The sequence below is a fragment of the Pelagibius sp. Alg239-R121 genome (genome assembly GCF_947331435.1).
GTDB lineage: Bacteria > Pseudomonadota > Alphaproteobacteria > Kiloniellales > Kiloniellaceae > Denitrobaculum.
Genome location: NZ_CAMZOF010000007.1, coordinates 169,897 through 227,567, shown reverse-complemented (window position 1 = coordinate 227,567; position 57,671 = coordinate 169,897). Strand labels below are relative to the sequence as shown.

52 protein-coding genes (2 of these 52 only partly in view) are annotated in these 57,671 nt (G+C 57.7%); 22 read left to right on the top strand and 30 right to left on the bottom strand.

Annotation, left to right across the window (positions count from 1 at the left end):
• Nucleotides 1-39 carry the beginning of a transporter substrate-binding domain-containing protein gene (locus QMZ18_RS22855; RefSeq protein WP_282608677.1) on the bottom strand. It extends 801 nt beyond the left edge of the window, so only the first 39 of its 840 coding nucleotides appear in the window; it begins with the start codon at nt 37-39; its stop codon lies beyond the left edge, outside the window.
• A gap of 66 nt (nt 40-105) precedes the next feature.
• Entirely contained in the window at nt 106-1,260 is a 1,155-nt protein-coding gene (locus tag QMZ18_RS22850) for a TauD/TfdA family dioxygenase (RefSeq protein ID WP_282608676.1), read from the bottom strand.
• Nucleotides 1,261-1,529: 269 nt separating this feature from the next.
• Here QMZ18_RS22850 and QMZ18_RS22845 point away from each other — a divergent pair, with 269 nt between their 5' ends.
• The 3 genes from QMZ18_RS22845 to QMZ18_RS22835 all read left to right on the top strand — a co-directional run bounded on the left by QMZ18_RS22845 (nt 1,530) and on the right by QMZ18_RS22835 (nt 5,262).
• Nucleotides 1,530-2,174 carry a TetR family transcriptional regulator C-terminal domain-containing protein gene (locus QMZ18_RS22845; protein WP_282608675.1) on the top strand — a complete coding sequence of 215 codons (645 nt, stop codon included), beginning with the start codon at nt 1,530-1,532 and terminating at the stop codon, nt 2,172-2,174.
• Complete coding sequence (locus QMZ18_RS22840; RefSeq protein ID WP_282608674.1) at nt 2,171-4,237, top strand: FAD-dependent oxidoreductase; 2,067 nt, start codon at nt 2,171-2,173, stop codon at nt 4,235-4,237. The genes QMZ18_RS22845 and QMZ18_RS22840 overlap by 4 nt, the downstream gene beginning before the upstream one ends.
• A 134-nt stretch (nt 4,238-4,371) precedes the next feature.
• Nucleotides 4,372-5,262, top strand: a complete 891-nt coding sequence (locus QMZ18_RS22835) for a LysR family transcriptional regulator (RefSeq protein WP_282608673.1) — start codon at nt 4,372-4,374, stop codon at nt 5,260-5,262.
• A gap of 17 nt (nt 5,263-5,279) precedes the next feature.
• On the opposite strand, the gene QMZ18_RS22830 is transcribed toward QMZ18_RS22835, so the two are convergent.
• A complete protein-coding gene (locus tag QMZ18_RS22830) occupies nt 5,280-5,873 on the bottom strand; it encodes a LysE family translocator (RefSeq protein WP_282608672.1) in 594 nt (197 codons plus the stop codon).
• A 91-nt stretch (nt 5,874-5,964) separates the two neighbouring features.
• Here QMZ18_RS22830 and QMZ18_RS22825 point away from each other — a divergent pair, with 91 nt between their 5' ends.
• The 6 genes from QMZ18_RS22825 (at nt 5,965) to QMZ18_RS22800 (ending at nt 10,617) form a co-directional block, all read left to right on the top strand.
• Nucleotides 5,965-6,840: a LysR family transcriptional regulator gene (locus QMZ18_RS22825; protein ID WP_282608671.1), complete on the top strand. Its 876-nt coding sequence runs from the start codon at nt 5,965-5,967 to the stop codon at nt 6,838-6,840.
• A gap of 145 nt (nt 6,841-6,985) precedes the next feature.
• Entirely contained in the window at nt 6,986-7,111 is a 126-nt protein-coding gene (locus tag QMZ18_RS22820; RefSeq protein ID WP_282608670.1) for a hypothetical protein, read from the top strand.
• A gap of 73 nt (nt 7,112-7,184) precedes the next feature.
• Entirely contained in the window at nt 7,185-8,309 is a 1,125-nt protein-coding gene (locus QMZ18_RS22815; RefSeq protein WP_282608669.1) for an RNA ligase, read from the top strand.
• A gap of 77 nt (nt 8,310-8,386) precedes the next feature.
• Nucleotides 8,387-8,917 carry a GNAT family N-acetyltransferase gene (locus QMZ18_RS22810; RefSeq protein ID WP_282608668.1) on the top strand — a complete coding sequence of 177 codons (531 nt, stop codon included), beginning with the start codon at nt 8,387-8,389 and terminating at the stop codon, nt 8,915-8,917.
• Between the two features lie 52 nt (nt 8,918-8,969).
• Nucleotides 8,970-9,407, top strand: a complete 438-nt coding sequence (locus tag QMZ18_RS22805) for a GNAT family N-acetyltransferase (protein WP_282608667.1) — start codon at nt 8,970-8,972, stop codon at nt 9,405-9,407.
• Between the two features lie 175 nt (nt 9,408-9,582).
• Entirely contained in the window at nt 9,583-10,617 is a 1,035-nt protein-coding gene (locus QMZ18_RS22800) for an alpha/beta hydrolase (RefSeq protein WP_282608666.1), read from the top strand.
• 9 nt (nt 10,618-10,626) lie between these two features.
• Here the strand turns inward: QMZ18_RS22800 and QMZ18_RS22795 are convergent, their stop codons facing one another.
• The 6 genes from QMZ18_RS22795 to QMZ18_RS22770 all read right to left on the bottom strand — a co-directional run bounded on the left by QMZ18_RS22795 (nt 10,627) and on the right by QMZ18_RS22770 (nt 15,952).
• Entirely contained in the window at nt 10,627-11,229 is a 603-nt protein-coding gene (locus QMZ18_RS22795) for a hypothetical protein (protein WP_282608665.1), read from the bottom strand.
• Nucleotides 11,195-11,899 carry an ABC transporter ATP-binding protein gene (locus QMZ18_RS22790; protein WP_322097270.1) on the bottom strand — a complete coding sequence of 235 codons (705 nt, stop codon included), beginning with the start codon at nt 11,897-11,899 and terminating at the stop codon, nt 11,195-11,197. Before QMZ18_RS22790 ends, QMZ18_RS22795 begins: the two co-directional genes overlap by 35 nt.
• A 22-nt stretch (nt 11,900-11,921) precedes the next feature.
• Nucleotides 11,922-12,689: an ABC transporter ATP-binding protein gene (locus tag QMZ18_RS22785; protein ID WP_282608664.1), complete on the bottom strand. Its 768-nt coding sequence runs from the start codon at nt 12,687-12,689 to the stop codon at nt 11,922-11,924.
• A complete protein-coding gene (locus tag QMZ18_RS22780; protein ID WP_282608663.1) occupies nt 12,686-13,708 on the bottom strand; it encodes a branched-chain amino acid ABC transporter permease in 1,023 nt (340 codons plus the stop codon). Before QMZ18_RS22780 ends, QMZ18_RS22785 begins: the two co-directional genes overlap by 4 nt.
• Nucleotides 13,701-14,570: a branched-chain amino acid ABC transporter permease gene (locus tag QMZ18_RS22775; RefSeq protein WP_282608662.1), complete on the bottom strand. Its 870-nt coding sequence runs from the start codon at nt 14,568-14,570 to the stop codon at nt 13,701-13,703. The genes QMZ18_RS22780 and QMZ18_RS22775 overlap by 8 nt, the downstream gene beginning before the upstream one ends.
• A gap of 77 nt (nt 14,571-14,647) precedes the next feature.
• Nucleotides 14,648-15,952 carry an ABC transporter substrate-binding protein gene (locus tag QMZ18_RS22770; RefSeq protein ID WP_282608661.1) on the bottom strand — a complete coding sequence of 435 codons (1,305 nt, stop codon included), beginning with the start codon at nt 15,950-15,952 and terminating at the stop codon, nt 14,648-14,650.
• 311 nt (nt 15,953-16,263) lie between these two features.
• Here QMZ18_RS22770 and QMZ18_RS22765 point away from each other — a divergent pair, with 311 nt between their 5' ends.
• Together QMZ18_RS22765 and QMZ18_RS22760 are read left to right on the top strand one after the other, a co-directional pair.
• Nucleotides 16,264-17,634: an NAD(P)-binding domain-containing protein gene (locus tag QMZ18_RS22765; protein ID WP_282608660.1), complete on the top strand. Its 1,371-nt coding sequence runs from the start codon at nt 16,264-16,266 to the stop codon at nt 17,632-17,634.
• A 177-nt stretch (nt 17,635-17,811) separates the two neighbouring features.
• Nucleotides 17,812-18,579, top strand: a complete 768-nt coding sequence (locus tag QMZ18_RS22760) for a FadR/GntR family transcriptional regulator (RefSeq protein ID WP_282608659.1) — start codon at nt 17,812-17,814, stop codon at nt 18,577-18,579.
• Nucleotides 18,580-18,755: 176 nt separating this feature from the next.
• Here QMZ18_RS22760 and QMZ18_RS22755 read toward each other — a convergent pair whose 3' ends face one another.
• The 8 genes from QMZ18_RS22755 to QMZ18_RS22720 all read right to left on the bottom strand — a co-directional run bounded on the left by QMZ18_RS22755 (nt 18,756) and on the right by QMZ18_RS22720 (nt 26,583).
• The gene (locus QMZ18_RS22755) at nt 18,756-20,012 is read right to left on the bottom strand and encodes a TRAP transporter large permease (protein ID WP_282608658.1); all 1,257 of its coding nucleotides are present in this window, start codon (nt 20,010-20,012) and stop codon (nt 18,756-18,758) included.
• Nucleotides 20,009-20,560, bottom strand: a complete 552-nt coding sequence (locus QMZ18_RS22750) for a TRAP transporter small permease (protein ID WP_282608657.1) — start codon at nt 20,558-20,560, stop codon at nt 20,009-20,011. The genes QMZ18_RS22755 and QMZ18_RS22750 overlap by 4 nt, the downstream gene beginning before the upstream one ends.
• 61 nt (nt 20,561-20,621) lie before the next feature.
• Nucleotides 20,622-21,608 carry a TRAP transporter substrate-binding protein gene (locus tag QMZ18_RS22745; protein ID WP_282608656.1) on the bottom strand — a complete coding sequence of 329 codons (987 nt, stop codon included), beginning with the start codon at nt 21,606-21,608 and terminating at the stop codon, nt 20,622-20,624.
• A 68-nt stretch (nt 21,609-21,676) separates the two neighbouring features.
• Nucleotides 21,677-22,429 carry an SDR family NAD(P)-dependent oxidoreductase gene (locus QMZ18_RS22740; RefSeq protein ID WP_282608655.1) on the bottom strand — a complete coding sequence of 251 codons (753 nt, stop codon included), beginning with the start codon at nt 22,427-22,429 and terminating at the stop codon, nt 21,677-21,679.
• 29 nt (nt 22,430-22,458) lie between these two features.
• Entirely contained in the window at nt 22,459-24,153 is a 1,695-nt protein-coding gene (locus QMZ18_RS22735) for a thiamine pyrophosphate-binding protein (protein ID WP_282608654.1), read from the bottom strand.
• Complete coding sequence (locus tag QMZ18_RS22730; RefSeq protein WP_282608653.1) at nt 24,150-24,779, bottom strand: hypothetical protein; 630 nt, start codon at nt 24,777-24,779, stop codon at nt 24,150-24,152. The genes QMZ18_RS22735 and QMZ18_RS22730 overlap by 4 nt, the downstream gene beginning before the upstream one ends.
• A 20-nt stretch (nt 24,780-24,799) precedes the next feature.
• The gene (locus QMZ18_RS22725) at nt 24,800-25,117 is read right to left on the bottom strand and encodes an NIPSNAP family protein (RefSeq protein WP_282608652.1); all 318 of its coding nucleotides are present in this window, start codon (nt 25,115-25,117) and stop codon (nt 24,800-24,802) included.
• Nucleotides 25,114-26,583, bottom strand: coding sequence for an NAD-dependent succinate-semialdehyde dehydrogenase (locus QMZ18_RS22720; RefSeq protein ID WP_282608651.1), 1,470 nt, complete (start codon nt 26,581-26,583; stop codon nt 25,114-25,116). The genes QMZ18_RS22725 and QMZ18_RS22720 overlap by 4 nt, the downstream gene beginning before the upstream one ends.
• A gap of 143 nt (nt 26,584-26,726) precedes the next feature.
• Here QMZ18_RS22720 and QMZ18_RS22715 point away from each other — a divergent pair, with 143 nt between their 5' ends.
• Complete coding sequence (locus tag QMZ18_RS22715) at nt 26,727-27,575, top strand: AraC family transcriptional regulator (RefSeq protein ID WP_282608650.1); 849 nt, start codon at nt 26,727-26,729, stop codon at nt 27,573-27,575.
• A 417-nt stretch (nt 27,576-27,992) separates the two neighbouring features.
• Here QMZ18_RS22715 and QMZ18_RS22710 read toward each other — a convergent pair whose 3' ends face one another.
• Nucleotides 27,993-28,778 carry a 3-methyl-2-oxobutanoate hydroxymethyltransferase gene (locus tag QMZ18_RS22710; RefSeq protein ID WP_282608649.1) on the bottom strand — a complete coding sequence of 262 codons (786 nt, stop codon included), beginning with the start codon at nt 28,776-28,778 and terminating at the stop codon, nt 27,993-27,995.
• A complete protein-coding gene (locus QMZ18_RS22705) occupies nt 28,778-29,824 on the bottom strand; it encodes a sterol desaturase family protein (RefSeq protein WP_282608648.1) in 1,047 nt (348 codons plus the stop codon). Before QMZ18_RS22705 ends, QMZ18_RS22710 begins: the two co-directional genes overlap by 1 nt.
• Before the next feature lie 152 nt (nt 29,825-29,976).
• Between QMZ18_RS22705 and QMZ18_RS22700 the strand changes: the two genes are divergently transcribed.
• Both QMZ18_RS22700 and QMZ18_RS22695 read left to right on the top strand, forming a co-directional pair.
• Nucleotides 29,977-30,909 carry a LysR family transcriptional regulator gene (locus tag QMZ18_RS22700; protein ID WP_282608647.1) on the top strand — a complete coding sequence of 311 codons (933 nt, stop codon included), beginning with the start codon at nt 29,977-29,979 and terminating at the stop codon, nt 30,907-30,909.
• Between the two features lie 57 nt (nt 30,910-30,966).
• Nucleotides 30,967-32,136 carry a cytochrome P450 gene (locus tag QMZ18_RS22695; protein WP_282608646.1) on the top strand — a complete coding sequence of 390 codons (1,170 nt, stop codon included), beginning with the start codon at nt 30,967-30,969 and terminating at the stop codon, nt 32,134-32,136.
• A gap of 21 nt (nt 32,137-32,157) precedes the next feature.
• Here QMZ18_RS22695 and QMZ18_RS22690 read toward each other — a convergent pair whose 3' ends face one another.
• Nucleotides 32,158-33,147, bottom strand: a complete 990-nt coding sequence (locus QMZ18_RS22690; protein WP_282608645.1) for a GlxA family transcriptional regulator — start codon at nt 33,145-33,147, stop codon at nt 32,158-32,160.
• A 100-nt stretch (nt 33,148-33,247) separates the two neighbouring features.
• Between QMZ18_RS22690 and QMZ18_RS22685 the strand changes: the two genes are divergently transcribed.
• The gene (locus tag QMZ18_RS22685; RefSeq protein WP_282608644.1) at nt 33,248-34,705 is read left to right on the top strand and encodes a sulfatase-like hydrolase/transferase; all 1,458 of its coding nucleotides are present in this window, start codon (nt 33,248-33,250) and stop codon (nt 34,703-34,705) included.
• Between the two features lie 9 nt (nt 34,706-34,714).
• Here QMZ18_RS22685 and QMZ18_RS22680 read toward each other — a convergent pair whose 3' ends face one another.
• The 3 genes from QMZ18_RS22680 to QMZ18_RS22670 all read right to left on the bottom strand — a co-directional run bounded on the left by QMZ18_RS22680 (nt 34,715) and on the right by QMZ18_RS22670 (nt 39,429).
• On the bottom strand, nt 34,715-35,191 hold the full coding sequence (locus tag QMZ18_RS22680; protein WP_282608643.1) for a GNAT family N-acetyltransferase: 477 nt from the start codon (nt 35,189-35,191) through the stop codon (nt 34,715-34,717).
• Between the two features lie 487 nt (nt 35,192-35,678).
• Entirely contained in the window at nt 35,679-36,968 is a 1,290-nt protein-coding gene (locus QMZ18_RS22675) for an ABC transporter substrate-binding protein (RefSeq protein WP_282608642.1), read from the bottom strand.
• Nucleotides 36,969-37,050: 82 nt separating this feature from the next.
• Nucleotides 37,051-39,429, bottom strand: coding sequence for a DUF1989 domain-containing protein (locus QMZ18_RS22670; RefSeq protein WP_282608641.1), 2,379 nt, complete (start codon nt 39,427-39,429; stop codon nt 37,051-37,053).
• A 105-nt stretch (nt 39,430-39,534) separates the two neighbouring features.
• On the opposite strand from QMZ18_RS22670, the gene QMZ18_RS22665 reads away from it, so the two are divergent.
• The gene (locus tag QMZ18_RS22665) at nt 39,535-40,434 is read left to right on the top strand and encodes a LysR substrate-binding domain-containing protein (protein WP_282608640.1); all 900 of its coding nucleotides are present in this window, start codon (nt 39,535-39,537) and stop codon (nt 40,432-40,434) included.
• A 10-nt stretch (nt 40,435-40,444) separates the two neighbouring features.
• Here QMZ18_RS22665 and QMZ18_RS22660 read toward each other — a convergent pair whose 3' ends face one another.
• Genes QMZ18_RS22660 through QMZ18_RS22645 form a run of 4 tightly spaced genes read right to left on the bottom strand, consistent with a single transcriptional unit; the run spans nt 40,445 to nt 45,034 of the window.
• Entirely contained in the window at nt 40,445-41,935 is a 1,491-nt protein-coding gene (locus QMZ18_RS22660) for an aldehyde dehydrogenase (RefSeq protein ID WP_282608639.1), read from the bottom strand.
• Nucleotides 41,928-43,418 (bottom strand): tripartite tricarboxylate transporter permease, encoded by a 1,491-nt coding sequence (locus QMZ18_RS22655; RefSeq protein WP_282608638.1) that lies wholly within the window; start codon nt 43,416-43,418, stop codon nt 41,928-41,930. The genes QMZ18_RS22660 and QMZ18_RS22655 overlap by 8 nt, the downstream gene beginning before the upstream one ends.
• 5 nt (nt 43,419-43,423) lie before the next feature.
• A complete protein-coding gene (locus QMZ18_RS22650; RefSeq protein WP_282608637.1) occupies nt 43,424-44,050 on the bottom strand; it encodes a tripartite tricarboxylate transporter TctB family protein in 627 nt (208 codons plus the stop codon).
• 36 nt (nt 44,051-44,086) lie between these two features.
• On the bottom strand, nt 44,087-45,034 hold the full coding sequence (locus QMZ18_RS22645; RefSeq protein WP_282608636.1) for a tripartite tricarboxylate transporter substrate-binding protein: 948 nt from the start codon (nt 45,032-45,034) through the stop codon (nt 44,087-44,089).
• A 171-nt stretch (nt 45,035-45,205) separates the two neighbouring features.
• On the opposite strand from QMZ18_RS22645, the gene QMZ18_RS22640 reads away from it, so the two are divergent.
• The 6 genes from QMZ18_RS22640 to araD all read left to right on the top strand — a co-directional run bounded on the left by QMZ18_RS22640 (nt 45,206) and on the right by araD (nt 52,697).
• Nucleotides 45,206-45,994: an IclR family transcriptional regulator gene (locus QMZ18_RS22640; RefSeq protein WP_282608635.1), complete on the top strand. Its 789-nt coding sequence runs from the start codon at nt 45,206-45,208 to the stop codon at nt 45,992-45,994.
• Complete coding sequence (locus QMZ18_RS22635) at nt 45,991-46,668, top strand: HAD-IA family hydrolase (RefSeq protein ID WP_282608634.1); 678 nt, start codon at nt 45,991-45,993, stop codon at nt 46,666-46,668. The genes QMZ18_RS22640 and QMZ18_RS22635 overlap by 4 nt, the downstream gene beginning before the upstream one ends.
• Nucleotides 46,661-48,016 carry an aspartate aminotransferase family protein gene (locus QMZ18_RS22630; protein ID WP_282608633.1) on the top strand — a complete coding sequence of 452 codons (1,356 nt, stop codon included), beginning with the start codon at nt 46,661-46,663 and terminating at the stop codon, nt 48,014-48,016. Before QMZ18_RS22635 ends, QMZ18_RS22630 begins: the two co-directional genes overlap by 8 nt.
• A gap of 53 nt (nt 48,017-48,069) precedes the next feature.
• Nucleotides 48,070-49,326 (top strand): Tm-1-like ATP-binding domain-containing protein, encoded by a 1,257-nt coding sequence (locus tag QMZ18_RS22625; RefSeq protein ID WP_282608632.1) that lies wholly within the window; start codon nt 48,070-48,072, stop codon nt 49,324-49,326.
• 27 nt (nt 49,327-49,353) lie between these two features.
• Nucleotides 49,354-50,769, top strand: coding sequence for a pyridoxal-dependent decarboxylase (locus QMZ18_RS22620; RefSeq protein ID WP_282608631.1), 1,416 nt, complete (start codon nt 49,354-49,356; stop codon nt 50,767-50,769).
• A 203-nt stretch (nt 50,770-50,972) separates the two neighbouring features.
• Complete coding sequence (araD, locus tag QMZ18_RS22615) at nt 50,973-52,697, top strand: L-arabinonate dehydratase (RefSeq protein WP_282608630.1); 1,725 nt, start codon at nt 50,973-50,975, stop codon at nt 52,695-52,697.
• A 6-nt stretch (nt 52,698-52,703) separates the two neighbouring features.
• Here araD and QMZ18_RS22610 read toward each other — a convergent pair whose 3' ends face one another.
• The 3 genes from QMZ18_RS22610 to QMZ18_RS22600 all read right to left on the bottom strand — a co-directional run.
• On the bottom strand, nt 52,704-54,002 hold the full coding sequence (locus tag QMZ18_RS22610; protein WP_282608629.1) for a DUF1302 family protein: 1,299 nt from the start codon (nt 54,000-54,002) through the stop codon (nt 52,704-52,706).
• A gap of 42 nt (nt 54,003-54,044) precedes the next feature.
• Complete coding sequence (locus QMZ18_RS22605) at nt 54,045-57,224, bottom strand: outer membrane lipoprotein-sorting protein (RefSeq protein ID WP_282608628.1); 3,180 nt, start codon at nt 57,222-57,224, stop codon at nt 54,045-54,047.
• 115 nt (nt 57,225-57,339) lie between these two features.
• Nucleotides 57,340-57,671 carry the 3' portion of a MarR family winged helix-turn-helix transcriptional regulator gene (locus QMZ18_RS22600; RefSeq protein WP_282608627.1) on the bottom strand. The gene runs 130 nt beyond the window's last position, so only the last 332 of its 462 coding nucleotides appear in the window; the start codon falls outside the window, past its right edge; its stop codon occupies nt 57,340-57,342.

Genomic DNA, 57,671 nt, shown 5'->3' with positions numbered 1-57,671 from the left:
CAGCAAAACCGCGGCACCCATACTAAAAAGCTGTTTCATTCTCTCTTTTCCCTGCAGTTGACGCGGCTATTTGTACTGCCGCTGTTGACAAACGCTGCTTGCCGATCACTCTCCGGTCGATGAGCCAATCACGGTGCGCAGCGCACTCTCAAAGTCTTCGTGGTTGTGATAACAGCCACAGAACGTCCGCTTACCACTATACCCCATTCGTCCATGTAACAGACGCCAATTATCAAAAATCAATGCCATACCCGGCCGCAATGGGATCGTCTGCCAGTTCGCCTTTTCGATAACACGCGCATGGAAATCCCGATAGGCTGCATAGAAAGCGGACATCCGGTCCGGCGGCAGTGTAAAGGGTGCCCGGTCATAATTGTTGAAGCTGATTTGCCGCAATTCGCCGTCGGCATCGCTCAGGATCGCGGGCCGTTCCGCCCGCAAATGGACCCCCGGTTCAATATATCGCCCGGGAACCGTCACTTCGCTCAATGTTTGGAAGTAGTCCGGAGCTTCCCGGCGCATCGTCTCGGCAAGCGCGAAACCGTCGACCAAAATTGACTCTCCACCCCTGCCATCAAACTCCCGACAGACGAAGGACTGAAGTCCCGGCGCATCGTGGCTGTAGGTCCCATCCGTATGTGGCTCAAGATACTGCGTGCTGTATGCCGTATCGTCGTGGTCATCGACCTCGGCGGACAGGGTCCAGAGACCCCCAAAAATCGTTTGGCGGACATAGCCGATGCGGGTCAGGAAACGTGCGATGGAGTCGTCGTCGGTCGGGACGCCTTCAACGACGGTAAATCCCGTCGAATAGACCTGCTCCAGACAACCGCGCAGACCACTTTTCGTATTCAGGACCGCGTCGTGTGCGAAAACAGCAGGCCGCTCAAACGGCTCAGCCATTGACCACAAGCGGCGTGGCACTGCCGGTGCCGGATCCGCATCGGCAGGAACGAGCCCCGCCATGCTGGCGAGAAAACCGCAAGAATAGCGGCTTGGGGAACTGCCGTTCTGCCAGGCAACTTCGATGGCGGCGCCTTCTTCCAACAGCTTGCTTGCCGTCCCACGAATATCGTTCGCAATAGCAAAGGTATCAACGCGTCTCTGCAGCGTGTCAGGGTCTAAACTGGCCTCATCCTGGCCGTGATCGCGCAGCCAGAACCAGGGGAAAATCGTCTCCTGCCCCCCTATCCATCGCAGCGAGAGCCCTTCGTCCTTGAGCTCTACATCGGCCACCCGCACTTCAGCCAGTTGCGGCATATACGACTCCTCCAACACCTACGGCAGCGCCGCATTAAATGGACGCCGCGAAAACAGCTTGTCGTTTTCACACTTCATACTACCGCATTTACCGGCTATTTATGCAACTGTATAATTTGAACGAAAACCTGAAACCCTTGTTCTCAGGCGCCTCTATCTGTCCTAGTTTAGTACCGTTTCCTGCGCTTTGGACTGTGAGCGCTTTGTGACAAGAGAAAACCTGCAGCTCCGCTCGACCTTCGCGGTTTTGGCATATCTGAAAGGCGTTCATGGCCCGACGTAGTTTTCATCACGCCCCGGAAGGCGCTCGACGCCAGGACTTGATCAACGCGACGCTGGACTGCATCGCCGAAAACGGCCTGCAGGGTGCCACAGTGCGTCAGATTGCATTGCGCGCGGGCGTGACCGCAGGCCTGATCCGCTATTATTTTCCGGGTAAAGACGAGTTGGTACATGCTGCCTACGGCGAAACCATGAACCGCATGACCGGACAAGTAAAATTTCTGGCTGAACAGACGGCGTCATACGAACACGCCAACCCGCGCCAGCGTCTGGCCCTCTTCGTCGAGGCCAGCCTGAGTCCTCCCGTCGTTGATGCAAGAACCCTTTCTCTCTGGGCCACTTTTATCAGCCTGATCCACGTGGATCCGGCTATGGCGGCCATCCACAAGGAAAGTTATCTCGCTTTCCGAAACGAAGTTGAAAGGCTGATCGCTTCGGTCTTCAACGATGAAGGCAAATCCGCCACCAAGGCCGAGCTCGCGAAATACGCCATTGCCGTCAATGCTGTCATTGATGGTCTCTGGCTGGAAGGCTGTCTGGCCGGCGACATGTTCGCCGAAAACGATCTGGTTTCGATCGGCATCAAGGCTGTTGAAGCCGTGCTAAAACCTGAAGAGGCCGAAACAGCATGACCACAAAACCACCCTACGACATCCTCTTTGAACCGGTGCAAATCGGTCCCGTCACCGCACCCAATCGCTTTTATCAGGTGCCGCACTGCAACGGCTTTGGCCACCTGCGGCCAAAAGGGCTGGCGGCGATGCGCGGCATCAAAGCCGAGGGCGGCTGGGGTGTCGTCTGTACTGAAGAGGTCGAAATCCATCCGACAGCCGAGATCTCACCGGCTGTCGAAGGGCGAATCTGGGACGATCTCGATATTCCATCCCATCGGCTGATGACAGACGCCGTGCACGAGCATGGAGCACTGGCGGGGATAGAGCTGGTTCACAACGGTCTTCATGCGCCGAACCGCATCAGCCGCCTGCCACCAATGGCTCCCTCTGCAACACCCGTCGATTCCAGCGATCCAGTCCAGGCGCGGGCCATGGACCTTGCCGACATCAGAAACTTACGCCGCTGGCACCGCGACGCGGCGCTGCGCGCCAAGAACGCCGGCTATGACATCGTGTATGCCTACGCAGGACACAGCATGTCGACGTTGATGCACTTTATGCAGCCACGTTACAACCAGCGTAGCGACGAATACGGCGGCTCGTTGGAAAACCGGGTCCGCCTGACACGCGAAGTTATTTCCGAGATCAAAGATGCTGTTGGCGATAGCTGCGGCGTGGCCTTTCGCTTTGCCGTGGATGAACTCATGGGCGCAAACGGCCTGTCCATTGACGGGGAGGCCCAGGACATCGTGGGCCTGCTGGCCGAACTGCCCGACCTTTGGGATGTCAACGTCAGTGGCTGGTCAAATGATTCCGCCACAGCCCGCTTTGAGCCGAACGAAGGCTATCAGGAGAGTTACACCGCCTTCGTTAAATCCATGACCAGCAAACCGGTCGTCGGTGTCGGCCGCTTCACGTCGCCCGACGCCATGGTCTCACAGATCCGCCGCGGTGTGCTCGACTTGATCGGAGCTGCACGCCCCTCAATCGCCGACCCCTTCCTGCCTGCAAAGATCCGCGAAGACCGCATCGAAGCCATTCGTGAATGCATCGGCTGCAACATCTGCGTCAGTGGCGACAATCTGAATGTTCCCATCCGCTGCACCCAGAATCCAACTATGGGCGAAGAATGGCGCCGTGGCTGGCATCCGGAGAAGATCGCAGCCAGGGCCTCCGACGCGCCGGTACTGGTTGTGGGTGGCGGTCCAGCGGGTCTGGAATGCGCGCTTCAATTGACCAAGCGCGGCCACAAGGTGACGCTGGCGGAAGCAACGTCTGCGCTCGGTGGACGTTCACTGCTGGAAAGCCGGCTGCCCGGCCTCGCCAGCTACGCACGGGTCAAGGAATACCGCGAGGGCCTGCTGCGGACCATGGCCGATGCCGAAATCTACCTGGAAAGCCCGCTCGACGCACACGCGATCCTGGACTTCGGTTTTCCTCACATCTTCCTTGCAACCGGATCAAGTTGGCGGCGCGATGGAACGGGCCGGGCGAATCATCGACCGATCCCGGGGCTCGACAAATTGCCGGTCCTTACACCCGATGATGTCTTGGCGGGAAAACATCCCACATCGGGGCGAGTTGCGGTGTTTGATGACGACCACTATTACCTTGGCGGTGTAATCGCGGAGCGACTTGCCGAGTCTGGCTGTGAGGTCACTCTCGTGACGCCGGCCCTGAGTGTCTCCGCCTGGAGCGACTTCACACTCGAGCAGGACAAGATCATAACGCGCCTGTTGGAGAAAAACGTCGCACTGACGGTTCGCCGAAACATCACGAAAGTTTCGGATAGCGGTTTGGAACTGGCCTGCATGCACACGGGCCGGCGAGAAGAAATCAGCGCCGATGCCTTGGTTTTGGTCACTGCGCGTAATGCCAATCAAGGTCTGCAGCAATCCCTAGCCGCGCAGAGCGAAGCAATGGCAACCGCCGGAATTGAGACACTGCAGCCTGTCGGTGACTGCCTCGCGCCCGGAACCATTGCCAACGCGGTGTATCAGGGACACCTGGCCGCACGCAATTTTCTGGGCGAAGCGTGGGATGCCGCTCTCTTCAGGCGGGAAATGGCGGCTCTGGGGTAAAGCTGCTTCAAATCAATCTGCGCCCCATGAAGCGCAACGCTCTTAAATGAAATTCGTATAAGCGTTATACGTCAGCGTACGATTATGCTACCCAAGAGTGAATCGAATCAGAAGATGAGGAACGGTTCGGTATCATGACGAATTGGGACGATTACCGATTTTTCCTGGCGGTGGCCGAGGAAGGCAGTGTTTCGGGCGCTGCTCGAAAACTGGAAACCACGCAGCCAACCGTCGGCCGGCGTATCGCCGAGCTGGAAAAGCGGTTGAACGCGAAACTGTTCCAACGCAGTCGGAACGGCTATCTTCTCACCGAATTGGGCGAATTGGTACGCGATCGGGTCAAGGTCATCAACGGCGAGTCCCTGTGGATCGAGCGCAAGGTCAGCTATATTGATAAATCGCCCATCGGCCGTGTGGTTTTGTCGACGACTGAGGATATCGGTTACTTCTGGCTATCGAACCTGCTCGGTAATTTCCACGCCGAACATCCTGAGATCGATCTAGATTTGATAATCGGTTACCACGCCGTCGATATCATCAATGGTGAAGCCGATATCGCGTTGCGGGTCGGTGATCCGCGTTCGCAGGACCTGGTCGGCCGCTGCCTCGGTCAGGTCCGGTTCGGCCTCTATGCCTCGCCCGAATACCTGGCGCGCCATGGCGAACCCAAAAGCATTGAAGATCTTTCCAGCCACAACATTATCGAATCCGTTCGCCAGATGAACAATTTTCCGCAGACGGCATGGCTGCGCCAGAAAAGCGAAGGCGCGCGGGTTTCCTTCACCTGTGACAACATCATGGTTGAGCTCTCGGCAGTCGAAGCCGGTTTGGGCATTGTCGCTCTGCCCGTCTACATGATTTCCAGCGCGACAAACGTGCGGCAGATTCTGATAGACGACTTCGACCTCGCACTCGACCTTTGGCTCTTGACCCATCGTGACCTGACTAAGATCCCACGCATCCGCGCTGTCCTCGATTTTCTCACCGAGCACGTCCACGGGCGCCTGATTCCAAAACCCTCCTGAGGACGACGTGAAGTGGATCAGGCCAGACGTTGAAAGAGCAAATACAGTGCCACAAGGACTAGTCCACCCCCCATGGCAATGTTGAAGCGCTTCAAACTCCTTGCGGTCTTAAAGACAAGATGGATCTTTTCGCCGATAACGGCCCAACTACCGATCCCGAGATAGCAGATGGCAAAATAAAGTGACACGAACAGCGCCAGTCTGGAAGGGGCGCCGACAAGGTCAAATGCCGACACTCCAGCGATGCAGGCCGCCCAGGCTTTGGGATTGAGCCACTGCAGAAGGAAGCCCTGCGAAAAGCTCGGAACTGTCTCGATGCGAATCTCGATTTCCGGATCTGACGACGCAATCTTGAAACCCATGTAGCAGATCAACCCAGCGCCGCCAAAAGCCAGGATATCCAGGAACAACCCGTGTTCGGCAGCGATGCCGCCCAGACCCAATCCAATCAGAAAAAGTAGCAGGGTAAAGCCGATCGTTGCACCGGCGACAAAGGGCATAGCGCTTCTTAGGCCATGATTGGCGCCTGTCGACAAAGTGATCAGATTGACCGGTCCAGGTGAAATCGACATGGACAGCGAAAATATACACATAGCCAAGATACTCGACATGATGCCTCCTAATTGGAGGATCAGACTAGCCATGCCTCCGCCTCAGGACTATCTTGATTAATTGATATTCATTATTCGATTGATTGCTATAATGATTGATGACCTGCGTGCCATTGCGATATTTGCCGAATCAATCCGGCAAGGGTCGTTTCGCGGCGCCGCAAAGAAGCTTAAACTGTCACCCTCCGTGGTCAGCTATCACGTGTCAGAACTTGAAAAAAGCGTCGGCACGGCGCTGATCTATCGATCGACCCGCAAGCTTTCCCTAACGCATGAAGGTCAGCGCCTCTACGGGCACGCCCTCAATATGCTGACCTCTGCCGAACAGGGTCTGTCGGAGATTTTCTCGAACGGCAATGAGCTCCGCGGTAAGCTGACCATTGCGGCGACGTCTGCGTTGATGCGCTCTCCGCTCAACGAGCAAATCGCAGCCTTTCACAAGCTTCATCCAAAGGTCGTGCTGAACATCTCCTACTCAGATATCAGGCAGGACCTTATCGCCGGCGGCATTGATTTGGCTGTGCGCGCGGGACAGATGGAAGACAGTTCCCTCAAGACCAGACGCATCGGACAGATCCAGCGCCGGCTTGTCTGCACACCCGCATACATCAACGGCAGAACGTCCCCCAAGCGGCCACAGGATCTGGAAACCTGGAATTGGATCAGGCTCGAGATGATGCCCGGTTTCAGGACGCTACGAAAACCCGGACGGCCACCGGTTCAGGTGCGTCAGAACGGCAGCATCTGTGTCGACAGTGCCGAAGCCATGACGCAGCTCTGCCTGCAGGGCTTAGGGTTGGCTACGCCGCCTGACTACCTCGTCGACCGGGAAATCGCCGCAGGAGCTCTCATTGCTGTTCTTCCCGACTGGTCTGTAGACCCCATGCCCCTCTATGCAGTCTGGCCTGACAATGTCGCCGCGAACAACAATACGAAAGCTTTGGTAGAATATCTTACAAAAAATTGATTTTATTACGTTTTTACTGAAGTTTTCTTACTTCTATATCAGAGAAATCCAGTCCTTTCAGGAACACCGGCGCAGCTCTCAAATAGATTTTCTCTTGACCCTTTTCTCCAAATGAGGGAAAAGGCGCCTGAGGATGAAATCAACAATGACCACGAACTTACATATCGCGCTCGAACCCACCCGACGTATGTCCGTGGTGGCGAAAGGCTTTGATTCAGGCCTGTGCTACCGGCACGCGGCCGAGCGCCTGCGCGAGTCGAGTTTGATGTAGATCCTCATCTCACGCACAGCCGTTCGAAGCCGCTTCCCTTTAGAAGCGGCTTTTTTTGTATCAGGAGTTTGTCATGCAGGTACGCATTGAGCACATCGACGACGTTCTACCCCACATCCCGCAGGATGTCGGAATCGTCGTCACTGAGCGTCCGGGTCTCCGGATCATTGACTATGTCTTCACCACCGAAGCCACTTTTCCCACGCCCATGGCGCAGGAGTGCCGGGGGTTAAAGTTTGCGCCCAACGGCCGAATCCTGGCCCGCCCTCTGCATAAGTTCTTCAATATCGGAGAGCGCCAAAGCGTGTCGGAAATCGAATGGTCCATTCCGCACGTTGTCCTCGATAAGCTCGACGGATCCATGATTCACCCCTGTTTTCTGGGCGATCGGCTAACTTTCATGACCCGCTTGGGAGAAAGCCGGCACGCCAAGGCAGCGCTTTCGCATGCCGATGCGGCGATTCTGAAGCTTAGCCGTGATCTGCTGACGGCCGGGATGACGCCGGTGTTCGAGTTTACTTCGCCGGAGAACCGGGTCGTCCTGGCTTACAGCGAGACGAAGCTGACCCTGATTGCGGTCCGTGAGACAATCAGCGGAGCTTACCTGGGACACACTGAACTGATGGATTTCGCTACACGTTATGGCGTGCCGTTGGTCGAACAGTTCGGAAGTGTCGAGGATGCCGTCGCCTTCATGGCGAAGGGGCGTGGCCTGACGGATGTCGAGGGCTACGTCGTTGCTTTCGAGAATGGGCACCGGATCAAGCTGAAGGCCGATGCCTATGTTCTGCGGCATAAGGCACTGGCTGGCGTTTCGAAGGAGCGTAATCTGCTCGAGTGGATCGCGAAGGACGCGATTGACGATGTCCTGCCCCTGCTGGCTGACGACATCGCCGAGCGTGTTGCGACCTACCGGAACCAGGTCTTCGAGGCCTTGGAGCTGCATGTCGCGCGTGTGAACGACTTTGCAGAGCAGCATGAGTCACTGCCCCGCAAAGAGATTGCGTTCGCCGCCCGCGAGAAGCTCGACCAGCGGCTGCATGGCGCGCTCTTCGCCATGCTCGATGGTAAGGACTGCCGTAAGGCCGTCCGGCGTGTGTTGACCTGGGCAAGCCGTTCAGATGCTCGGATGGAATCGATCCGTGATCTCTTCGACATGGCGTGGGACGGCATCGATCTGGAAATCGAGCCGGGGTGAGCGCTGGTGCTTTGGGGGAAGTTGTGTCTTCGACCTGCTTCCCCCGAAGCGCTGTCATTTCTATAAGGGCACGGTCGATGAAATTGACAACGGAACGGCTTGAGCTGCGACCGCTAAAGGAAAGCGATCTGCCGCAGATGCAGCGCTACGCAACGCGGCCGAAGTTCTATCGCTACAACCCGATCGAGGAACAGACGCCGGAAAGCGTCGCAGTTTTTCTGCAGAAAGAGTTGGAAAAGCAGCGGCACGATGGCCGCCACGTCTTAGCCCTGGAGCCGAAGGAAGTGGGTTTTATCGTCGGTACAGTGCGTATCGAAGTTCGGGACCAAAATCACCGTCACGGCGATCTGGGCTATGCCCTCGATTCCGAATATCAAGGCAGAGGCTACATGACTGAGGCCGTGCAACGCCTAATCAGGTTCGGTTTCGAAGAACTACAACTTCACCGAATTTGGGCAACCTGCAATATCGACAACGCCCCCTCATGGCGCCTCATGGAGCGTGCCGGCATGACGCGGGAAGGTCTTCTGCGAGACGATAAATTCCTGCGCGGACATTGGCGCAGTTCATACCTTTACGCGATACTTGCCTCGGACAAAGAGCTGTGACGGAATCTATAACGAGCGGTACTTCCGATCGATTTTAAGATGGATTTAAGGCATGGAGCTAAGAGTCGTCCCGACGACGGACGAGGACGGAGAAACGCTTGCCGCGCTCCGGGTCGCGGCAATGCGCGAGAGTCTTGAGGCGCTCGGCAGGTTTGAACCCGAACGGGCAAGGACTCGCTTCCTCAACAGTTTCGACCCGCGATCAACCTTCCGGGTCCTGTCTGACTCCGTCCTCATCGGGTTCTATGTGCTGCGGGACCGTGATGACTACCTCTGGCTCGACCATCTCTATGTTGCCGTGGAACAGCACGGTCTCGGCGCAGGCAGCCAGATCATCGAAATTGTGAAGAATATAGCCCGTGAGCGTAAAAAACCGCTTCGGCTGGGAGCACTCAAGGAAAGCAGAGCAAATGCATTTTACCTGCGCCACGACTTCATAGAACAGGAGCGGAAGGAGTGGGATATCTATTACGAATGGGCGCCAGATTGACCCACGGCACAAAATCGCCCGAATCGACCCTGTAAATAGGGTCACTTTCTTGCATTTCACAATGTTTCTGGGAGACTACCTTGAGCACCAGTTATCTATTGGGCCGCATGACGTGACACGCCAAAGCAATTTCTCAATTGTAGTTGCAAGAGTCGCGCGAAGGATTGCGGTTGTCGTGGTCGCATTGCACATGACGGCATGCCAAGTGGTGCCGACCAATGTTCAGGACGATGTGCGGGGTGTTCGCGTATTCTTTGCTACCGATCGAACCATGCAAGCCAATGTGCATCCGGGTGAACGCTTCGGCACGGACCGGTCGGACGTCAAATACGGGACCTGTTTCGTGAGCATTCCGCGCCGTCATAAGATCGGCGCGTTGGAATCGCCATCACTGCTGCGGTTCGAATTTAATGAGGATCCTACCCAGCACGTCGTATTGGTCAACGCCGTTGTGCGGTCAAAAGACGCGTTCTTTTCCGAACTCTCGAACCACGTCCGAAACAGTTCGACGAAACAAGCCTTCGTTTTCATTCACGGTTACAACGTGAGCTTCGAAGATGCGGCCAGACGAACCGCGCAGATGTCCTACGATCTCGGCTTTGACGGCGCGCCGGTTTTTTATAGCTGGCCATCTCAAGCCACCGTCAAGGGCTATACGATCGATGAGTCGAACATCGCGTGGAGCGAGACCAATCTAAAAGGTTTTTTCACCGATGTTCTAGCACGCTCGGACGCACAGCGCGTCCATATTGTCGCCCACAGCATGGGCAGCCGTGCGGTAACCCGCGCCGTGGCCTCGCTCATCACCGAAAGCCCAGATGCAAAGGCGCGCATCGGCGAACTGATCCTCACAGCGCCGGACATCGATGCGGATATCTTCAAGCGCGATATCGCGCCTGTGTTCGCAGAGGCGCAGCAGTCGACGACCCTCTACTCGTCATCGGAGGATATCGCTCTGATCGCTTCACAGGAAATCAACGGCTATCCCCGCGCTGGTGACGCGGGTGACGGCCTCGTCGTTGTCCCCGGCGTCGAAACCATCGACGCGACGAATGTAGATACAAGCTTCTACGGCCACTCATACTTCGCCGAAACCCATTCGGTCCTATCCGATATCGCACAATTGATACAAACCGGCGAAGGCGCCGCTCAACGACCGGGCCTACTGTCCCTAAGGTCACCGAACGGTATCTACTGGGCATTCGAATAGGCGCGCGGCCTAAACAGCAGTGGGAGCCGCAAGCAACAGCGCAGCAGCCAGCAATTTCCGGGTATCGTCGAAGACCGACGGCTGCTCGCCGCGCCAGCGGGCGTAGAGACGGTGAAGTGGCTTATCGCCCTGGGCAATGGCCTGCAGGCATTCGCTGGTCTCGCCGACAAATCCGCCCAAGCGCGCTTCCATGTTGGCGCGGTAGGTCTCCCAATGGCGTGCTTCCATGCGCAGGTGAAAAAGCGAGCTGCGGGCGCGGGGCTTGATCTGGAGTTGGCCGATCTGGTTTGGCACCTGCCCCCAGAGCATCATAGCCTTGTCATAGCGGCGATCAGCCTGCCCTTTTCTACCTCGCATCCGAGCGGCCAAACCGGCATTGGCGAGACTGGTGGCATAACGCGGATCGCCGCGGCGAAAGCGGAAAAAGGCCAGGCGGTAGGCTTTTAGGAAGAGGCTTACCGCCCGTGCATCTTCACCGTTGAGCAAAGCGGCGTTACCGGCCTCCTGCAACTGCTCCCATTCCAGATCACACCGCCGCCAGCCAGCGGCTAAAGCAGCGGCAAGCTCCGGGTTCGGTTCAGAGACCGAGGTAGGCTCTGCGGACATGGTCATTTTCGTGCAACTCCTTTGCCGGTCCTTCCAGCACCAGATTGCCAGTTTCCAAAACATAGGCATAGTCTGCCAGACCCAACGCCAGTTCGGCGTTCTGTTCGACCAGAACCACCGGCACACCTTCGCGGCTGATCTCCACGACGATACGCCCCATCTCCTCGACGATCACGGGCGCGAGTCCCATAGAGGGTTCGTCAAGCAAAAGCAGGCGCGGTTTCGCCATCAGGGCACGGCCGATGGCCAGCATTTGCTGTTCGCCGCCGGACATTGTCTTGGCCAATTGGCTTCGCCGTTCTTCCAGACGAGGAAAGCGACCAAAGACTGCGGATAGGTCACTCTCGATCGCCTCCTGGTCCCGACGCAGGAAGGCGCCGGTGCGCAGGTTCTCTTCGACCGTCATATCGGGGAAGACCCGCCGTCCCTCGGGCACATGTGCGATACCCCTGGCAACGACCTGTTCCGGGTTCAGGTTATCGATCCGGCCGCCATCGAACCGGATTTCGCCGCCGGAGAGCTTCGAGAGGCCGGAAATCGCGCGCAGGGTCGTGGTTTTACCTGCACCGTTGGCACCGATAATGGTCACGATGCCACCGTGCGGAATTTTCATGTTCAGGTTCCGGACGGCGGAAACCTTATTGTAGTTGACCGAAGCGCCGACGATTTGAAGCAGGGCAGATTCGGACGACAGAGGATCAGGCTGCATGGGCGCCTCCTCCCAGGTAAGCCTCGATTACCTTAGGGTTCTCGCGAATCTCCTGCGGTACGCCCTCGGCGAGCAGGCGCCCAAACGACATAACCGTGATCCTGTCGCACAGTCCCATGATGGCATGCATGTCATGCTCCACGATCAGGATCGTGACCCCGCTGTCGCGCAGTTTGAAGGTCAGTTCCATCATGCGCTTGGTTTCTTCAGGGTTCATGCCGGTAAAGGGTTCGTCCAGAAGCATCAGGGTCGGGTTTGCCGCCATGGCCACTGCCATACCAAGGGCGCGCTGGTGCCCGTGAGCAAGCTCAGAGGCCAGTTCATGCCGTCGTTCAGCCAGGCCAAAAAATTCAAGAACTTCCTCCGCCCGCTCCCGGGCTGCGCGCCGGCGTCGGCGATCATTCCCAAATATCGCCCCGGCAAGGCTTGGCCGCAGGTTGAGGTGACAGCCGACCACGGCATTTTCCAGCAGGGTGAATTCCTGGAACAGTGTCGAATGCTGAAAGGTCCGGACCAGCCCTTTGGCCGCTGTGCGGTGGGTACCGATTCCAGCGATGTTTTCGCCCCGATAGATGATTTCGCCAGACGTTGGAGTATAGAAGCCGCTGATCAGGTTGAAGCTGGTGGTCTTGCCCGCACCATTCGGCCCGATCAACCCATGGATCGAACCGGCTTCGACCGAAAAGCTCAGATTGTCCACGGCAGTCAGTCCGCCGAAGCGCATGGTCGCGGCACGCACATCGAGCAACAACGTCATTCCGCGCCCTCCTGCGGTTGGACCTTCGGCGGGCTTGGATTGTGATTGCCTCGCCGAACGAGCCTAGAGATTCGAGGCACCAAACTCTCCAGGCCCTTGGGCAGAAAAAGGACGGAACAGATGAGGATCAAACCGTAGAACATGGGTCTGAGCTGGTCGAAACCCAGCTCGCGCAAAAGAATGTCGTTGATCACAATGAGGGCAACCGCACCCAGGATCGGTCCGTAGAAAGTGGCGGTGCCGCCGACGATGGCCCAGGTCAGGACATAGACCATCTCCTCGACATTAAAGCGGTTGGGATTGATCGTGCCGACATAGTGAGCCAGGAGCGCACCCGAAATCCCCGCGAAGAACGACGCAATGACAAAGGCCTGGATACGATAACGCCGTGTATCGACGCCCACGGATTCTGCCAATTTGTCCTGCCAGTGGACTGCGTGAAATGTCAGGCCGATGGGCGAGCGCTCGATCCGCCATAAGATGAAAAGCGATACCGATACAACTGCCAGTGCGACGTAGTAATAGGTCACGGGCTCGTAAAAATCGATCGTGAAGCCGCCAATCTCAATGGTGCCAAGGTCCGGAATACGTTTGATGCCTTTCGGCCCGCCGAAGGGATCTCGGAAGCGTTTCCACAGTAGGCGGATGATCTCGCCGGCGGCAAAAGACCCGATCAGGAAATAAAAACCTTTCATGCGAAACAGCGGATAGCTGAGCGCCCAGGCAATCAGGCCGGCAATAACGCCGCCGATCAGCATGGACAGCGGAACAGGCAAACCGAGTGCCTTGGACGCCAAGGCGCTGGCATAGGCGCCGCAGCCCATGATGACAACATGCCCGAGCGACCACTCGCCGGTGAGGGTTAGAAGGCGGTAGCTCATCACCAGCAGGACATTGATGGTGGTAAAGACCAGGATTTCCTGTTGCGAATAACTGAGCGCGTAAGGCAACGCGATCAGACCTGCATAAAGCACGGCTAGCCAGGCCAATGAGTGGCTATTGCGGCGTTCCTCAGGCACGGTCCGCAGTCCCGAACATACCTGTTGGCTTTACGATCAGCACCAGCAGCATCAGCGACAGGCCGACAATATCGGCGATTACACCATCGAAGAAGGTAGTCACGAAGGTATGGACAAAAGCGTAGATCACAGCCGCCAGGACGGCCCCTTCCAGACTGCCCACGCCACCGACAATGATAACGATAAAGGCAGTCACTATGACTGAGTGTCCCATGTAGGGAAAAGTGCGCACCAGGGGTGCCGTCAGGGCACCGGCAACCCCCGCCAACCCGGCGCCGATAAACATGGCGATGCGGGCTGTCTGGTTGATGGAAATGCCCTGCAAAGCTGCAGCTTCGGGATCCTGTGCACTGGCCCGCAGCGCCCAACCGAAACGCGAGCGTTTGAGGAAAAGCCACAGCGCGGTCAGGAGGATGACAGCACCGACGATCACATAGAGCCGTTGAACCGGCAGGCTGACGCTATCGGAAAACCGCAGGATCTGCTGGGTCGAGGGTGGAATATGTTCCATGCGCACACCGAACCAGACGGACGCCAACGACTGTAGGATCAGCAGAAAACCGATTGAGGCCACCAGGCCACCCAGGGGATTGTCCCGCAAAGGGCGGAACAAAGTACGTTCCATACCGATTCCGACAATACCCACGAAAATCAGTCCGACGGCGGCGGCCAGGAAAAAGGGGAAACCGGCATCAGCGTAAAGCGCGACGACGGCGTAGGCTCCGAGCATATAGAGTTCGCCGTGGGCAAAGTTGACCACGCCCATGACGCCGAAGATCAACACCAGACCGACGGCAACAAGTGCAATGTAGCTGGCAGCATAAGTGGCGTTGAGGGCGGTCTGCGCAAGCAGTTCCAGCATAAAGGATCAACCCGGATTCTATGGGTGAAAGGACGGACCCGGCGCAAACCGGGCCCCTTTATTCAGAACCGGGAAGATCAACCGCGCTGATAGTGCATCTGATCGAGCGCTTCCATGTGCTTGACCAACAGTTTGCCGTGCTTGTCGTACCATGCAGGGATCGACTTGAAGCCCTTGATCACGGCCTTGCCGTTTTCAATGACAACAACCGGCCAGTCACCGACCAGCGCATTATCGATCCCGAAAAGATCTTCGCCCCACCAGCTGGCGTCACCAAAGGCGTGCTTGCCGGAACCGCCATCTTTCATGGCCGCCAACACGGCGTCAGGCTCGACCGAACCGGCCTTTTCGGCACCGGCCTTCCAAAGATCCATGATCGAAGCGTATTCCCATGAAACCGCGCCCCACTCACCCGGATGGCGTTTATTGTACTCGGCATAGAATTCGTTGGGCCGTTGGAAGTTGATCTGCTCGCCGTTCAGCGCAGGATCATCAAAGTCCGGGAACTGGAAAATGAAGCCTTCCATAAATTCCTTCGAGGTCTTCTCGACGATCTTCTCGTAGAAATCGGCAGTGCAGGAGATGATCTGGCCTTTATAGCCTTGCTGAAACAGCTGCTCGCAAATTGGATGCACGTAGTCTGAATAGCAGGTGTCGAGGGAAACGATGGCAGGGTTTTTGGCGAGCAGTTTTGTGACAACCGGCGCAAAGTCGGTGGTGGCCGGATCGAACAGCAGAGGATCGTCCAGCATCTCGATTCCGGCGGCTTCGAAGGCAGCCAGATAAGTTGCGACGGACGGCAATCCAAGCGCATCGTCCTGCGCGCACATCACTGCGGTCTTGAGATCGGGCTTGTTTTCCGCGAGCCATTCGACACCGGTGACGTTGTAAATCGGGTGGACCTCGGCCGGGGCCAGCAGCGTGCTGGAATCCGGTGAAAGATCAGACGGCAGCAACGTTGAAAACAGCATACCCTCGCGCTCGGCGACCTTCTGAACGCCGGGCCAGGTATCACCGCCCAGCATCATGATAAACTTGACACCGTCTTCCTTGATCAGCTTGGTCGCCCCTGCCCGGGCTTTTCCGGGGTCGTATTCGTTGTCGTAGGCGACGAACTCAACTTGGTGCGCCTCGCCGCCGATCGTTAGACCGCCTGCCGCGTTGACCCACTCTGCCCAAATCTGGCAGCCATCGAGGCCAGGTTTGCCCCAGGCCGCGACTTCGCCGGTCAGTGGCGCAAGAAATCCGATTTTGACCACCTTGTCGGCGGCAAAGGCCCGGACGGGCAAAAGACTGCCTAGTGCGCCTGCACCGGCGACTGAAGCGGCGGTCCCAAGCAACCGACGACGGCTTACCATTCCACTCAAGAGCTTGCTGATCATTGAATCTCCCTCCCCTGTTTTGATTGAGAGTCGGGCAGGAATATCGCCCGCTCCAGCTCGACCAAAATGGACCATTCATGTACCAATTTGACGGCGATTTTCATGGACGATAGCAACAAGGAGGTCAGGTTTCAATCAAAAATAGACCAAATGTTAACAGGATTGGGTCATTTGGTCTGGATAATGGACTTAAAATGGCCTATTGTGAACAAATTGGTAATATTTGGTATAATTTGGTTCACATCTTTTTCGAAGCAAAAAGTAAGCTGAATCAAGGTCAAAGAGGCAATCAACAATCCAGGGAGACGAACATGACAACACGTGTCGCCGTCATCGGAGCCGGCCCTTCGGGGCTGGCGCAATTACGCGCTTTTCAATCGGCCGCCAGCAAGGGCGCTGAGATTCCCGAAGTGGTCTGTTTCGAAAAGCAATCCGATTGGGGCGGGCTGTGGAACTATACCTGGCGGACAGGTCTGGATGAACACGGCGAACCGGTTCATTGCAGCATGTACCGCTATCTCTGGTCCAACGGCCCAAAGGAATGCCTGGAATTTGCCGACTATAGTTTCGAAGAACACTTCGGCCGGCCGATTGCCTCCTACCCGCCCCGCGCCGTCCTTTGGGACTACATAAAAGGTCGGGTCGAAAAAGCCGGTGTCAGGGATTGGATTCGTTTCAGTACGCCCGTACGCCACGTCGAATACGATGAGACGAGCGGAAAGTTCACAGTGACGGCCCACGATCTGCCGAACAGTCACATCTACGATGAAGTCTTCGACTACGTGATCGTTGCATCCGGTCACTTCTCAACACCCAATGTGCCTCAGTTCGAGGGCTTCCGCGACTTCAATGGGCGTATTCTACACGCCCACGACTTCCGCGATGCGCTTGAATTCAAGGACAAGGATCTTCTCCTCATCGGCACCAGCTACTCGGCCGAGGACATCGGTTCCCAATGTTACAAGTACGGCGCGAAGTCGATCACCGTAAGCCATCGCACAGGACCGATGGGTTTCCATTGGCCGGACAATTGGCAGGAAGTCCCGCTGCTAACCAAGGTCGAGAACAAGACGGCGACCTTCAAGGACGGCACCACCAAGGAAGTGGACGCCATCATCCTCTGCACAGGATATTTGCACCACTTCCCCTTCCTGCCAGACGGCCTTCGTTTGGAAACCGCCAACCGGATGTGGACGCGCAATCTCTACAAGGGCATCTGCTGGGAGGATAATCCGAAATTGATGTACCTGGGCATGCAGGACCAGTTCTACACCTTCAATATGTTCGACGCCCAGGCCTGGTACGCCCGGGACATTATATTGGGTCGCATCACGCTGCCTGCCTCCAAAGCGGAAATGCAGCAGGAAAACCAGCCCTGGTGCGAACGCGAGGATGCATTGGGCGGGCCGGAGGATCAGATCTACTTCCAAGGCGACTACGTACAGGATTTGATCGACGCCACCGATTACCCCAGCTTCGATGTCGACGGCGTGAACAAGACCTTTATGGAGTGGGAGCACCATAAGGAAGAGAACATCATGGGTTTTCGCAATCAGGCCTACCGCTCACTTATGACCGGCACCATGTCGCCAACACATCACACGCCTTGGTTGGAAGCCCTGGACGATTCGCTGGAGAGCTATCTCTATGCTCCGAACGATAAGAAGGAGGCTCAGGCCTAATCACGAAAGGCTTTGAATTTCCGAAACCAAGGTCCTCCCGAGGTGCAGGCGGAAACTGGTCAAAGGTATTTTTCTGTACTAAGTAATGGCCAATCCGCCTGCGCATCTTGAGCGTGCTCGACCCTGAATCGAAGCGATCAAGTTTGAGCAGTGGGCCAATGCTGAATCGGAAAGTGAATGAACCTGTTAACCAGCCCCCCTTGGGAGGCCGACGATAAGATTGATAAACCGGTCACCCGTGCCACGAAGAAATTGGCAGACGATATTTTTGCCGAAATCATTAACGGGACCTATGACTACGGCACTCGGTTGCCGGCGGAACGGAGTTTTGCCGAGCAGAGCGGCGTGTCCCGCGCGACGGTGCGTCAAGCCCTGGAATTGCTGGAACGCTATGGCGTCATTGAGCGCCGGCCCGGCAGTGGCGCCGTCGTGCGCCTGCGCCAGGCCCGCAGCCCCCAACAGCCGGAACCCATCGAACAGCCAAGCGAAAACCTGTTGAACCTGGCAGAGATCGCTGAAATCACCAGTCCGTTGGAACTGGGCGTCGTACGCTCCATCATCGAGCCCGAAATCGCCCGCCTCGCGGTTCTCAACATGACCTCACGCGACGTTGAACGCATGAAGCAGATACAGATTCGCCTGGAACAGGTGACGGTGGACGGCGAAAAGTTCTCGAAAATCGACGATGAAATCCGATCACTCTTAGCGGAAGGCTCACGCAACCCCCTGTTGATCGCGATGCATCGGATCATTCTGCAGGTCAGCAGCACTGCCGCTTGGGCGGTCAGCCGCCGACGCAACCTCTCTCCTCTTCGCATCAAGCAGCATCAACTGCACAACCGCTCGCTCTGTCAGGCGATCGAGAACCGGGATATCGAGTCGGCGGTCGAGCACTTAAAGCTGCTGCTGGCCGATTTTCATCAGGATCTTGTCAGCAGCGCTTAAGGAGGCAATTAGGGTCATTTCGGATCGTAGTAGAATAGTACGTTCTACAACTGGTCAGCGGCACCTTTTGCGGCCTGTCGTTGAAGGAGCATCGAACGGCTGGTTCGAGCCCACTTCGACTGATGCTGCTTCAAATCCGAACGAGTGCAATGATCCTACAGCGGACTTGACTGTTCTCAGCGAAAGACCATCCCGGGGAAAACGCTGAGCAATACCACGACTAATCCGGCAACCGCGACAAAAGGCAAAGCGGATTTGAAAATCGCGCCGGCTTTCACGTCGGACACAGTTGCAGCCACGTAGAGGGCGACACCGACGGGTGGGGTTACCAGCCCGAGCGTCAGGTTCAGGCAGAGGATGACGCCGAGGTGATAAGGATCAATTCCATAGACAGACATCGCAACCGGTAGAATGATGGGCACGACCATGATGAGGGCCGGAATGCCATCAATAATCATACCCACGGCCAACATGATCAGGTTCACAAGAAGCAGGAACAGGATTGGATGCTCGGCCACGGTCACGACCCACTCGGCCAGGCTCTGCGGTATCTGCCCATAGATCAAAACCCAGCTGAACACATTCGCCGTGGCTACCATGAAGAGGACAAGGGCCGCGTTTGATCCGGCGGTCAGCAGCATCTTCGGAATGTCCCGATCCGAAAGCTCGCGTGTGACGAATTTGCCAATCAGGTAGGCCATGACGGCGGCGATGGCTGCCGATTCAGTCGGTGTTGCGATGCCCAGTAAGATACTCCCGATGATCGACGCAGGAATAACCAGGGTTAATACACCGTCACGCAGCAGGCCGACCCGCTCCTGCCGGGTCAGCGGCGGCGCAACGGGGAAGGGATTGAACAGGCCGATCACAAAGATCACGACCATAAAGCCGGCGGCCATCATCAGGCCCGGCACGATGCCCGCGATAAACAGGTCTCCAATCGAGATCTGGGCCAATACGCCGTACACGACAAACATCATCGAAGGCGGGATGATCGGAGAAAGCAACCCGGCCGACGTTGTCGTCGCGACCGCAAAGGTCTTCCGGTACCCGGCGCGTTCCATCTCCGGGACCATGACTTTGGACATGATCGAAATCTGCGCCGTGGCCGATCCCAGAATTGAGGCCATCATCATGTTGGCAAGTATGTTCACATAGACCAACCCGCCCTTCATCGTGCCAACGACGGCACGCGCCATACCAATCAGCCGGATCGTGATGCCGCCCCCGTTCATCATCTCGCCGACCATCATGAAAAGCGGGATCGCCAACAGCCCATACTTGCCGATGCCGGACTGTAACTGAAGCGCGTAGGACCCGATCAACGCGGTGTTGCCTGTGTCCAGCAGATAGACGGTCGCAGAGGCCGCAAGAACGATACCGATGGGGGCGCCAATAAACAGCAAGCCGACAAAGACGAGAGCCGTGATCATGGCGCGGCTCCGGTCGCTGGAACATTGCAGACATCCCGCAGAAGGCAGGCCGCGCTATGTATGATCAAAGTGAACGCAAAGAGCGGCATCACCAGGAAGAACCACAATCGGCGCACGCCTATCGTGTTGGTCACTTCCTGATAGACACTGTTAAACGTTTTCTCAAAAAACAGCTTCAGATCGAAACCACTCTGCGCCAGTGTCGCCGGATCGAACCAGACCCAGCAGGCATAGGCCAGAAACAAGGCAAAGCCAAGATTGATGCATTGGACCGCGATTGACATCCGGCGGCGGGTCGCCCCGGAAACCGCATCCGACAACAGAGTCACTGCAAAATTACGTCTTTGCGCAAACATCAGACTGGAGCCGACAAAGGCGAAGACGACCATGAGATTGATGGCCAGCTCGTCCGCCCAGTACAGGGACCAGTTCACCGCGCGGCTGACGACATTCAGAACCATCAGCATCAGCACAGCCGCCACCAGTAGTTTCAGCAGCGCCGCTTCAATTCTGGCAATCCAGTCGGATGACCTCAAAATCAAGTTCATACCGCGGCCCTACCTGTTCTTGGGTTGACCGCCCCCAAAATAGAGGGGGCGGTCAGGATACCTATGTCAGTTCTTTTGCTTCCGCGCGCAGTGCCGCGATGGACGGTGCCTTGGCTTCCCATATGCCATTCCATTTGGTGACGGTATCACCAAAGAAGTCCGGCGCGGCTTCAGCCACATTGATCCCGGTTCCTTTGAGGTCATTCAGCCATTTCGGCTCAAACTCAACATATTGGGCAAACAGCCAATCAATCTGTTCAGCCACCGATTCCGACAGCATTTGCTTTTCGGAATCGCTCAGGGCGGCCCAGTAGCGGCCTGACACCACCGCAACCACCGGGAACATCATCTGACTGGTGATCGTAAGGTTTGGAGCCTGATCGTAAAGTTTGAGTTTCCAGGCCAGCTCCAGATCGATGTCCGCGCCATCGACCTGACCGTTTGCCAATGCATCGAACAGGCCCGGCAATGGCACAGGCGTCGGAGCGACATCCATCAGCTCGTAGAAATCGCGCAGCGGTGCGAAAGGTGTGATGCGGTATTTGCGCCCGGCGAGGTCAGCCGAAGTCAGGCCTGCCTCGCGTGAGATCAAGTGCCGCATACCGCCCAGCCCAAACCCGAGCCCCTTCATTCCCAATGAAGAATACTGCTCAAGCATTCCGGTCGCTGTCGGACCGGTCAGCAACCTGGACGCCTGGCTCACATCGGGCACCAGATAAGGTGTAAACAGCGCCGCCATATCGTCCAGACGGTTAGAGAATTCCGCCACTGTCAGGAACCCCATGTCCAGGCCACCGGACTGGATCTGCTGGATCATAGTCGCTTCGTTGCCCACCTGACCCGATGGGAACACCTGGGTTTCAAACTTGCCTCCGCTTTTCTCTGCCAGAGACACCCCCACCCGATCCATGGTCTGCGTCCAGAAGTGGCTGCCCGGCGTGATGGTCCCGATACGGAGCTTTTTTTCCGCGCCCGCCCTGACAATGCCCGGTGCGGCAAGAGCCGCTGCCGCCAACGATGTGGCCTTCAAAAAAGTGCGACGTTTCATTTGATTTCTCCCTTTTTGGTTTGATTGCCCGGTTTGGGTCGCTTGCCAGGTTTGGTTTGCTTGCCCGGTCAGTGAAAATATGCCCCGCCATCCACGACCAGCGTCTGGCCGGTCATGAAGGCTGCGTCCGGTGATGCGAGGAACGCCACTGCACCAACAATGTCTTCGGGAAGCTGATCGCGCGCGATCACCCGCGCCTTTTGCGAAATCTCCTGGAGCTTCTCGATCTGATGAGGGTTGGCCTTGACACCGTCAGACATGGTGAAGCCCGGTGCGACGCCATTCACGCGAATACCTGAGGCCCCCAGCTCCTTGGCCAGCGCCTTTGTCATTGCGTTGATCGCTCCCTTGCTGGCGACGTAGTGAAGCAGGTAGGGCACCCCCTTAAACGGGGTCCCCGAAGACATGTTCACAATCGTTCCACCCCCTTGTGCCTGCATGCTTGGCAACACTGCTGCCGTGACAAGCGCCTGGCCCATGACATTGACGTTCAAGACACGCTGCCATTCCTCGGGCGTGATTTCGGTGAATTCGGTCAGCTTAAGCGTGGAGTAGAGACCCGCATTGTTTACCAGAGTGTCTATGCGTCCAAAGGCGTTGAGAGCCTCGGCAACCATCGCCTTACAGGAATCCGAGTCTGAGATGTCACAGAACACGCCAACCGCCTCAGCTCCGGTTGCCGAGATCTCCGCAGCGGCTTCGGCCGCTCCCGAAACATCCGCAATCACGACGGCCGAGCCGTCTTGGGCAAACCGATCCGCGATGGCGCGCCCGATCCCCATGGCCCCGCCGGTTACGATGACGACATTTTTCCTGTCCAATGTTCTGTCTCCCTGTTTTCCGATCTCGCTCACGTGCGTGGTGAAGCGCGCCGAAGGTCTTCAATCGTTTGCGTTGGTGTGATCAGTTCCGGATCGACCTGTAGCTCAAGCAGGCTCGGTCCGTTAAATGCGCAGGCACGGTTCCAGGCATCCGCGAACTGATCCGTGCGTCGCACGGTCTCACCGTGGCATCCGTAGGATTTCGCCAGCATTGCAAAGTCGGGGTTCACCAGATCAGTCGCACTGACCCGACCTGGATAGTTCCGTTCCTGATGCATCCGGATTGTGCCGTACATTCCATTGTTTACGACGATCACGTTCAGATTAGCGCGATACTTCATTGCGGTCGCCAGTTCCTGACCGTGCATCAGAAAACATCCGTCGCCCGCGAAGCAGACAACCTGGCGGTCCGGGTGGGTACGGGCTGCAGCCACGGCTGCAGGCAAACCATAACCCATCGACCCGGAGATCGGCGCCAGTTGGGTACGGTGCTTGCGATAGTTCAGGAATCGGTGCACCCAGACCGTGTAGTTTCCCGCACCGTTGGTCACGATTGCATCATCCGGCAGAACATTTTTCAGGTGCTGCATAACCTCTGCCATCGCCAGGTCCCCGCGCCCCTCGGGCAGGGATGACCACGCGCGGTAATCGGCATTGCAATCCTCAACATAGGCCTGTCGTTCCGACAGATCATGCTCTGGTACAGCCTGGTCCAGCAGGGCGGCGACGGTTTCTGCGGCCGGGGCCGCCACACCTAGACCAGGTACGTAAACTCGACCGATTTCATCCGGATCCGGGTAGATGTGAATGAGCTTCTGAAGCGGTTTCGGTATGTTGATCAGGCTGTAGCCGCTGGATTCCATCTCGCTGAACCGAGTGCCCAGCAGGATCAGCAGGTCAACCGACCTGATCCGTGCGGCGAGCTTGGGATTGATCCCGATGCCGGCGTCCCCCGCGTAGCAAGGATGCCTATTGTCGAAAAAGTCCTGACATCGGAACGATGCGGCAACCGGGACTGCCCATTTGGCGGCGAAGGCCTGTAGATCCTGACGAGCTTGATCTGACCAAGCGCCTCCGCCGACGATGATCATCGGGTTTGAGGCTGCCGCCAATGTGCTAAGCAGGGATCGGACGTCGGCATCTGTGGGAGCGGCCACAGCCGGGCGGGCCGCAGCCAGCTTCGGCGGGATCACATCCGTCAACTCGACCAACATGTCTTCGGGAAGCGCCAGCACCACGGGGCCGGGACGTCCGGACATGGCGACGTGAAAGGCACGCGACACCATCTCGGCCATCCGCTGTGGACTGTCCACCTCAGCCACCCATTTGGCGACCTGTCCGAACATCCGGCGATAATCGATCTCCTGAAATGCTTCGCGTTCGCGCATACCGCGCGCCACCTGCCCGACAAACAGGATCATCGGCGTCGCATCCTGACGAGCGATGTGCAACCCGGCAGAGGCATTGGTCGCGCCCGGCCCCCGCGTGACCATGCAAATGCCCGGGCGGCCCGTCAGCTTGCCATAGGCTTCCGCCATCATTGCCGCGCCGCCTTCCTGACGGCAGACGGTGATGTCAACCTCGGGGGCATCGGTCAGGGCATCCAGCACGGCCAGATAGCTTTCGCCGGGTACCAGAAAGCACTGCTCGACCTCTTGCTGGCGCAGACAGTCAACCAGACACTGCGCACCGGTAAGGGACTTAATTTGGAGCGGCACATTCACAGGGATAGCCCAATCTCGCCGAAATTGCGGTAACTCTGGGATTTGGGTTTTGCGCGGTCTTCCTCATTTTCGTAGTGGATCGAGGATTTTCCTCGCAGCGCATCCGGCAGAACCATCACGCGGATGAACCGGCTCTGGATCGCATGATCGGCCTGAGCGAAAACCGGCAAAGGACCAACTTCAAACCACGCGCCGCCGGGTCCGAATGAGGTGGATTGACCACCAGTGTCAATCCTGATCGCACCCTCGCGCAGGCAACGGATACCCGGGCCCTGATGGGTGTGCAGCATTGCCGTGCCCGAGGGCGGGAACGCAACACTGTCAAGCCGCAGAAAACTACCGGGTCCCGCCAGATTCTCCGGGATTTCGCCAGAGAGTTTTTTGGCGGTTTGCCGTGGACCTGTAGCAGGCAGCGCATCGGACAGATCCCAACGCCACAGCGATGCGCCCTCAGCTCCCGCCACCAGCGTCACCGGCCCGTCGGCAACGAACCCCTCGTCACAGGAATGCACCTTTCCTTCGACGGTGACTTCCCCTGCGGTCACATAGATCGCCCGGGCAATGGTATCGCCGAACGCAGCCTGTTGACCATCTGAAAGGTTGTCTTCAAACAAATGCAATTCCAACGGTACTCTCCCCTAAAACGCTAGGCTCGTTCTTGCATGAACGACGCAGGCAGCAGCAGTTTGTTTTCCTGATACCGGACCAGCGGCCGGATTTTTTTGACGTAGTTTGTCCAATCGGGGTCGCGGACCAGCGCCTTGCGTCGGGTCTGACGGTCTTCTAGGCCGCTGTAGGACCACAGGTGCACGATCTGGTTCTGAGGACCGAATTCAACCTGATAATATCCAAGAAGATTGCCCAGAATTCGGGTCTGAACGGCCAGACCTTCGGCCTCATACAGCTTCAGATACTCAGGAACCTTGCCAATATGCAGTGTATAGATGCGCTCTTCGACGATCATGACGCAGCCTCCAGGCCTGCAAGGCAGATGTATTTCAGCTCGGTCCAGTCCTCGATGCCGTATTTCGATCCTTCGCGCCCGATGCCGCTTTCCTTGACACCGCCGAAGGGGGCGACCTCGGTGGAAATGAGCCCGGTGTTGACGCCGACAATGCCGGTTTTCAGGGCATCTGCGACGCGGAAAATCCGCCCTACATCGCGGCTGTAAAAGTACCCGGCCAGGCCATAGGGCGTGTCGTTCGCCATCTCGATGGCATCCTGTTCGTCGCGAAAGCTGGTGATTGCGGCAACCGGACCGAATACCTCTTCGTGAGAGATATCCATGGCTGGCGTAACACCCGTCATAACCGTCGGCTGGTAATAAGTACCGCCGGCGGCGTGACACTGGCCGCCGAGGTGGAGCGTCGCGCCTTTCTCAGTTGCATCCGCGACCAGCCGCTCGACCTTTTCCAACCCGCGCGTGTCAATCAGAGGGCCTTGACTTACGTTTTGTTCAAGGCCGTGGCCGACCTCGATATCCTGTGCCCGCGCGCACAGTGCTTCGACGAATTTGTCGTGAATGCTCTCCTGAACGAAAATGCGGTTTGCCGCGATACAGGTTTGGCCGGCATTGCGGAACTTGCAGATTTGCGCACCGTCAAGAGCCGCCTCGATATCGGCGTCGTCGAACACGATGAATGCAGCGTTGCCGCCGAGCTCAAGACTCACCTTCGTCAGATCACCAGCGCAGTCGCGCATCAGCTGCTTGCCGACGGCTGTTGAGCCGGTAAAACCGATCTTGCGCACGAGGGGGCTGTCGATCAGAGCTTTGCCAATTTGCGGAGCTTCTTCCCGGCCACCGGTGACAACATTGAACACGCCGGCGGGAACGCCCGCCTGTTCCCCCAGCGCGGCGATTGCCAGCGCGGACAGCGGCGTGGCTTCGGCGGGTTTCAGGACCATGCAATTGCCGGCTGCAAGCGCGGGCGCGGCCTTGCGCGTCACCATCGCCGACGGAAAGTTCCACGGCGTAATGCCGCCAACCACGCCAAGCGCATTCCGAGTGACAAGAATGCGCGCGTCGGTACGGTGCGAGGGGATAATATCCCCGTACAGCCTGCGACCTTCTTCGGCGAACCAGCTGAAGAAACTGGCAGCATACTCGATCTCAACACGTGACTCGCTCAAAGGTTTGCCCTGTTCGAGCGTCAGCAACCTAGCGAGGTCTTCTGCATTGGCGCGCATCGCTGCGGCCCATGCCTGTAGAACAGTCGCCCTGTCGACAGCCGTCCGGCGACTCCAACCTTCGAATGCAGCCTGCGCTTTGGCAATCGCTTCAGTGGTTTCAACCGCGCCCATGCGCGGCACCGTTACCAGAGTTTCACCGGTTGCAGGGTCAAGAACGTCAAGACGATTACCTGAATTGGCGGCCACCCATTGTCCGCCGACATAACCTTCAGATTTCAGAAATTCAGGCAATTGGGCCAAAGTGTCGTTCCTTTTCGTTCGCGTGCCGCAGCACTTGTTTGTCGAACTCAGGATGACACGCCCTCATTCTGTGGTCTTTGCCCCGCCGTCGTGCTATTTACCTTTTTGTCCGATTATTTCGCGACATATGCCAAAGGGATACGATGGCCGACGCATTGGGAATTGTCGTAGGGGCGTTTGGGCGGGTCGCCCTGTTGTCGGCGACGGAGCCGGTTCTGGATCACGCCCATTCCCAGGTTCACGCGCTCATCAAACTTTCCGGTCCCGACACGATCTATAGCGTCAACGGGAAAAGCGCGAGCCTCACCGATACGCAGGTGGTGCTGGTCAATCCCTGGGTCGTGCATTCCAATCAGCGGCCTACTGGTGTCGAACCGACGGTCCTGCTGGCGCTCTATATCGACACGCTCTGGTTCGGCGAGCATGGGGTGAAAATTCTGGCAGGTTCCAAAAACCTGCCCTTCTTAAAAGCAACGGCGACCGTCAGTTCCCAGCTACAGGAACAAGCTGCGCAACTCGCCTATCAGATGGTGGATTTGCACAGCGATGAAGAGCAATTCGATACATTGCTGCGCGATCTGGTCTGGTCTGTCCTGCAATGCTCAAACACCGATGTTATGTCGGCGCAGAGTACGGATCGTTCGTTTGTAAGCGACCATCGGATTCGAAAGGCGATCAAGGCATTTCGTCAGGAACCTTCCAAAGAACTGGATCTGAACGACGTTGCACGTGCCGTGGGACTGTCGCGGTCACAGTTTTATGCGCGCTTTCGCCAATGCACCGGTCTTTCCCCGCGCACTTATCTGGACACCCTGTGCTGTGAACGCGCCTCTCACCTTCTCAGCGATCCCGGCGTTACGATTGCGGAAATTTCCGAGCGATTGGGGTTTTCCGCTCAGGGGCATTTTACGAGGTTCTTCAAATCCAAAACAGGCGTGTCCCCCAACAACTTTCGGATGGGACATATAGAGGTCGGGCGTGTGCTTAGATAATGGTTCGGTCGTTTCACCCGAACGAGAACCGAAGCTAAAAGGCAGTCACCACACTTCGCACACTGGATCTCCGGCTTGGAACCGGGAACGCGCCTTCTACGCGCTTATGCTCAATTTCATATGACTAAACCAAACACCATTCAAATCGCTGCGCGCTGGACTTTCTAAAGCGGTCTCAAATCTCCGATCCTGTGTTTCCCTCGGCAAAATGCACAGAATACGGTCATTGTGTTGAGCAACTAAAAGGCCGTCTTTGCCCGCTGATAAAACTTATACAAGTTGCGTGATAAAGGCCTGCTGTTCTCGTCTGCCCTGTCGGTACCCTTGGGTCCTCCGACGACCGGTCTTCTAACATACCATCCGGCTGCCTGACCGAAGTCGACCCCGAATTCATACAGATTGAGGGCGATTCTCGCTTTAGCCAATCTTACTCAAGAGGGTCTCAAAGTCCGCATCCGCCATCGGCACCGTATGCCCGGCTTCGGGAAAGGCGCCGTCTTTGACATCCGCGAGGTATTCGCCATAAGCGGCAACCCGCTCCACCTGAAGCCGGTCACGCTCCGCGGCAAAATTACGATAGACCTTTGCATGCCGCGGAATATGGCCACGGTTCTCGCCCAGAAGATCGGCGGAAAAAAGATACTGCACGTCACAATCCAGTCCCGAACCGAGTGAGATCGTAAGGAGGGAAACACGGCGGGTAATTTCGGCGGCCAGGCGCGCGGGCACGACCTCAATTTCGACGGCAAAGGCGCCAGCGCTTTCGAAACTGCGCACTTCAGAATAGACCTGCAGAGCCTGCTCTGCGGAACGCCCGACAGCGCGCATACCACCTACCCAAGTCGCTTTTGGCGGTACCAAACCAACGTGTGCGATCACCGGAACACCTTCGCGAGCAAGGATCTCGACGATCTGCGGGCTCATGGCACAGTAGATCGAGTCGGCACCTGCCTCCATGGCGCGCATGGCGTCTCTGAGCGCTTCTTCAGCCGACGCATGGCACCCCCACGGCAAACCGAACTGGAAGTGCGTGTCCACCGCTGCTGCCGGGAAACTCTGGGTTTCAGGGCGGAAAGCGGTACCGATCATATCCATGCCGGCAAGCGCCGCTGCCGCCGCCTCTTCTTCCCGGGCAACCTGCACGAATGCGAGCCTGCGCTTGCCCTTTGCTTCCAGCAGGTCCTTTACCGTCAGCTTGGGCATCATGCCTCTCCCAGCGCGCGCCGGCGCCGTCCGCGAAGACGCTCGTGGGCTTCGCTCGTGCCATCGTGGAAGGAGCCGAACCACTTGTCCCAGGGCATTTCCAGACCGCCGTAATTGCACTCGAAGTAGCGGTGGTGCATCTGGTGATGGAAAGTGCCCAGCGACAGGCGGTTCTTGTCCTTGACCACAAGTCCTTCGAAGCCGGTATGCGTCGTCGCAGCCGTCAGGGTGAAGTATTGCAGATGATAGATGATGTGCAGCGGGTGGGCCGCCACCACCCAGTGAATCAGCACCGTGCCGAGGTACAGCACGTGTTCGATCGGATGCATCGACATTCCCGACCAGGGCCCCACATTGGTGTTCCGGTGATGCAACGCGTGCGCAATCCGGTAGAGCGGCGGCCAGTGTAAAAACCGGTGCACCCAGTAGAAGTAGAAAGATTCCCAGAGCGGCACGAGTAGGAAAAGCAGGACGAACCAGACCGGGCTCTCGCTCCAGGCCAGGGTGGGAACGTAGCCGTTGGCCATGCCCCACATCATCAAGACCTCGTAAGCCGACCAGATGGTCACCCCACTGGCGCAGCTCCAGAACATGTTGTCCAGAACCTGGTTCTTGAAGGTGAAGCTGTTGTTATCGGTCTTCAGTGCTCGCGCATCGTAGCGCCGGACATCACCCTGCTTGCGGAAGACAAAGAAGTAGAGATGCAGGCCGCCGGCGACCAGAAACATCAGGCCCAGGTTACGGGCCCAGATCTGGGCGATCCATCCAAATGCCAAGTCCCGGCAGTCTTCTAGAGCCGGATGCAGATAGAACCATGAGATCGCCGCGAGTCCGACAATGATCAGGCGCTCGGAAACCGGGAACCAGGACTTCCAGATCCAGCTGAAGATCGCGAGTGGCCGTACAGGCCACTGAAACATTGGCGAGACCTGGAGCGGCAGGTCCGGGCGGTAGTTCCACTTGCTGCCGCGCTTTTCCCTGCGCACCGCAGACGTCGCTGTGCGATTGACGTCCGAGGTGGCGTCTGCGGTTAGCTGTTCGCTCATAGATTTCACTCCCACAAGCATGCCGCCTTCTTTCCGAGCGGCGCTTCGATCTGCTTCGAGCTTAACCCAAGCGCAAAAGATCGGAATAACGCTATTTTCTGGATCTATTCCTCATTTTTTCCGATGATTGGCTTTTCACGGGAGACTCTGCAATGGCACCCAGCCTCAAAGCCTTGCGTTACTTTCATACGGCCCTGGAGCACAACAGCATCTCCAGAGCCGCCGAAAGCCTCAATGTCGTGCCTTCCGCCGTTTCCGCGGCCATCGAACAGGTGGAGCAGGATTTCGGATTGCAGCTGGTCACCCGTATGCCTTCAAAAGGTATCCAGCCGACGGCCACGGGCAAGCTGCTGCTGGTAAAGGTCCGTCATCTGCTCGAGGAGTACGAGAATCTGATCGCAGAAGGCGGTGACCTCAGGACGGCGCTGACCGGCAGCCTGAACGTCGGCTATTACGCTCCCGTTGCGTCGGCCTTCCTGCCGGCGATCTCCGCGCGCCTGACAAAGGACAGCAACGCAATTTCGCTGCGGTTTCACGAGTGCGACAACGAAACGGCACAGGCCGGGCTGCTGAACGGCACCTATGACGTCATCCTCTTCGTGTCCGAGGACCTGAAACCGGGTATCGACTGCGCCCCGCTGATCACCGTACCACCCTATGCACTGGTCGCCCGTGATCATAAGCTTGCAGGCAGGAAGAGCATCGCACCAACCGATCTGAGCGAAGAACCCCTGGTTCTTTTGGACCGACCTTTCGCCGGCGAATACTACCGCAGCATATTTACACAGGCTGGCCTGACACCGCGTATCGCCGCTACGGGAACGACCCATGAAATGGTGCGCGGTCTGGTCGGCGCCGGTGTCGGCAGCGCCATCTTGAACATGCGGCCCATGACCGAAGTCAGTTATGCGGGCGACCTCCTGCGCTGTATTCCCCTCTCGTCGGAGGTCAGGCCGCTGCAGCTGGTGATGGGCTACCTGCCGGGCAATCCCCGGCGGCTGGTCAAAGCTTTCATCGGAGAATGCCAGCAGTATTTTGCATCAAAGCTCGCGCAGCGGCTGATCGTGACACCGAAATCAGCTTGAATTAAACGCTTAACATGTGAAGGATTAACCGACTTCTTCAACCGTAGGAGAACAACTATGTCCGACGCCCCGGTCTATGAGATCGATTTGCAGGACTTTTGGCAGGACCCCTACCCTGATCTTAAGGTCATGCGGGCAGACTGCCCCATCGCCCGTGTCCCGCAGTTGGGCGCCACGCTCTTCACCAAACGTGACGACATCGCCGTCTGCGAAAAGAATGTCGAGGTGTTTTCCTCGGATCAGCCCGGCGGACTAATGAACGTCCTGATGGGCCAGAACATGATGCGCAAGGACGGTGCTGCGCATATGGCCGAGCGCAAGATCTTCTTCCCTGCCGTCTCGCCAAAGGCAGTGCGTCAGGTCTGGACCAGTCAATTTCAGGCTCATGCCGAACGTCTGCTGGACGAGCTGGTGCCTGAAGGCGCAGCTGATCTCTTCTCCGGCTACGCCCTGCCCCTCAGTGCCGAGGCCCTGAAGTCCATGACCGGCCTGACCAACATGCGTTTCCAGGATATGGATGCCTGGAGCCAGGCCATGATCGACGGCATCGCGAATTACGCAGGCGATCCGGATATCGAAGCGCGATGTCATGCCGCCACCGCTGGAATCGATGCCGCCATCGACGACATGATGCCGGTGGTCCGCGAAACACCCAACCACAGTCTGTTGTCGGTCATGCTGGCGGGTGGCATGCCAATGGAGAACATCCGTGCCAACATCAAGCTGACGATCTCAGGTGGCCAGAACGAGCCGCGCGACGCCATCCTCGGCTGCATCTGGGCGCTGCTGACTCACCCGGATCAACTGGCGCTGGTGCGCGAAGGTAAAGCGTCCTGGAGTCAGGCCTTCGAGGAATACTGCCGCTGGATCTCCCCCATCGGCATGTCGCCGCGCAGGATTGCCCAGGAACATGACTACGGCGGTGTGCGGTTCGATCCGGAAGAACGAATCTTCTTCATGTTCGGATCGGCCAACCGGGACGAGGCTCACTTCGAGACACCGGAAGGATTCGAAGTATTACGCGACAATCAGATGAGCATGCCCTTCGGTGCCGGCCCGCATTTCTGTGCCGGCGCAGCTGCGTCGCGTAGCCTTGTAGCGGGTGTCGCTCTGCCGATGTTCTTCGAACGGCTGAAAGATCTCGAAATCGATGAGACAGACCCGGTACGCATTGGAGGCTGGGCATTCCGCGGCCTTCTGAACCTGCCGGTTACTTGGCGTCTTTGAAGCCACCTCGCATACGTAGAGTCATGCGGTGTCCGTTGAGCTGTTGACGATCCCGGCACTTTTCGGATCCCGGCGAAAGGCGATTGGCGTGTCATTGAATCTGGCTTTGAAGGCCGCCGCAAAATACGCCGAAGTGCCGAATCCGCACAAGCCGGCGATGTCCGTCACGGTAAAGCGGGTGTTCGCCAACAGGCTTTTCGCACGCTCCAATCGGGCGTTCAGATAAACTTCTTTCGGCGCGCACCCAAACAGCAGATGGCAGATACGATTGAGCGAACGCTGTGGAACAGACAGCCGCGCACACAGCTCTTGAATTGAAAGCGGCGCTTCGATGTTTTCCTCGATCAGTCCCAAGAGCTGCTCGCCTACGAGCTCGGCATCGGATGTCTGCTCATGAACCAGGATGTCCCGCTGATGACGAACGGCCTGAGCCGGTTTCAGCAAGATCATCCTCCTGACCTTCTCGGCAAGTGTCAGGCCATGACGTTCCGACAGAAAGTACAGGATCATATCAGTGACGCTGTCGCCGCCGGAGCAAGTCCAGATCCTGTTGTCGACGACAAAGGGTCTGGTCGTAAACCGCGCATTGGGGAACGTTCGCTGTAGCGCAACTATCTCGCTCCAGTGCGCCGCACAACTGCCGCCGTCAAGCAACCCGGTCGCGGCAACTGTCCAAACCGCGGACGCCAGCGAACACACCGTTCCGCCATGACGATGATGGGTGCGTAGCCAGGCCAGCAGATCCTGCGATGCACTGTCAGACCTGTTCCAGGTCCCTGAACAGAGAATGACGCTGTCGATCCTCGAAGTTTCGTGAAAAGCTGCTGATGGCGTTATCTGCGTTCCGTTGGAGGAGGACACGACGCTGCCGGACGAGGCGACGACCTTCGTCGCGTAGACTGCTTCACCCAAAGCCTCGTTCGCAAAACGGAACATCTCGCTGGCAACTGCGTAACCAAACAAGGAAAAGCGATCGGCGATGAAAAAGGCGATGTCGTAACGCGAAATCATGACTGGCAAGTTATCGATGTTTTTTGGCCAATTCCAGATAAGTCAGTCTCGGCAATCCGGTTATCTTCAATGCATCCAGTAGTGAAGGATCATTGCCGTCATGAGTTCAATCCCATCCCGTCCTAATATCTTGCTCGTCGTCGCAGACCAGATGACACCCTTCCTGGTCGGGGCCTGCGGATACGCTGGCGCCAAGACCAAAAACCTGACGGCCTTGGCCGAGCGCGGCGTTCAATTCACCAATGCCTACACACCCAGCCCGATCTGTGTGCCGGCAAGGTCCTGTCTGATGACCGGACAATACATGTCCAGAACCGGTTGCTATGATAATGGCGACCCCTACCACAGCTTTATTCCGACCTTCGCCCACTACCTGACGAACGCGGGATACGAAGCGGTCCTAACAGGAAAAATGCACTTCATCGGGGCGGACCAGTTGCACGGATTTCAGCGCCGTCTGAACACCGACGTCTATCCCGCCGGATTTATCTGGTCCTATCCGCTTCCCGACGAGAACAGTGCCGAGGCTTTCGACTTCACATCGCAGTACCGCAGCCAGAATATCGGCTCGGGGTGGAGCACCGAACTTCAGTACGACGAAGAAACCCACCTGCGGGCTCTGGAATATTTACGGAACGCACCGGATTGCCCGTTCATGCTAACCGTTTCCTACACCAACCCGCATCCGCCTTATGTCGTCCCGAAGAAATACTGGGAACTCTACAAAGATGTGGAGGTCCCGCTGCCTCACTATCCCGACAATATGGAGGCCTCCTACTCCGACCTGGATCGCGCGCTGATCCGCTGGTACGGCCTGGACCGGAACAGCATCCGGGATCCGGAACACTTGATCGCGATGCGGCGCGGGTTTTTGGCGCTAACGCATTACGTCGATGACAAGCTGGGCGAGTTACTGGAGGTCCTGGAAGAAACCGGCCTCGACGGCAACACGCTGGTCATCTTCACGGCCGACCACGGCGAGATGCTCGGCGAGAAGGGCATGATCCAGAAACGCAGTCTATATGAGTGGTCGACACGGATTCCGATGATCGCCGCAGGTCCCGGAATCGCCAAAGGAACCGTTGATACGCCGGTTTCGCTGCTGGATCTTCCAGCGACCTTTCTGGATATCGCCTCGGTCGAACCGGTCACGCCAATGGATGGCAGATCCCTGCTTTCCGCGCTTCAGGGCGGTGATATCGAGATCATTCCGGTCATCAGCGAGTACCATGGCGAAGGCATCATGCGGCCTTGCTTCATGGTCCGAAAAGGGCCGTGGAAGCTCATCTACATCCACGGATCCGAGCCGCAGCTTTTCAAGCTCGACGAAGATCCCGGAGAGTGGAATAACCTCGCTGGACAGCGAAACTACGCGAGGGTGCAGGAGGAACTGACCAGCCTGGTGACTGGCGGGACCTTCGATGTTGAGTTCATCCAACGGGAAATTTGGTCCCGCCTCGCCCAAAAGCAGGTCGTGAACGAGGCCATGGCCAAAAACGGAACCTATTGGGATTATGTCGTCAGGGATGACGCCGCGCGGAAATACGTGCGGAATTAGCATCCAATCTTAGAGCTCCAAGGTCATGAATTCGCTATAGGGATCCACTACATAATTCCCGAAGGGATCGCACGTCTCGAAACCGAAGCTGGCGTAGAGCTTACGCGCCGCAGCGAAGGACTCCATGGAACCAGTCTCCAGGCTCAATCTGCCATAACCCTGACGTCGCGCTTCGGCCATCAGATGCTCCATCAAATTACGCGCCACGCCACGTCCGCGCGCAGCCTCCGCCGTATGCATCGATTTGATTTCGCCGTGCCCAGGTTGCCCCTCAACTGCATCCAACGCTTTTAACGCCACGCAGCCCATCAGAGTCCCGCCGTCCCACGCGCTCCAGAAGGTGATATCGGGCGCGCGCAGTTCATCCAAATCGAGAGCATGCGTGCTCTCCGGTGGTGATTGGCCGGCAGTGAAATCCAGATGGTTTTGGAGGAGACCGGCGATGGCTTCGCCAGTGAGGTCGTCTTCGCGTATAGAAAACTTCATACTTATCCGCTCTAAGCAAAACACAAAATTTCGGCGGTATTACAACAGCAGACCTGAATCCGCACGGCGCTTTGACAGCCGTAAATCTGCGAGCCGTTACAGCGGGATCATTTAAGAATTCCGGGAGGACCTTGTTCAATGGAAATCTGCATCTGAAGTCCTAGAAAATCCGATCGAACGAGATCTATTCGATCTATCTTCTCTACCTGTCGAGTCCGCCGGGGATGTGATTGCGTATGGTTTCAGCTTTTACTGGATCGGCATCAGGATACCAGTTTTTCTTGGGATCGCGCCTCTCGTGTCCGTCGCTGGACAATGTCCAACACCCAAAAACAAAAAACACCGAAAACGCGCCTAGAATTATAAAATGCAAAGGTATAAATAACCCGAACAACTCCATGTTTGTTATTTACCTCTCTATGTTTTTCAATCCATATGTTATTATAAATAGGGCGTAATTATCGAATTTTCAACCATTAATACTATCTTATATTTCACCACTATCTCTTCCAGACAAGTGCTGCTCAATTCTCTGATCCCACATCTGGCCGAAGCCGCGCATGTGACGTAGCAGGATTTCACCGTGCTGATCCCACCAATCGAGGATGGAACGGAACTCGACCACGCGGGCGCGGCCACGCTGGATTTCGACGACAGGCCAGGAGCCGACCAAGGCATGATCGATGCCGAAGAGTTCCTTACCCCACCAGCGCGCTTCGCCGAAAACGTTACGGCCCAGGCCGCCGGTGCGCATGGCGGTAAGCACGGGCAAAGCTTCGACCGTCTGGGCGCGCTCGACGGCGCCGCGCCAGATTTCCAGGATCGAGAAATATTCCCAGGGCACCGCGCTCCACTCGCCGGGATATCGGCGGTTAAATTCAGCGTAGAACTCGTTGGGGCGGGTGAACATGATGCGCGGGTCGTTGAGCGCAGGGTCGTCGAAATCGGGGAACTGGAAGACGAAACCTTCCATGAATTCCTCGCTGGTCTTGGCCACCAGCGATGCGTAGTTGTCGCAGGTGCAGGACAGGATCTGCCCCTTGAAGCCCTTGCGATAGGCCGCCTCGGTCAGCGCATGGACGAAGGGTTCGTAGGCCGTATCCCAGCAGAGGATGTCAGGCTGCTTGTCCAGAAGCACCTCGACCATCGCGTCCACATCTTTAAGGGCACCAGGGAAAAGGATTTCCTCGACCACCTGGATACCTGCTGCCTCGAAGGCCGCCCGATAGGTCGCGACCGAGGGCAACCCCAGTGCATCCTTCTGAGCACAGATCGCCGCGGTCTTAAGGTGCGGACGGTTTTCGGCCAACCAGTCAACGCCGGTAACCACATAGATCGGATGCACTTCACAGGGTGCGATCAGATACGGCGTGTCGGGTGAGAGGTCGCTGGGTAGCAGCGTAGTGGCAAGCGTCTTGGTGCGGGTCAGAAACTCGGTGATGGCAGGCATTGTGTCGCCGCCGAGAGTCAGGATCAGCCGGACTTCTTCGGAGTTGACCAGCATTTTTGCGCCGATCGCCGCGCGGGCCGGATCATACTGGTCATCGTAGGCGGCGATCTCGACAGGATAGCGGCGGTCACCGACCTGCAGCCCGCCGCCCGCGTTCAGCCAGTCCGCCCAGATCAGGCTGGCATGGAATCCGGGCAAGCCCCAGGAGGAGGCATCGCCGGTAAAAGGCGCCATAACGCCAATCTTGACCGCTTCCCGGCTTTTGACGTTGGATTTCGGCATGGCGGCGGAAACTGCCAAATCCGCGCCGAAGCGATAGGTACTCATAAACTCAACTAACCAAATTCACAGGCTAGCCAGATTAGAGCACAGCCACGCTCTTTGAAACCATTTGCCCCGGCAGAAGAGATTACGCTGCTTCGTAGTTGCCCTTGACCCGCTCCTTGGTCGGGTCGAAGTGCGGGAAGCCCACGACCTTGGCCGGAATGCGTTTCTGCAGGCCGTCGAGCTGCCCGACCTCAACTTCCACGCCAATCTCGGAATGGACTGCATCCATGCGGCAGAGCGCAATGACCTTGCCCAGCAAGGGAGAGCGAACGGCGGAGGTGATCTCGCCCACCTGGGCGCGCCCGATCCGAACACAGTCTCCAAGCCCGGGCACCAGGTTGCCTTCCAGCTCCAGCCCGACCAGCTTCTTCACAGGATGTTCTTTGCGTTCGGCGATGGCGTCTCGGCCGATGAAGTCGTCGTTCTTGGACTTCAGGGGCACGGTGAAACCAATCCCCGCCTCGAAGGGATTGGTCTGATCGGAAAATTCGTAACCGGCAAAGATCAGGCCTGCCTCAACCCGAACCATATTGAGAGCCTCGAGCCCAAAGGGCGAGATACCATAGGGCTCACCGGCCTGCCAAACGGCATCAAAAACCTCTTCCGCAGCCTTGGGATGGCAAAAGATTTCGAATCCCAATTCACCGGTGTATCCCGTGCGCGAGACCACCACCGGCGTACCGTGAAAATCGTTCAAACGGCCGATCGAGAACCGAAACCAAGGCAGTTCCTCGATAGTCGGTTGTGTCGGCGGCGTCCAGATGATTTCTTTGAGGATGTCGCGGCTTTTCGGTCCCTGAACGGCGATATTGTGCAGTTGATCGGTCGAGGACTTCACCCAGACATCAAGACCGTGCTTTTCGGCCTGCTCGCGCAGCCAGATTCCCGACGTCTCGCAGCCTCCGATCCAGCGGAAATTGTTTTCGCCGAGCCGGAACACAGTGCCATCGTCAATCATACCGCCGTGCTCGTAGCAGATCGCGGTGTAAACCACCTGCCCCACCGCGAGTTTCTTGATGTTGCGGGTCATGCACATCTGCAACAGCGTTTCGGCGTCGGGGCCGAGCACCTCAAATTTGCGCAGGGGGCTGAGATCCATCACCACTGCCTTCTCACGGCAGGCCCAATATTCTTCGAGCGCGCCGCGGCCGGTGAAATCATTGGCCAGCCAGTAGCCGTTGTATTCGGTGAAGTTACGGGTGTGTTTCGCAAACCGCTCGTGGAAGCCGGTTTTTTTGGTCATTTGAACGTCGGCGTCGGCGGTCATACGAAATCCTATCGATCGCTGAAAGTCTTCCTTGGCATCATAGACCCGGGTCTGGATGTCAGTTGGATTCCAGCCGTTGGCAGGATCGACATCGCAAGGACAGGCGGTCGAGACACAAAGCAGGTCGGTTAAGGCACGCAGAAGCACATAGTCACCGGGCCTGGACCAAGGGTCGTCCATCCCGATGGCATTGGCGTCATCGAGCATTGTGTTGAAAAAGAAGTTGATGGCCGGCCAGCCGCCACGGGGCGGCACGCCGTAGTTCTCAAGTTCGGTATTTATGTTATCCGAGCAGTTGAGATGACCTGGATAGCCCATATCGTCGTAATAGCGCGCAGTGCAGGCCAACCCGAAGGTGTCATGACGGCCGCAGGTATCCTGGACGATCTCCACCAACGGTACCTGGTCTTGAGAATAGTACTTCGCGAAGAGCCCGGGTGCCGGATAGAGAGACCCCATCAGACTGCGTGTCGTGGTCGGATCTATATCAGCGACCCGCCCTTGTTCGATCGCGCGCAGATCGAAAGCCTGAAAATCCGAACACTCCCTACCCTGCACATCGAGGATCTGAATGAATTGACCAGCCTTGACCTCGTAGGCCTGGGCTTCACCAGGCTGAATGTTGAAGTCCGTCAGGGGATCGGCCAGCGGATCCGGAGCTGAACGCCGTTGCTTGAGAAATTTCGGATTTGCGCGCTTGATGTAGAGCACGATTTCGGTGGGCGGCGTCTGCGCATCGACGGCCATGGCTTCACCGGGTGCAGCAGCGATCAACAGGCCGTCACTGCTTGTCACGAAGCTTTTGCTGTCTCCGGCTCTTGAGTTTTGCTCAAACAGGCGTAAGGCCTGTGCCTCGCCGAGATCGAAGCCCCCAGCATCGAGCGCTTTTCGAACCCGCTGCGCCGAGAACTCCCTGCCGCCCAGGATGCGCTGAAGTCCCACGGGAGCAACTGCGCCTTCGGCGCCGAGCATCGCGACGTCAGACCGGCCATTCCCATCGAAAAACACGATTTCGCAAGGCTGAAGACCTTCGCGGTCAACCAGAGTAATTTCGTCGCCGGCTTCTATGGGAACGGCCCGCGAACCACCGCCGGGTACAGGATGCCGTTCGACGCCGGGCGGCAGCACCGGAAGACCCGGCACCAAAATCGTTCCACGGGTCGCAGGCGCTTCGAACCTTGGCATTATCGTCATTTCGACCGAGTCCCCGAATCAAGAATGGCTCTATCATTGCAATTGAAGCTTGACGCGGAGGCCTTGTGAAGAAAAATTGCTTAAGGCTTAGGGCCAAGAAAAGTTATGCGAAATAGCCACAAACACTTACCGCCTCTGGATTATTTGATCGCTTTCGAGGCGGCGGCGGCGCTTGGCGGCTTCACAGCCGCGGCAAACTCACTAAATGTCAGCCAGGCCGCGGTGAGCCGCAAGATCCGCCTGCTCGAGCAGAATTTGGGCCAGGATTTGTTTGTCCGGACCCATAGGGCCGTGCATCTGACCCCTGAAGGCGAGGCCTACCGCCGCATCGTTGCCCGCGCCCTCGACCAACTCGCCGACGCCTCTCGGGATATCCGCAAAGCGCAAACTTCAGCGCGTGTGACCATTGCGGCGACCAACTCGATCGCCACGCTCTGGCTGATGCCGAGGATTCAATCCTTCCGAGAAGCCTATCCCGACATTGAGATCAAACTGATTTCCTCTGATGACGACGCCGACTGCCTTGCAGCGGATGTGGACCTCGCCATCCTGCGTGGCGAAGGCATTTGGGAAGGATTTATGGCTGAGAGGCTGCTGGACGAGGAGGTTTATCCCGTTGGTGGAACCTCGCCGGCAAGCAGGGTACCTCAAGGCACACGCCCCGAAGACCTCGCCAGTTGCACTTTGATTGACGTTGCGAGCCATCACGAGGAATGGCTGGACTGGCGCGGTTGGTTCGCCGCCGTCGGAGTCCCGTTTCCCGACAGCGTCCAGTATCTAACCGTCAATACCTACCCGCTGGCAGTTCAAGCGGCGAGCGATGGGCTAGGCATAGCCCTGGGATGGCGCCATCTGGTAGACGACCACCTTAAGGAAGGCAAGCTCGTGCGGCTGCTGGAAGAATCGGTTCGTACCGAGTCCGGCTACTATCTGCTCACGCCCCGTATCAAAGCATCAAATCCTGACCGGGAAGCATTTGCAGGATGGCTGACTTCAGGTTCGTAAGCCCATCGGATTAAGCCAGGGCTATCCAGGCAGTCTTCAAATTGCTGTATTTTTCAAGCGCATACAGCGACTTGTCATGACCGTTACCCGATTGCTTGGTACCACCGAGCGGAACTGTCATATCGGCACCGCCGTAGGTATTGACGTGAACCACACCTGCCCGGACCGCACGCACCATCCGATGCGCCCTGGAGAGGTCAGAGGTCCAAACAGCGGCTGCCAGGCCATAGCTCGTGCCGTTGGCCAGCGCGACCGCTTCTTCTGCATCCTGGAAACGTTGCACGGCAAGGACCGGACCAAATACCTCTTCCTGTGCCAGCGTCATATCTGGCGTGACCTCATCGAAGATCGTCGGCTGCAGGTAACTGCCGCCGGTCTCTTCAAGGATCCTGGCTCCACCGGTCACAAGATGAGCCCCTTGTGACTGCGCACTTTCGATACAGAGCAGATCGCGGTGCAACTGGGCGTCGTTGGAAACAGCCCCCATCTCCGTGCCCAGATCCAGCGGATCACCGACCCTGATCTTTTCGGCGTACGAAACGAGCTTTTCGACGAAGGCATCGTGGATAGAGTCCTCGACCAAAAGCCGGGAGCCTGCGACACAGACTTGACCGGCATTCCGAAAGATCCCGAAAGCGGACACCTTAGCGGCTTTTTCCAGATCCGGCGCATCGGCAAAGACGATGTTCGGTGACTTGCCGCCCAGTTCCAGATACACGCGCTTCAGGTTCGAGCGTGCGGCGTAATCCAGCAGACGCCGCCCCACACCGCCCGACCCGGTAAAAACCAGAGCATCCACGTCCATATGCAAACCTAAGGCCTCGCCTACGACCGGGCCTTCACCGGTCACTACATTGAGCACTCCGTCCGGGAGTCCCGCTTCTGCAGCGAGTTCGGCCAGACGCAGCAACGTCAAAGATGCAGTCTCCGGTGGCTTCAGCACGACAGAGTTTCCCGCCGCGAGCGCCGGGGCCAGCTTCCAGGCGCCGATCATCAAAGGGAAATTCCAGGGCACAACCGCACCCACTACGCCCAAGGGTTCGCGATGGATCAGCCCCAGGACGTCGGGGCCGCTGGGTGAAATCTCGCCGTAGACCTTGTCGATAGCTTCCGCGTAGTAGCGGAAGGTCCCTGCAGCACTGCCTGGTTCGGCCTTGTAGGCCATGGAGATTTCGGTGCCGTTGTCGCGCACGCCAAGAACCGCAAGCTCCAGTGCGTGAGCTTCCACAAGGTCTGCCAGGCGCAGCAGAACCTTCTTGCGATGAACCGGTGGTGCGTTGGACCACCTGCCCGATTCAAAGCTGCGTCTTGCGGCGGCAACCGCCATGTCGATATCTGCGGCGGAGCCCCTGGCGAGGCTGGTCAAATGACCGCCGTCGATCGGACTGACGACGTTCAGGCGATCGACACTCTCTCTATTGCACCACTTACCATCAATAAAATGCCTCTGCGGCGGTATGGTAGTCTTGCGTTCCCGGTCGATCGCAAGCTGATCAAGCATGAAGGCTCCTGGAAATTCTGCGTTCGCGGATCAGGCCCGCGATGTGAAATAGGAGTGCGAGCACGATGATGGCAAAGAGCGTGCCGGACACCGGCCGGTCGATAAAGTCTAGCGGGCTGTCGACCCGGGCCATTGAGGCACGGAACTTGTCCTCCATGATCCGGCCCAGAACCATTCCCAGAATAATCGGAACGATTGGCCAGTTGAGATGACGCAGCGCAAGCCCGATCAGTCCAAAAACCGCCGCGATCGCGCAATCGGTCAGGCTATTCCGCAGGGAGTAGACACCAACCAGGCTGAGCGTCATGACAATGACGCCCAGGATCCGGTTGGGAATTTTGATCACCTTGATCAGGCCATTGGTGGCGAGCAGCAGAAAAATCAGAACCACGCAGTTGATCACCAGGAGCACGACAAAGAGGCTGTAGAAGAAGCCCGACTGGGTTTCGAAGAAGGATGGCCCAGGTATCACACCGTGCACGTAGAAGACTGAAAGCATCATGGCGGTCAGCGCCTCGCCCGGAATACCGAGGGCCAAAAGAGGAATCATGGCAGCAGCGGGAACGGCGTTGTTTGCCGATTCCGACGCGATCAAACCTTCCGGCGAACCTCGGCCGATCAGCTCTGGCTGCTTTGAGGTCTTCTGAGCGTAGGCATAGGAGAAGAATTGCGCTGTGAACTCACCGACCCCCGGAATCATTCCCATGATCACGCCGAAGCCAGAAGAAACCGCAGCTAGGCGCTTATGGCGCAGGATCTCACCAAACCCAGACAGCCGACTCCCTGTCACATCAGGAAGCTTCGCCTGCTGTCCGCGATCGCCCAGCAGAAAGTAGGCCTGGGAAAGAGCGAACAATCCCAGAATAACCACGATCAGATCGAAGCCGGAATTGAGCCAGGATTGATCGAAAGTGAACCGTTTAGAGTAGCGTACCGCTTCTAAACCCACAGTGTTGAGAAACATGCCGAAGCAGAGCAAGGCCGCGGCGATCATGGTCTGTCCCCGGTGGGCCAAAACCACGCAGATGACACCGAGCAACGCGGCCATGAAAATATCCCGCGAGCCGAACAAAGGCGCGATGCTAGCCAGCACCGGGCTTAATGCCAACAGGCAGAAGATTGAAAAAACCGCACCGAAGAACGATGCGCTATAGGCCAGGGACAGGGCGCGGCGCGCTTCACCTCTCTGGGTCATAGGATAGCCGTCATAGGTGGTCAGTGCGTTGACCGCGGTCCCCGGCGTATTGATCAGGATAGCCGGCAATGCGCCGCCATACATGGAGGAGCCGTAGATTCCCAGCAACAGTGTCAGGCCGACGATGGGCTCGAATTGAAAGGTGGCCGGCAGGAGGATGGCAATGGCCACGGCCGGGCCCACACCTGGAATCGCCCCGATGATCACGCCGCCGATCGCCCCCACGGCAAGTGCAATAAAGACGTCCAGGCGCAAGATCTGTTCGGCGATTGCAGCAAGGAGTTCCATGTCGCTCAGAAGTTCCTGATCAGAAAATTGCGCAGGACATCGGGCGCCAGGTCGTAAAGTGCACCGGCGGGCATCTTGACCGAAAAACCGGTCTTAAAAAGCAACACTGTCGCTAGGCCAACAAGCGCCAACAGAATAAGCGTGGAGGCTTTACGGCATCCGACCCGAATGCCGAGCAAAGGCATGAAGATCACCGTCGAGATTAAATACCCCAGATAAGGCACCGAGGTCGCGTAGGCCAGAAACCAGAAAACAAACTCAAACGGACGCAACAGGCCCGCCACGCCGTCGCCCGGCAATAGAGGTGCCCGCAGTTCAGCACGGCGCCAGACAATGAGGTTGGTGATAAAGACCGCACCTGAAAAGAACGACATGACCGCCAGGCTGACCGTCGGCCAGAAAGCCGGCTGCAGCACGACCGGAACCCGCTTGAACCATTTGGTTTCCACACCGACCTGCGAGAGCAGGAGGAGACCAATGGCAAAGAAGACACCCGAGGCCAGCACCACACCGGGCATCAGCGGCGCGCGTGGCCGCCGATGTCCTTGTTCCACCGGTTCAGCCGCCAAGCCGTCGGGGACACTCGATTCTTCACTACGAGACAAGTCGGGTGCCCTTCCCATAACGGACATGTCGTTGATTCCGTAGCGTCACGGCGAAACGCGCGATTACTCGCCAATCATTTCATTGATCTTGGCGACCGTCGCCCGGTCGTTTTCGATCCGTTTGGCAGCGGTAGCTGCATCCATCCAGTAAATGCCGGCACCGGTTTCGGCCGCGATCTTTTGCGCCCGCTCACCCATGACGGTCTTCTTGGCAATCGCTGCGATCTTGTCCTTGACCTCCTGCGGTGTGCCCTTCTTCACGAAGAGACCGTTCCAGAGAGAGGCATTCAGGCTCGGTGCGACTTCCGCCATGGTCGGCGAGTCGGGCACGATCGGGATACGCTCGTCGGTGATGGCTGCCAGAACCTTCACGTCCTTCAGGCAAGGCAGCACAAGCTGCAGGGTCGTATTGATAACATCGGCATCGCCCGATGCCAGCGTATTGCAGTCGACCGCATCGAAGGCCGCTTCGGAGCCCCATTCGAAGCCCATGGTCTTGGCCGCCGCGAAGGAAATCTGCGTCGGAATGAGGAAGGATCCGAAATGTCCCAGCGCAACCTCGTGATCCTGCGCGTGCGCTGCCAGTTCTTTCATCGACCCGAAGGGGGCGTCGCTTTTCGCCACTACGACGAAAGGATAGGTCAGGAAGATACCGACCGGCTCGAAAGTATCCTCCTTCAACTCGTCGATGCCGATGGTCGGTCCCACGACCGGGACACCGATGACAAAAGACCCGACCATCGTTCCGTCAGCGGGGGCGTTCGCGACCTCGATTGCACCGGGGAAAGGCCCGCCGCCACCGCCAGGTTTGTTGACCACTGCAGCGGCAACGCCTGTTTCGGCCTGAAAGTCCTCGGCAATAAGGCGGGTCAGAACATCCTCAAGATCGCCCGGAGGAAACGGGACAACAAAGGACACCGGCTTTTCCGGATACTCGGCCTGCGCCGCCCAGAACGTCGCGGACAATGCCAACAAGGCTCCCGAAAGAACCGTTCCAATCAGAGATTTCATTGCGTCTCCCCCCTCTTCGTTTCGACCAAACTTCGGCTGAAGTCAGTCGGTTCATTATTATCACCGTCGGTTTAAATTTATGTTGCAATGACCCTCTACTTCTGTCAAGCAAAATGCCGGGGCCAGCTTTCGACTGTCCGTGCCGTCTGCAAGGGAATTTGGTGAGAAAATATGAGAACCGTTCGTAGAGCGTTGACTCTTTTGAACTTTTTCAGCGAGTCCTCACCAGAGTACGGTTTGAGCGAATTGGCGCGCACCGCCGGCTACGACAAGGCGACAACTCAACGCATGCTCTCGGCCCTCGCCGATCACGGCATGGTCGAGCAGCATCCGGAGAGCAAAAAGTACCGCCTCGGCGCGGGTCTGCTGCGTCTCGCCCGAGTCCGCGAGGCGACCTTCCCTATCGGCGCCGTTGTCGAGCCGGTGCTCAGGCGGCTCGCTGAGAAAACCCGGGAGACCGCACACTTTTCGATGGCAACCGGGGATGTGCTCTCGACGCTCGGCATTGCTGAAAGTCCAAGAACCAACCGCATCTCCATGCAGCGCGGCGAGCAGTTGCCACTGCACTGCACTGGGTCGGGGATCGCCTATCTCGCTTTTTCGCCGGAACCACTGGTCGACGGCATACTTGCGAAACCCTTGGCCAAGTTTACACCGGACACCATCACCGAAGCGGACAAGATCCGGGCGATGATTGAAACCGCGCGCCGGAGTGGCATCGGAAAGATTCATCAGGGTTACGATCAGGAGGTTTCGGGCGTTGCAGCACCGATTTTCGACTGGACGGGATTTGCCTGCGGCGCCATCGCGGTCGCAACACCCTCAACGCGCATGACGCCGGAAGCGGAAGTTGAAATCGGCTGGGCCGTGCGCACGGCAGCCATCGAAGTTACCAAGACCTTTGGCGCCGACCCACACGATATCCTGTTGCAGGCGCAGGCAGGCGCGAATGGAACATGACGGAGAAAAGCAAAGCTTTGGTTCTGGACTTCGGCGGTGTAATTTCCCGAACGCTGTTCGAGACTCAGCCACAAAATGAGCGGGCACTTGGCCTTCCGGAAGGCACACTCACCTGGCGCGGCCCCTTTGCTCCAGAGAGCGATCCGCTTTGGCAGAGCATGCAGGCAGAGGAAATTTCTGAACGCGACTATTGGCTGACTCGCACGAAAGAGGTCGGCCGGATGCTCGGCGAAGACTGGACATCGATGGTTCAGTTCGTGCAGCGGGCGCGCGGCGCCGATCCGGCCTCTGCCATCCGGCCGGAAGCCCTGTCGGCCATCACTGCGGCCCAAGCCGCGGGATGCCGACTTGCCATTCTCTCCAACGAGCTGGATCTATTCTACGGCGTGGACTTTAGAGAAAAGCTGCCGTTCATGGCTGATTTCGACGTCATTGTCGATGCCACCTACACCAAGATTCTGAAACCCGACCCGCAGGCCTATGAAACCTGCATCCGCAGACTGGGATTGACGGCAGACGACTGCGTATTCGTGGACGACCAACTGCGCAATATCGAGGGCGCGCTGGCGGTCGGTATGCAATGTGTTCATTTCGACGTTCGGACACCGGGCAAAAGCTATGCGGCGGCTCTGGCGCTGCTTGGACTAAAACAAACGGAGGCTATCGATGCGTGACGCCAACTTCCTGATCGAGAACAATGCCCGGCACTTCTGGCATCCCATGGCGCATCCAGCCGAGATGCAAAAAAACCCTCCCAAGGTCATCACTGCCGCCGAAGGCGTTGAACTGACAGATGTCCAGGGCCAGCGCGTGCTGGATGCGGTCGGCGGCCTGTGGAACGTCAATCTTGGTTACTCCTGCCAGCCCGTAAAAGACGCGATCCGGGACCAGCTCGAGCAACTGCCTTACTACTCCGCCTTTCGGGGCACATCGACAGGGCCGGCAATCGAGCTTTCTTACGAACTGCGCGAATGGTTTGCGCCGGACGGACTAACCCGCGCCTTCTTTACTTCCGGGGGCTCGGATTCCGTCGAGACCGCCCTGCGACTGGCAAGGCAGTATCATAAGATCCGCGGCGAACGGGACCGCACAAAGTTCATCGGGATCAAGAAAGGCTATCACGGCACTCACTTCGGGGGCGCATCAGTCAATGGCAATGCCAACTTCCGGCGAAATTACGAACCGCTGTTGCCCGGCGTCTATCACATCCCCGCCCCTTGGCCTTACCGCAATCCCTTCGGCGAGACAGACCCGGCCCGTTTGGCGCAGCTTTGTGCCGCCATGCTGGAAGACGAGATCAAATTCCAGAGCCCGGATACAGTCGCAGCTTTCATCATGGAACCGATCCTGGGTGCGGGCGGCGTTATTCCGCCGCACGAAAGCTTTATGCCGCTCGTCCGCGAGATCTGCGACCGGCACGGCGTGCTCCTGATCGCCGACGAGGTTATCACCGCCTTCGGCCGTACCGGCGCCTGGACCGGGTCCCGTCTCTGGGGTGTAAAGCCCGACATGATGACCACCGCCAAAGCCATCACCAATGGCTACTATCCCTTTGGCGCGGTGATGCTCGGCGAAAAAGTCGTTGAAGTGTTTGAGAGCAACGAAGACAGTTTCGGTAATATCGGACATGGCTACACCTACTCCGCCCACCCGGTTGGCGCAGCAGCAGCATTGGCCGCGCTGGCGGAGACCAAACGCCTGGACGTCGCGCGCAATGCGGCGGTACGCGGTGACGAGCTGATGGACGGTTGCCTTGCGCTGCAGAAAAAACATGACATGGTCGGCGACGTCCGGGGAAAAGGGCTGATGACCTGCCTTGAACTAGTCAGCGACCGCACGAACAAGACACCGCTTAGCAAGGATGCCATTGCCAGAATGTTCGAAGGCACCTACGAAGCCGGTGTAATGGTCCGAATTTCCGGCAACAACGTAATCCTCTCTCCGCCTCTGGTCTTGACCTCGGATGATGTGACGCGGATTGTCGAAGCTCTCGACGCCGGTTTGCAGGTTGCTGCCTTCTAATGATCTGAACCTGCCTTTAACCGTGCGAATTCGGTAGACCCTGGAGAGCGATCTTGTCCGACACTCCCGTCATCCTCGTCATCGGAACGGCCGACACCAAATCGGATGAACTGCTTTATCTGAAAGACCGCATCGAAACCGGTGGCGGAAGGGCTCACATCATGGACGTCGGTGTTCTCGGTGATCCAGACTTCAAACCCCAATCGACAAAGCATGATGTTGCCGCTGCCGCAAAGACTAGTAACGAGGCGATCATCGCCTTGGGTGACGAAAACCAGGCAATGACGAAGACCGCAGAGGGCGCAAGCCTGCTCGCGCGGCAGCTGTACGACGACGGTAAGATCCATGGTGTGCTCGCGCTCGGCGGCACCATGGGCACCGATCTGGCGCTCGATGTCTGTCAGGCTCTTCCTTTGGGCGTTCCTAAATATGTGGTTTCGACCATCGCCTTCTCCCCACTGATTCCTGCAGAACGCCTTGCTGCAGACACGCAAATGATCCTCTGGGCCGGTGGCCTCTACGGTCTCAACGCGATCTGTAAATCATCGCTCAGTCAAGCCGCAGGCGCGGTGGTCGGAGCCGTGCGAACCGCCGAACCTCCACTACGTGACCGTCCGTTGGTCGGCATCACCAGCCTGGGAAAATCCTGTCTCAAGTATATGGTGTTCCTGAAACCTGCGCTGGAGAAACGCGGTTACGAGGTTGCCGTTTTTCATACGACCGGAATGGGCGGCCGTGCGTTTGAATCTTTGGCTGCCGAAGGCGCCTTCGCCGCGGTGATGGATTTCAGCCTGCAGGAGTTGAGCAATGACCTAAACGGCTCGATCGTAACCGCCGGTGCGGACCGGCTTGAGAACTGCGGCAGAGCGGGCATTCCCCAAATCGTCGCACCTGGCGCCGTTGATCTGATCGATCTCGCGACGGCGGCGCCACTTCCCGAGAAATATCAAGATCGGGAGTATCATGCGCACAACCGCCTGATCGCCTCGGTTACGGTGAGTCCAGACGAGCGCAGACGCACGGCGCGCGCGATTTGTGAAAAACTGAAGGCAGCGACGGCGCCGGTGCACATCCTATTACCCACCCAGGGAATCGAGGAATGGGACCGGTCGGGCGAAGTGCTTTATGATCCGGTCGGACATGCCGCCTTTGTTGACGAACTCCAGCAAGCCGTCGAGCAGCCGGTCGAACTGACAAGCCTCGCCTGCCATATCAACGACCGGGTTTTCGCCACCGAAGCCCTGAAGGTTTTCGATTCCTGGGTGGCCGATGGAATCATCGTAGCGGGTGTTGCCGACGCCTCGACCTGAACAGAAACCAGACAGCCGGAGACAAGAGTGAACAAAGACGCGTTTCGAAAGTGGTCGCAGACGGCTGCCAACTGGGGTGCCGACTATCGTGAAACCGTAGGCAAACACCCGGTTCGTGCCCGGACAGCACCGGGCGAAGTAACCGCCAAGATCGCTAAGTCACCACCCGAGCAGCCGGAAGAAATGGACGCCATTTTTGCCGATTTCGAGCGGGATATCGTGCCTGGTATGACCCATTGGCAGCATCCGCGCTTCTTCGCCTATTTTCCCGCCAATGCTGCACAGGTTTCCGTTGTCGCCGAGTATCTGGTAACCGCCATGGGCGCTCAGTGTATGCTCTGGCAGACATCGCCCGCGGCTACGGAGCTGGAGACCGTGGTTCTGGACTGGCTGCGACAGGCTTTAGGCCTGCCGGAGGATTTTACCGGCGTCATCCAGGATTCGGCCTCGTCGGCAACCCTGGCGGCAGTGTTGACCATGCGCGAACGCGCGTTGAATTGGGCCGGCAACCAGCGCGGGCTCGCTAATCATCCCGCTCTGCGTGTCTATGCGTCCGATCAGGTTCACACTTCCATCGACCGCGCCATCTGGGTCTCGGGAATCGGCGAAGAAAACCTGGTGCGCATTCCCGTATCCGGACCGCAGCGCGCCCTCGACCCCGCCGAGCTCGAGGCCGCCATCGCGCGTGACAGAGCAGCTGGTCTTTTACCGACCGGTATCATCGCCTGCGTCGGAGGCACAAGTGTCGGGGCGACCGACGACATTGCGGAGATCTGCCGGATCGCGCGCGACCACGACCTCTACGTTCATGTCGACGCCGCCTGGGCCGGTTCGGCAATGATCTGCCCGGAGTTCCGGTCGTTGTGGCAAGGTGTTGAGTTGGCCGATTCCGTCGTCTTCAATCCGCACAAATGGCTGGGGGCAAGCTTCGACTGTTCAGCCCACTTCATACGGAACCCGGACAGCCTGGTTAAGACCCTTGCAATCCAGCCGGAATATCTGAAAACCCACGGGCAAGACGGCATCATCAACTACTCGGAATGGTCAGTGCCATTGGGCCGCCGATTCCGCGCCCTGAAGATCTGGTTTCTTATTCGCGCCCACGGTCTGGAAGGCCTTCGGCGCATGATCAGAAATCACGTTGCCTGGTCGGAACAACTGGCTCAAAAGATCGCTGCGGAAAACAATTTCGAACTCGTGACCGATCCGATGCTATCGCTCTTTTCCTTCCGCTATGCCCCACCCAACATCGACGACTTGGACGCGCTCAACCTTCAATTGGTCAACGCCATCAACAACGACGGCCGCATCTATCTGACCCAGACACGGGTCGACGGCGCACTGGTGATCCGCTTTCAGGCCGGGCAGTTCGAGACCACCGAAGAGGACGTTCTCTCCGCCTTGGGCGTCATTCTTGATTGTGCAGCTTCTCTTGATATCTAGCTGGATCAGACTCTAGCCTTCTTCAACCAGCATGGCCTGTTTTCCCGCCCGTACGGCAAACAGCGATAACATAACGCCGGCCGCGGCCTTTAAGAGGGGGACAGATGATTGAAACCGCTTTGAACGAAGCGGTGGATCGGTTGGTATATAATCCCTTGCAATAGAACAACACACCCAAAAACAAGTTACAGGGAACCGAAAGCATGACCGAACGGACACTCCGCAGCGCCAGATGGTTCGACAGTCAGGACCTGCGGGGTTTTGGCCATCGTTCCCGCATCATGCAGATGGGCTATGGGCCGGACGACTGGTCTGGGCGGCCGGTGATCGCAATCATCAATACCTGGTCCGACATCAATCCTTGCCATGCGCACTTCAAAAGCCGGGTTGAAGATATCCGGCGCGGCGTACTCCAGGCGGGCGGTTTCCCGATCGAGCTCCCTGCCCTCTCCCTTTCGGAGAACTTCGTAAAGCCAACCACAATGCTTTACCGCAATCTGCTCGCAATGGAGGTCGAGGAGCTGCTGCGTTCACATCCGGTCGACGGCGCGGTCTTGATGGGCGGTTGCGACAAGACCACACCAGGTCTTTTGTTGGGCGCAACCTCGATGGATCTTCCTGCGATCTATGTTCCCGCCGGTCCCATGCTGCGCGGCAACTGGCGTGGAGAGGTTTTGGGATCAGGTTCGGACGCTTGGAAGTATTGGGACGAGAAGCGCGCGGGCAATATTACCGAGGACGACTGGACAGGCGTAGAAGCCGGGATCGCCCGCTCCTATGGCCACTGCATGACCATGGGCACGGCGAGCACTATGACCGGCACAACCGAAGCGCTGGGCATGACTCTATCGGGTGCCTCCTCGATCCCTGCCGCTGACGCCAACCATATCCGCATGTGTGCCGCCGCCGGTCGCCGCGTCGTCGAGATGGTGCAGTCCGACCTGCGCCCCAGTCAGATCCTTACACGCGCGTCTTTTGAAAACGCCATCGTCGTGGCCATGGCCATGGGCTGCTCGACCAACGCCATCATTCATCTCATCGCCCAGGCGCGGCGCGCCAAGATCGAGGTCGGCCTTGAAGACTTCGACCGTTTGAGCCGGGAAATCCCGGTGATCGCCAACATCCGGCCATCGGGCGACCGCTATCTGATGGAAGATTTCTTTTATGCCGGCGGACTCCGCGCACTGATGACCCGCCTCGCCGATCACCTCGACCTGAGTGCCCCAACCGTATCAGGCGCGACCCTGGGCGAGGATATCGCAGGTGCCAAGGTCTGGAATGACGACGTCATCCGCCCGCTCGACAATCCACTCTACGCAGAAGGCGCCCTCGCCGTACTGCGCGGGAACCTGGCGCCGGACGGCTGCGTCATCAAACCTTCTGCCTGTGCCCAGAAGTTTCTGAAGCATCGCGGGCCGGCGCTGGTGTTCAACGACTATGCAGAAATGAAGGAACGGATCGACGATCCTGAGTTGGACGTGACGGAAGACACAGTTTTGGTGATGCGTGGGGCGGGACCACAAGGCGGGCCAGGAATGCCGGAGTGGGGCATGCTGCCAATCCCGGCAAAGTTGTTAAAGCAAGGCGTGCGCGACATGCTGAGGATTTCGGATGCCCGCATGAGCGGCACCAGCTACGGTGCCTGCGTCCTTCATGTGGCACCGGAGGCCCATGTTGGCGGCCCCCTGGCACTCATTCAAACGGGCGATATCGTCTCTGTCGATGTGGCCGCTCGTCGGATCGACATGGAGGTCGGCGAGGCAGAGCTTGTGCGGCGCAGGGCCGACTGGACCGCGCCAGAATCCCGCTTCGAACGGGGTTATGGCTGGGTCTTTACCCGCCACATTCTGCAAGCCGACAAAGGATGTGACCTCGATTTTCTCGAATCAAGTTATGGCCCCAATCCTGGCGAACCCGCCATCCTATAAGTCTGACTAGAAACCAACGGTCACGCCGAATGTGATCCGGTCGCGATTCCGGAACTGCCCAAAGAGGCCGTCTTCATCGCCGTAGAAGATATCGGCGCCAAGAGTAAGATTGACGTCACTATAGAGCTGATAATCCAACTCAGCCTGCACGACCCCGTCTCCTTCGTTAAGGCTCTGAATAACCAGCAGGCTCAGTTTGATGGTCTCGTTCTCGAAGGTGCGTTCGACCAGGAAAGTTGCGGAGGTTTCGACCTGATCCTGAACAATTCCGTCCTCGTGGTCGGCGATGAAAGACTGAAAGAGCTGAGCACTGAGAAAGGTATCGGTGATCCCCTGGTAATCGAGCCCCAGAACATAACTCACCTCGCCTGATTTCACGACACCATCGCTGTCGCCAGCGTCTTCAGTGATAAAAAAGCGATCGGTCGAATAACCGACTTCGCCGCGCACCACCCAGTCATCGAACGCGTTATTGAAGCTTCCGCCCAGCAGATGCGTCCGCTCATAATCTTGCGTCACTGCGACACCGCCGGGAAGCAAACGCCGTCGCGTGACGGGAGTGTCGCTGTAGTGAAAAAAGTAATTTGCTGAAAGTTCCCAGCCGTCCAGAAAGGTTGTAAAGCGCGCACCGGCATCTGAGTCTTCGACGAAACTGTTTGGCCGGTCGAATTCGGTGCTGAGGACGGTTACACCGGCCGGCAATCGCGGCACAAGCCGCGGCGAAGAGAAGGCAAAGGCAGCATCAGAGTCGGGAATGTCATTGTAAGTCTGATCGGGAATCCAGAGCAGCTGAACCAGGCTGTCTTCGCCCACGGGAATCTCGGCATTTACCGTCCAGAGGGGAATGCGCGAATCCTCGAACTCGGGCAGGATGAACTCGCGAAAGGACTGCGGATTGATGACATCCAGGACCTTCAGTCCGTCGGCCTCTCCCCAGACCACCTGCTGTTTGCCCAGCCGCACAAAGGCGTCTTCTAAATCGATATCCAGATAGAGTTCACGCAGTTCGATGTCGACGTCATCGCCGACGAACGCGCGTTCTGAGATGGCATCCCGGTTATCCTCCGACGGACGGCCGGGTTCCAGCCGGTCTTCTGTGTCGCCGCGAAACCTGAAAATGCCATTCAGCTTCACGCTCTCGCCGAGGCGCATGTTGACTTCCGGCGTGAAGACGGCCTCACCGAATTGCAGCTCGTCGCGCTCTGTTTCCCATCCGAAGCGCGTCTCCAAAAGTGCTGAAAATTCTGCTTCGTCCAGCAGGTTTTCGGCAGAGACCAGAGCCGGCTGGACGAAACAGCAGATCATGATGAGAGGCGTTCTAAAACATCCTCTCGGATTCCCCCGCATTTACAGCCCCCGTTTCAGATTCCGTGTCTTGAATACCTTGTCTTTGATTTCCGATTTGTAGTCGATGTCGCCGAAGCGGAAGAGCGTCTGGTGTCTCGTCTTGTGATTCTCCACATGAATGCGATGCACCGTCCAAATCCCGTCGACCGCCTCAATCTCCGTCGAGCGGATCGTCTTCAGCGGATTACCGTTTACATCCCACATCTCCGCCTCGCGGGAGATCCAAATCGCCGAGTCGACTCGCCACACGGCTTTACTATACCCGAGTTCATTCGCGATTTCTTCACTAACGGGCACACCCTCGACAATAAAGGTCGTGTGGCCGTCTACTTTTTCTTGACCGATAGTCGTGAAATCATAGTCCTCAAGGGCGACCTTGTTTTCCTTTTTCATGTCCTCGTAGGTCAGATCAGTGCCGAGGAAATAGTCGCCCCGGTCCGATGCCGAGATACGGCGCACCTTGCGCAACGCCGGCAGATAGAGCCACTGATCGTCATCCTTATCGGCTTCCGGGTAGTCGTAGGTCAGAAATCCGGTACCCTTTACGTTGGTAGGCGACTTGTAAAACATGACCGTACGCTTTTCCTGACCGTAGTAGCGCCGGAAGGCTGCCGTCTCTCTTTTGCGGGTCGTGCCGCTGCGGTCGGTCATCTCCATGATCAGCGTGCGCGTCACCCACTCACCCTCGTCGCGGTCGACAACCCGCTGCATGATTTCCCGACCGTCGGGTAAGTCTTCCGCATCCGCCTTCCCAGCAACCGCCAACAAGGCAATCCCTGTCATGGCAATTGCTGCAACCGCAGCTTTGACGCTTGAAGGCTTCAAGCCCACAGCATCGCTGTGAGGTGCCTGTTCAGGCCAGATGAAACGGGGTTTCAATAGCTTCGCGAGTGCAGGCATGATCGCCATGCTGGCGATGAAAGCGGCAGCGACAGCGATGCCGACCAGCACACCGAACTTCAGCAACGGCGGAACCTCGCTGGTGGTGAGCACGGCGAAACCCAAGCCGATGGCAGCGAAGTTGAAGAACAATGCCCGGCCGGTGGAGGGAAATAGCGGCGCGATGCGCTCGTCGAACGAACCTGAACCCGTCATGGCTAACTCCTTCATGCGATCGATCGTATGGATGGAAAAGTCGATACCGAGACCGATGGCGATTGCGGCAAACATCGAGGTCCCGACGCCCAACCAGATCCCGCTGAAACCCATCACCGCATAGATCAGCAGGATCGACATCCCGACGGGGATAAGGGCAAAGGCACCCGCCAGTGCCGAACGGAACACCAGCGACGCCATCAGCCAAACCAGCACCAGCGAGATCGTCAGGCTGCGCAGGTGGTTGTCACCGATGGTGTTCAGCCAATGGAAGTTCACATAGACACGCCCCGACAGATTGACTGTCATGCCGCCGTCGATGAACTCTTTCGCAACGTAATCTTCCAGCGCGGCAATCACCTCGCGATTGCTGCGGTACAGGCTGCTGTTCAGGTTGAGCCGGATGTTGGCACGCCGATAGTCGTAGTCGACCTCTTCTTCGAAGTCGGTTGGATTGGCCGAGGTAGAATAGAGCAGGAACAGCTGCGCGATCAGGAAGTCATCGTCCGGAATGCTATAAAACTCCTGCCGATTCTCATTGACCGCCTTATGCATCTGCTTGATGTAGTCAACGACGGAGGTCGAGCCCTGCACGCCGTCGAGGGTCTCGGCGTAACGTTGGAGTGCCTCGATCCGTGCCAGATTATCCGGCTTGAAAAGGTCTTCCCGGTTGGGCGTTTCGACCACCATGTCGATGTAGTTCGTGCCGTCGAACACCTGGTTCATAACCTGGTCGGCGAGGTAAATCGGCTCATCGCGTTGAAAGTTTTCGATCTGCGACTCCTCCACAATCACCCTGGAAGCGCCGACAGCACCGGTAATCGCAACAGCGGCAACGACGGCGACCACGGTCCGCGGGTGCCGAAGAACAATATGGCCAAAGCGCGTCATCAAACGGCCATAGACGTCGGTTGATTTATTGAGAGCGAAGGCGTTGCTTGGCTTCACCTTGAAGAGCGTAACCGCCGCCGGCAGAACGAGGATGGTATAGAACCAGGCTGCCGTAACCCCGATCGCTGCAAAGAGGCCGAAGTATTTCATCGGTGGCATTTCGGCGCCGATGAAAAGGCCCATGAAGCCGGCGATCGTCGTCAGCGTGGTCAGGGTGATGGGCCGGTACATCCGCTGCATCGCCCGTACGATCACTTCGCGGCGGCTGAGTTCGGGATGCGTGACGGCCAGTTCGTAGTAATCGCTCAGCACATGGATGGAGTCCGCCACCGCGATGCCGATCAGGATCGGTAACAGCCCGTTCGTAATGACGAAGAAGGAAACCCCGAACGCGGCCATCAGCCCCAACGCCGCCGCCGCCGTAGCGAGCACGATTATGTTGGGCAGAAGCGCGCCGGCGAAGGTCCGGAACGCCACCACAAGGACCAGGGTAATCACCACGGCCGTCAGCGGATTCAGGCGTGTCGCGTCATTGTCGATGTAGGTTCCCAGGAAGCCAGAGATCGCCCCCTCGCCCGCCACGTGAACCTCCACACCCTCCGGCAGGATACTTGCGTCGACGATCGCGCGGATCTCGTCATAAGTAGACTGGCTTAAGGTATGGTCGATGACCTCGGCCACGATCAGTGTCGCGCTGCCGTCCCTGGCAACCAAAGCGCCCTGATAGAGCGGGAAATCTTCGATCGCAGCCTTCAGCGCTGCGGGGTCGAGACTGCGGCCTGTCCCGAGCTCATAAAAATCATCGACCTCCATACCGTCTTCAGTTCCGACGATGTTGCTCTCGGTCGCAAGGCTGGTGACCCGATCCGGGTCGACATTCCGCAGTTTCCCAAGCTGCTCGGAAAGATCCTGCACCAGTCCGAGTGTCACCGGATTGTAAATGCCGCGCTCCCGCCGGTCGATCACAGCCACAACGAAGGGGTCGTCCAGGCCGAAGATTTCTTTCACTTTGTCGCGGTAGATCACCGCGGGATTGTCGGCAGCGATGAAGGCGTCCGGAGTCGTATCCTTGTTCAGCAGAGGCAGGAATGCAGCGGCACCCAGGATCGCCAGAAAACTGAAGAAAAGAACCGTTTTGGGAAAAGCGGTCACGGCCATAAAAAACCGTCTAGCAAATGCGTTTTCTCTAATCATGAAACCGCTCCTACAGCGGCAAGAGAAATATCTCTTTGTGTCGTGTATATACACGTTATAGAGTTAAACGGATCGTTCGAAAACGGCATATCGGTCTCCCTTTTCCCGGAATCTGTCAGGCGTAATTTGCCGCCGATGACATCTGTGTGTGGAATGCCTGCCAACCCTCTTCGCCAAGGGCTGTTCGTAAATCTCTTTGGGCACTCTGCCAGAGCGGGACGGCCTGCGCGTAGAGTTTAGCGCCTGCTTCGGTCAGCTTGACGCTTCGGGCGCGTCCGTAGCCATCGTCCGTGAGCTCGACCAGTCCCTGACGTTCCAGCGGACCAAGGTTACGGCTGAAGGTACTGCGATCCATTCCCAGCGCCTCCGCCAGGTCGGTCAGCGAAACAGCCCCGTCAGCCAGCGTGGCCGCCGACAGCATCGTGTATTGCGTCGCCTTTAGGCCGG

Bases quoted from the DNA above. Each gene is read 5' to 3' on its own strand.
- QMZ18_RS22850 (WP_282608676.1), bottom strand. From the start codon at position 1,260: ATGCCGCAACTGGCTGAAGTGCGGGTGGCCGATGTAGAGCTCAAGGAC.
- QMZ18_RS22845 (WP_282608675.1), top strand. From the start codon at position 1,530: ATGGCCCGACGTAGTTTTCATCACGCCCCGGAAGGCGCTCGACGCCAG.
- QMZ18_RS22840 (WP_282608674.1), top strand. From the start codon at position 2,171: ATGACCACAAAACCACCCTACGACATCCTCTTTGAACCGGTGCAAATC.
- QMZ18_RS22835 (WP_282608673.1), top strand. From the start codon at position 4,372: ATGACGAATTGGGACGATTACCGATTTTTCCTGGCGGTGGCCGAGGAA.
- QMZ18_RS22830 (WP_282608672.1), bottom strand. From the start codon at position 5,873: ATGTCGAGTATCTTGGCTATGTGTATATTTTCGCTGTCCATGTCGATT.
- QMZ18_RS22825 (WP_282608671.1), top strand. From the start codon at position 5,965: ATGATTGATGACCTGCGTGCCATTGCGATATTTGCCGAATCAATCCGG.
- QMZ18_RS22820 (WP_282608670.1), top strand. From the start codon at position 6,986: ATGACCACGAACTTACATATCGCGCTCGAACCCACCCGACGTATGTCC.
- QMZ18_RS22815 (WP_282608669.1), top strand. From the start codon at position 7,185: ATGCAGGTACGCATTGAGCACATCGACGACGTTCTACCCCACATCCCG.
- QMZ18_RS22810 (WP_282608668.1), top strand. From the start codon at position 8,387: ATGAAATTGACAACGGAACGGCTTGAGCTGCGACCGCTAAAGGAAAGC.
- QMZ18_RS22805 (WP_282608667.1), top strand. From the start codon at position 8,970: ATGGAGCTAAGAGTCGTCCCGACGACGGACGAGGACGGAGAAACGCTT.
- QMZ18_RS22795 (WP_282608665.1), bottom strand. From the start codon at position 11,229: ATGACCATGTCCGCAGAGCCTACCTCGGTCTCTGAACCGAACCCGGAG.
- QMZ18_RS22785 (WP_282608664.1), bottom strand. From the start codon at position 12,689: ATGACGTTGTTGCTCGATGTGCGTGCCGCGACCATGCGCTTCGGCGGA.
- QMZ18_RS22775 (WP_282608662.1), bottom strand. From the start codon at position 14,570: ATGCTGGAACTGCTTGCGCAGACCGCCCTCAACGCCACTTATGCTGCC.
- QMZ18_RS22770 (WP_282608661.1), bottom strand. From the start codon at position 15,952: ATGATCAGCAAGCTCTTGAGTGGAATGGTAAGCCGTCGTCGGTTGCTT.
- QMZ18_RS22765 (WP_282608660.1), top strand. From the start codon at position 16,264: ATGACAACACGTGTCGCCGTCATCGGAGCCGGCCCTTCGGGGCTGGCG.
- QMZ18_RS22760 (WP_282608659.1), top strand. From the start codon at position 17,812: ATGAACCTGTTAACCAGCCCCCCTTGGGAGGCCGACGATAAGATTGAT.
- QMZ18_RS22755 (WP_282608658.1), bottom strand. From the start codon at position 20,012: ATGATCACGGCTCTCGTCTTTGTCGGCTTGCTGTTTATTGGCGCCCCC.
- QMZ18_RS22750 (WP_282608657.1), bottom strand. From the start codon at position 20,560: ATGAACTTGATTTTGAGGTCATCCGACTGGATTGCCAGAATTGAAGCG.
- QMZ18_RS22745 (WP_282608656.1), bottom strand. From the start codon at position 21,608: ATGAAACGTCGCACTTTTTTGAAGGCCACATCGTTGGCGGCAGCGGCT.
- QMZ18_RS22725 (WP_282608652.1), bottom strand. From the start codon at position 25,117: ATGATCGTCGAAGAGCGCATCTATACACTGCATATTGGCAAGGTTCCT.
- QMZ18_RS22715 (WP_282608650.1), top strand. From the start codon at position 26,727: ATGGCCGACGCATTGGGAATTGTCGTAGGGGCGTTTGGGCGGGTCGCC.
- QMZ18_RS22710 (WP_282608649.1), bottom strand. From the start codon at position 28,778: ATGCCCAAGCTGACGGTAAAGGACCTGCTGGAAGCAAAGGGCAAGCGC.
- QMZ18_RS22705 (WP_282608648.1), bottom strand. From the start codon at position 29,824: ATGAGCGAACAGCTAACCGCAGACGCCACCTCGGACGTCAATCGCACA.
- QMZ18_RS22700 (WP_282608647.1), top strand. From the start codon at position 29,977: ATGGCACCCAGCCTCAAAGCCTTGCGTTACTTTCATACGGCCCTGGAG.
- QMZ18_RS22695 (WP_282608646.1), top strand. From the start codon at position 30,967: ATGTCCGACGCCCCGGTCTATGAGATCGATTTGCAGGACTTTTGGCAG.
- QMZ18_RS22690 (WP_282608645.1), bottom strand. From the start codon at position 33,147: ATGATTTCGCGTTACGACATCGCCTTTTTCATCGCCGATCGCTTTTCC.
- QMZ18_RS22685 (WP_282608644.1), top strand. From the start codon at position 33,248: ATGAGTTCAATCCCATCCCGTCCTAATATCTTGCTCGTCGTCGCAGAC.
- QMZ18_RS22680 (WP_282608643.1), bottom strand. From the start codon at position 35,191: ATGAAGTTTTCTATACGCGAAGACGACCTCACTGGCGAAGCCATCGCC.
- QMZ18_RS22675 (WP_282608642.1), bottom strand. From the start codon at position 36,968: ATGAGTACCTATCGCTTCGGCGCGGATTTGGCAGTTTCCGCCGCCATG.
- QMZ18_RS22670 (WP_282608641.1), bottom strand. From the start codon at position 39,429: ATGACGATAATGCCAAGGTTCGAAGCGCCTGCGACCCGTGGAACGATT.
- QMZ18_RS22665 (WP_282608640.1), top strand. From the start codon at position 39,535: ATGCGAAATAGCCACAAACACTTACCGCCTCTGGATTATTTGATCGCT.
- QMZ18_RS22660 (WP_282608639.1), bottom strand. From the start codon at position 41,935: ATGCTTGATCAGCTTGCGATCGACCGGGAACGCAAGACTACCATACCG.
- QMZ18_RS22655 (WP_282608638.1), bottom strand. From the start codon at position 43,418: ATGGAACTCCTTGCTGCAATCGCCGAACAGATCTTGCGCCTGGACGTC.
- QMZ18_RS22650 (WP_282608637.1), bottom strand. From the start codon at position 44,050: ATGTCCGTTATGGGAAGGGCACCCGACTTGTCTCGTAGTGAAGAATCG.
- QMZ18_RS22645 (WP_282608636.1), bottom strand. From the start codon at position 45,034: ATGAAATCTCTGATTGGAACGGTTCTTTCGGGAGCCTTGTTGGCATTG.
- QMZ18_RS22640 (WP_282608635.1), top strand. From the start codon at position 45,206: ATGAGAACCGTTCGTAGAGCGTTGACTCTTTTGAACTTTTTCAGCGAG.
- QMZ18_RS22635 (WP_282608634.1), top strand. From the start codon at position 45,991: ATGACGGAGAAAAGCAAAGCTTTGGTTCTGGACTTCGGCGGTGTAATT.
- QMZ18_RS22630 (WP_282608633.1), top strand. From the start codon at position 46,661: ATGCGTGACGCCAACTTCCTGATCGAGAACAATGCCCGGCACTTCTGG.
- araD (WP_282608630.1), top strand. From the start codon at position 50,973: ATGACCGAACGGACACTCCGCAGCGCCAGATGGTTCGACAGTCAGGAC.
- QMZ18_RS22610 (WP_282608629.1), bottom strand. From the start codon at position 54,002: ATGATCTGCTGTTTCGTCCAGCCGGCTCTGGTCTCTGCCGAAAACCTG.
- QMZ18_RS22605 (WP_282608628.1), bottom strand. From the start codon at position 57,224: ATGATTAGAGAAAACGCATTTGCTAGACGGTTTTTTATGGCCGTGACC.